Source organism: Moorena producens 3L (assembly GCF_000211815.1).
GTDB lineage: Bacteria > Cyanobacteriota > Cyanobacteriia > Cyanobacteriales > Coleofasciculaceae > Moorena > Moorena producens.
In genome coordinates this window covers 255398-313068 of record NZ_GL890825.1, presented here as the reverse complement: position 1 = coordinate 313068, position 57671 = coordinate 255398, and the positions used below count along the sequence as shown (strand labels likewise).

The following is a 57671-nucleotide window of genomic DNA, read 5'->3' as shown; positions in this document are numbered from 1 at the left end:
TCTCACCACCTTCTGGCAACTGTTGCATCAAACGCGCTCTTTGGGCAATCAGCTTTAGCCCATCTTCTAAGCTAAAGACTCCTGCTACAGTTGCTGCCACATATTCCCCAACACTATGACCCATAACCACGGTTGGTTCGATGCCCCAAGACCGCCATAACTGAGCCAGGGAGTATTCTAGAGCAAATAATGCTGGTTGGGTGTAGGCCGTTTGATTTAATGTTGAGTTGTCACTGTTGTCGCTGAAGATTTCCGCATACAGCACATCCAGTAACGGCTGTTCTAAATAGGATTGCAGAATTTCGGCGCATTGGTCGAGATAGCCAGCAAATATTGGTTGGGTTTCGTAGAGTTGCCGTCCCATACCACTATACTGAGAGCCTTGACCGGTAAAGAGGAAAACGATTTCGGGGGGAGTAGGGCTATTTTGTGCTATTTTATCCGAAATCGTTTCGCTTTGTGTCAACTTGGTCAGTTGTTGCTGCAACTGGTCAGTGGATTGGACTAGGAGGGCTAGACGATAGTTAAAATGCGATCGCCCTTTATTGCTGGTCAAACAAATATCTGCCAGTGTGCTTGATGGCTCAGATGCTATGAAGTCTATGTATCGCTTTCCTAGGGCTTGCAGGGCGGTTGCCGTTTTGGCAGACAAGGTAAATAGATGATAGTTTTGCTCTTGATCGTTTTGATCTTGAGATTTTTTTTCTTTATCATTACTTGTCGCTTTTGTCAAGTCTGGCGCTCCTTGTAGCACCACATGAGCATTGGTTCCTCCAAAACCGAAAGAACTTACACCAGCAAATGGCGGAATAACATCCCATGGCCAAGGCTCCCACTGCTGCTGTACTCGCAGGGGCAGTTCATCAAAGGGAATATGGGGATTTGGCTCCTGGAAATGGAGGCTTGGTAAAAGTTCTTGGTGCTTGAGGGATAGGGCGACTTTGATCAAACTAGCAATACCAGCAGCTGCTTCTAGATGACCGATATTAGATTTGACCGAGCCAATAGCAACAGGCTTGTTGGTAGGGTGCGTTAATAACGCACCGGATAACGCACCGGATAACGCACCGTAGTTATCAGAGTTGTTATCAGAGTTGTTATCAGAGTTGTTATCAGAGTTATGTTCCAAAAGAACCGCTTCGCGATCGGCGAAGCCGCGCCAAAGGCGATCGCGTTTTAGGACATTTCCCAAGGCCATCGCTTCAATCGGGTCTCCCAGTAGGGTTCCGGTTCCATGGGTTTCTACATACTGCACATCTGACGGTGAAATGCCCGCTTGCTGGTAGGCCGAGACTAGAACAGCTTCCTGAGCATCTCTACTAGGAGCCGTTAGCCCATTAGTGCGCCCATCTTGGTTAACCGCACTGCCTCGAATCACAGCATAAATTGGATCTTTATCGATCAGGGCTTTGGATAGGGGCTTTACTACTATCACCCCAGCCCCCTCGCCCCTGACAAAGCCATTGGCACGGGAATCAAATGCCTTACAGCGACCATCAGGAGATAAAGCCGTTAACTTACTCAACCCAACCGTCACCACTGGGGTTAGCATCAAATTCACTCCCCCTGCTAGGGCTAGGGTTGACTCACCATTCCATATACTCTGACAAGCCAAATGAATTGCCACTAGGGATGAGGAGCAAGCGGTATCAACCGTTAGACTTGGCCCTTTTAAATTCAGTAGGTAGGAAATGCGATTAGCTGCCATAGTGGAAGCTACACCAGTATTGGTATAGGTATCCACCACCTCTGGACTTTGGAGGAGCAGCTGACCATAATCATTAGTGGAAATGCCAACAAAGACCCCCGTTTGGCTTCCACTGATTTGGCTAGGCACTTGGCCTGCATCCTCTAGTGCTTCCCAAATTACTTCCAACAGTAGTCGCTGCTGGGGGTCGATATAGGTAGCTTCCCGAGGAGCAATGCCAAAGAATTCTGGATCAAATTGATCAACATGCCCTAGGAAACCACCATAACGGCAATACATTTTGCCTGGTGCGGTGGGATCCCCGTCGTAAAATTTCTGGATATCCCAACGGTCTGGTGGCACTTCAGTAATAGCATCCACACCATTTTTGAGCAGTTGCCAGAAGGAGTTTGGGGAAGAGGCACCTGGAAAGCGGCAGCCAATCCCGATAATAGCAATAGGTTCTTTTAACCCTTTCCTCTTTTGCAGCTGCAACTCAAGAAGGGCGCGTTTTTCGGGGGAGAGATTGGCAATCCGCTTAGCAATATCATCCACTGGCAACATAGATCGAAACATAGATCTAGGAACTATTTGATGGGTTTTCCCAGAATTTCTTGGATTTGTGCTTCTGAAAGCATTTCCAACTCAGCTAAGAGTTGGTCTACCTCTTGATCACCACTGGAGGAAATCGATTGAACCGTCACCGGTGAACGATAAAAGGGTGTCGAGGTGAACCGATCCAGATTCTGGAACTGTGCCTCCCATAATTGTTGCATCTCACTACCTGCACTCGACACTCTCGGTTCGATTTTTCTTGGGCTGTCCCCCTGGTTTGAGTTGCTTTGTTGACTTACTGTGGCCAGATATTGGCCAAGGGACTCGATATTGGGATAATCATAAGCCAGTGTAGGAGACAGAGGCACCCCTAACCATTCTTCGAGATCATTAGCTAGTTCGACTGCTGTTACTGAATCTAGACCATAATCAGCAAAAGACTTGCTGATGTTAATAGACCTGGCAGGAAGTTTTGTTTCTCGCGCTAGCCAATCTACTATCCACTTTTGAAGTGTATGGCGGGTTTGCTGAAGGCCGATAGTATTAGTAGTGGGTTCTTTTTCTGGTTTGGTTGGGGCAATGGTTGGCTGCTGCGCCAAGCTCGATTGCCCTACAACTGTCAAGCTATTGTTTAGAAATCCAGCTCGACAAGCATGGCGCTGTACTTTGCCACTGGATGTCTTGGGAATACTATTGGTCTTGAGCAATAACACAGCATAGACTTGAAGCTGGTATTCTTGGGAGATGGCACTGCGGATGGCTTCAACCACTTGATCTACATCTAGTTTCCGCAGGTAATTCCTGGAGACTTCTTGGACAATAACCAATTGCTCAGCCTGTTCCACTTCCACAGAAAAAGCTGCGCCATAGGCAGGGCGAAGAGCCGGATCACTTTTTTCTACGGTCAATTCTATGTCTTGGGGATAATGGTTGCGACCCCGGATAATAATTAAATCCTTGAGACGACCTGTTACAAACAACTCACCATCCTGGATAAATCCTAAGTCACCAGTGCGCAGCCATGGTCCTGAACCGGTATCAGCTAGATAGGCATTAAAGGTTTTTTCCGTCACCTCTGGTTGATTCCAATAGCCTTGAGCAACGCTTGGCCCTTTTACCCAAATCTCTCCGACAGCACCGGCTTCGACTTGGGTGAGGGATTGGGGGTGTGCGATCGCAATTTTTTCATTTAACCAAGTCCGCCCACACCCGACCAGGATTCGAGTCGGCACATTACCATTAGACTGACCATTAGACTGATTGAGACGATTTTCTGGCACGGGAACCACTCGATTTTGTTCAAGAGCTTCCCCTTCAAATTCCCTTACCACTGGAGGTTGGTCTTTCAAGCCCCCAGTGACTAATAATGTGGTTTCTGCCATGCCATAACAGGGGTAAAATGCTTCCCGACGGAAGCCACAAGGGGCAAATTTTTGAGCAAATCGCTCTAATGTCGAGGCTCGAACCGGCTCTGCACCAGTAAAGGCCGTTTGCCAACTGCTCAGGTCTAGGGTTTCTAATTGCTTAGGGGTAATTTTCTGCACACACAGCTCATAGGCAAAATTCGGAGCACCACTGGTAGTCACCTGATATTTTGAAATTGCTTTTAGCCAGCGGTAAGGCTTGCGGAGGAAATCTACTGGAGCCATCAGGATGATGGGAAGACCAACATAAAGGGGTTGTAGGATGCCGCCAATCAGTCCCATATCATGGTAAGCGGGTAACCAAGATAATCCTCTGCTTTGGGGTGTATCTTGGAAACACCGATTAATCAAAGCTGAGTTGTATAACAAATTCCCGTGGCTAACCATCACTCCTTTGGGTTTACCCGTTGAGCCAGAGGTGTACTGTAGAAAAGCCAGGGTGTTGCTTGTTTGGCGCACGGGCGGTTGTGTCTTAGCGCGCGGGTCACGCGCGACGCGACCCTTAGAGTCCGGGTGCTGCCAATCGGATTCCTGGTGCGTAGGCAGATTGTCAGTAGCCAGCCACTTCAGTTGCTTGTTGGCGGAATTTTCAGCTAGCTGAGTCTCTATTTTCTCTAATAGAGGGGTAGTAGTGAGGGCAAATTTGGCCTGAGCATCTGCCACAATTGCCTCTAGCCTGGACAAATTTTGATTGGAGCGGGGGGGATAAGCAGGAACGGCTAACACTCCCGCATACAAGCAGCCGAAGAAGGCTGTGATAAACTCTAAACCGGGTGGATAGAGTAGCAACGCTCGCTCCCCTTTAGCGTTCTGGTGTAGAAGCTCGGATGCGATCGCTTGGGCGTGGTTGTCTAACTGTTTATGGGTAAGGTAGCGGTCTGGGGTTTCCCCGTTCAGTAGAAATGTATAGATTATCTGATCCGGCTGGTGTATTGCTCGGTAACGTAGCAGGTCTACTAAGGTAGAAAATTTTTGTATATTCTCGCTCATCTGATCTAAACTGTCTTTCATCCCTGCACGCCTTATTTTCACAGCCAAATCGTCGCCCATCCCCTGATCGATAGATTTCTTCAGCCTTTTTCTAGACTACAACAATCGTTTATTATCTATTAAGATGGGCATTATTGGCCAATAGCTTAATGAAATACCAATTCCCCTTAGTCATTGGAGGTAAGCATTCCGCTATCAGCATTCCGCTATCAGCATTCCGCTATCAGCATTCCGCTATCAGCATTCCGTTATCAGCATTCCGTTATCAGCATTCTGTTATCAGCATTCCGCTATCAGCATTCCGCTATCAGCATTCCGTTATCAGCATTCAGCTATCAGCATTCAGCCAAGGACTTGTGTCCACGCTACTTGATGTGATTTTGAATAAAAGAGGTAAGCTAAGGCCAAAGGCAGCGCTACGCGAACGTAAGGTCTGAGTTACGGCTGACGGCTGACAGCTGATTGCTGATAGCTTACGTTTCAGTCATGACTTTCAGGCGAATCAGCTGCTCTCCACTCTCGTCCAAAGGAACTTCAATCACGTCACCCGCTAGACGATCCATACAGGTCAGCAGCAATCGCAAGTGGGGAGTACTTGACCCGGTATCCACATACAATCGGTCTGACAGACTACCTAAACGCTTCCAGGTGGTATAGAGTTTGCCAACAGTCTTTTCTAGTGCCAAGGCTTGTTTCACTAAATCAGCAGCAGTGTTTAAACACTCAAGCCGTAGCGCTTCATCTAAAGCCAGTTCCATATCCAAGGATGTGTGATTGATAGCTTGGACTTGGGCAGATGCATCTAGATACTTGGCTAAGCAACGGGCATCTGAGGTCACGTGTTTAACTGTGTCCACATCTGGGTTAGTAGCAATTGCCTCTTGTAATGGAATCAGGTGGATTTCTGGCAGCTTTTCCATCTCTTTGACCAATGGGGCTAGGTAACTGGATGGGAGACCCCCTTCAGCGGATTTTTCTTTAACTTCCTCTGGTAGTAATTCTGAGGACATGGCAGTCCATTGATCAGATGCCTGTTTGACCTCCCGGCGGGTGATGCGATCGCCTTGTTGAGCTCGTTCTGTCACCAGCTGCTGGACTTCGGGAGCCGACTTAGCTGTTTCCACAAATGCCCGTTTACTGAAGTTATTAATGGCATCATGACTAAGCTGACCCTCGATTAACAGAGTATCGGCACTGTTAGCCAGTTCAATCAGGGAGTAAGCCTGACTCTTGCCGATTTCCCGACTTTTGAGCCAATTTAAAAATCCAGCTCCCCTTCCTTCACCCCCTTTTTTCTCCCTGTCTCTTACTACTCGTAGAATCCGTCCCCGCCAGATATCGGTCTGTAAGTCAAAGCGATCGCATACTCGCCAAGCGTAATCCACTAGCTGTTCAAAGTCGGTTTCCTGAATTTCTTCATCCTCTGGGTCCGGGAGTTGGAAATCCAGATCCATGGGTTCGTTGAGCAGGGCAGCGAGTTCGGCGGTAGAGTCAGGCACTTGCACCATAGGGAAAGATTATCCAGTCACGGTAAACACGATTATTGCACGGTTTCCGAATTATAGGACTGTACGCTACCCCTAGATGAGTGTGAATTTATTGTCTGGCATAATACACCAGATGTATAGGTTATTAGTCGTTAGTCATTAGTTTGGTTGCTTTTAAGATCCGAGTTTGACCGTAAACCTAGTTAATGGGATTTAATGCGATCGCACAACTAGTCTGGAATCTTCTAGGCTACTCAATCACTAAAATTTTTACGCCATCACTAGTTTTTTCAAGCCTTGTAAAAATTTTATTATAATCCTTACTAAGTATTGCTTTTTTACGGCAATTTATCCTCTCATTAACTATTTTTTTTTGTCTTAAATTTACATTAACTTAAATCTATTTACGAATATTTATAATAATTATTATAACCTCAATCAATTACATAAATTAATTTTAAGGGCTTACATTGTGCGCCCTTACTCGTCTAATCAGCATCAACTTATAACCGCTATAATGCAAAATAGATAAAATCGAAAAAAGACTACAAAAGACTACTATAGCGTTTCCTAGTAAGCCTGAGGTACATCTAAATTAAATTATTGTTACCTATTTCCTAATCCCTAAAAACCAGTACAAAATTTCCTCACCCACATGTACTTTTATTAAGCCTGAAATAATTGGCAACAAAGGTGGTAAATTATAGCCAACATAGCAAGAGTATGAGAGGTGCATCAAGATGAATCAAAAGAAAACTACTGACAATAAAATAATCCCAGGGAGCTTGGCATTAGCATTTGCTTTACTCATCGGTGCAGCCTGGTGGGTAAGTAGCTCTAACTCTCGCTCCTTGCAATTAAAGCCTATTAGTACTCCGTCTATAGAAGATGTCAACTCTTCTACTACATCTTCTACGACAACAGAGAATGCAACCGAGAATGCTGATGCTCAAACAAACCTTAACCTTAAGGGATTAGGGGATACCGACCGTGGTTATTCAATCCTCAGTAGTGCTAACTTCCGAGACGCTCTGGTTAAGCGGGGGATTGGTTTCAATTATGCTCAAGAGTCAGACCAGGAAACTCGTGCAGCAGCTCTGGGTCAGGAACAAGCTGATCTGATTGGCACTAGCTTAGACCAATTCCTGACTCACAAGCCTAACGGCAAAATCGTTGCTCTGTTGAACCGAACAGAGCAAACAGATGGTAATCAACCCAACTTAGATGTAGTAGTGGCCTCTGAGCGTATCCTGAAATCCAATCCCAAAGAGATCCAAGATTTTGTAGAAACATACTACGACCAGGTAGAGAAAGCTAATCTCAGGGATGGGGAAACTGCCAGTAACGGAATGCAGTTTTTTACAGCAACTGAGGCGAAAGATTGGATGAAATCAGGAACTTTTGCAACAATAATAGGGGAAACTGCGGGAGTGTTGGTAGCTTCGGGTAAAGCAAAAGATGTTCCTGTTAATACCACAGAACTGTTTACCGCTAACTATCTGCCCCCAACAGCTGAGCAAAGTATAGCTACAACCCTTCCCACTGATCAGAATCTGCCGGAAGTTGCGGCTCAACCTCAAGTAGATGATTCTACTGAAGCGGATCAAGCGCAGGGATCACAACCGGAAAAAACCGTTCTTGATACAATAGCGAGTGGGGAAACCCCCAAGACCGCGCTCCCTCCCCAAGACCGCGCTGTATCGCTTACTGAAGCAGAACAAAAACCTGACTCTACCGCCACTCAAGTAGCTGAGGCAGATAATAACACTGAGGCTTCAGTTCCAGGAAAAGGTGAGGAAAAGCCAGAAGTTGCGGCTAAATCTGAGGATTCCTCTAACACTGAAGCGGATCAAGCTAAGGAATCAGAACCGGAAAAAACCGTGACTGAACCAGAACAAAAACCTGACTCTACCGCCACTCAAGTGGCTGAGGCAGATGATAAAGCCAAGGAATCGCAACCAGAACAAAAATCTGAACCTAATCGGACTCAAGTGCCAGAGGCAGAGGGACAAAACCCCCAGCCCCTAACTAACTTAGAAGTTTTAGGTGAAGTCAAGTTTGCCAAGGCTTCGTTTCAATTAAGTCCGATACTTTTTAGCTACCAAAATCTACTTTGCAGATTTTAGCCCACTAATGCAAGCTGCTCTCGCAGCCAGGGGGTATCTCCCAAGGCCAAGATAGGTTTTGTTCCGCTCAAGGCGCATAAATCTGTGTTTAATAGAAAACGCAACCACTATCATTAAAGCTTTGGTTTTCGGCTTCAATTCAAGGAACCAGAATGTTTTCAATGACACTAGATTCTTAATCAAAGTCTAACATATTTTTGAAGATACTGCAAGATATTTGTAGAAAATCGTCAACAGTGGCTAGCCCTCCCATCAATTCGTTGTGGAAGGATTAGGTTTCTCTGAACCCCAACCTGGTACTGACCCGACTTCTCCTGTTAACCAACGTACTGTGATTAGTTTGGCACCGATTCAATCGGGCAATTAGTGACAGATCAAGGCTTGCCAAATTGTTGAAGACTTAAGGGTAATTGGTAATTGGTAATTGGTAATTGGTAATTGGTAATCGGTAATCGGTAATCGGTAATCGGTAATCAGTAATCGGTAATCGGTAATTAGTAACTTGCTCAACTATAGTTGATATGATTCTGATATTGAGCAACGCCCAAGCGACCCGGTCAATTACCCTACATTGCCCTTTAACTATTGGTGAATCGACTTTCTCAACCACAACCGACAGATAGTGATCAATCTCGATGGCATGGCAGCCTTGAATTACGCTTTGCCTATTGCCAGGGGAAAACTCAACCTATTCACACCTACGCCAAAGCTCCCTTGAAGGTACAGCGACCGTTTTATCCAGAAGGGCTAGGGGTTTGTCACAGTGTCGTACTTCATACCGCTGGAGGAATGGTAGCACGGGACAGACTGTCTCAAGATATCCACCTGGAATCGGGGACTCATGCTTTAATCACCACTGCTGCTGCTAGTAAAGCTTATGGTAGGGGCACTTCTAGCGCTAGTCTAAGAAACTATAGCACTAATCATGAAAAGCTTAGCAGTAGTCTAAACCAACCAGAAGCTAGACCAAATATCTCTAGCGCTAATCCTAATAACTATAGCGCTAGTATAAAACAGCCAGAAACTAGACAAATCATCCGGATCCAAGTAGAGACTGGTGCTTGTTTAGAATGGTTGCCCCAGGAAACGATTGTATTCAATGGTGCAGTTTACCGGCAGGATTTGCGGGTAGAATTAGCGCCGGGAGCCCGTTGGTTAGGCTGGGAAATTACCCGATTTGGACGGAGTGCTAGAGGAGAAAGGTTTGTGGAGGGAAATTGGCGATCGCATACGGAAGTTTGGCAGCAAGGACATCCCCAGTGGATTGACCGACAATGGTTACCAGCTAGCGAAGCCACCTTCTCTAGTCCTTATGGTTTAGCGGGACAACCAGTGGTAGGAACATTAGTTTTGGTAGGGGAAGCGCTATCATCAGAGATTATCGAACAAGCCAGGGAACTTTGGAATGCTAGGGAGTATGTAGGGGAAGCTGGGGTAACTCAGCTAATGCCAGGATTATTATGCCGCTATCGTGGTGCTTCGACTGAGGAGGTGAGACACTGGTTTACGGAGGTTTGGCAACTGTTGCGCGTTAATCTATTCGGGCGTCCTATTATTAAGCCACGAGTTTGGCCGTTGTAATATCAAAATTGCTACTAACCACAGGATAGGAGAATGCAACTGACACCCCAAGAAAAGGATAAACTACTAATTTTTACTGCCGCCTTATTGGCAGAACGCCGCAAGGAAAAGGGGTTGAAGCTGAATTACCCAGAAGCCGTTGCCTACATTTCTGCGGAAATTTTGGAAGGTGCGAGGGAAGGACGTCCAGTAGCTGATTTAATGAGTTACGGCACTACCCTGCTGACGCGGGATGATGTGATGGAAGGAGTCCCCGAAATGGTGAATGAAGTCCAGGTAGAAGCAACCTTTCCCGATGGGACTAAACTGGTTACTGTACATGACCCAATTCGTTAATCCCACAAAAAGCTTGATAAGTAACTGTTTAACTCATCTTAAATCATCAGAGGATTCACCGGAGTTGACGGAGTTCTTCTGTGAGATGGATAAGTTGGTTTCTGAGGTCATTGATTTGCTCACTGCTCAGTTGTGCAGTTCCTTGATGATCTACGATGTTATTCAGGCTATTCATACAGTCATTAATCGTATAAAGACAGTTATCAACAATCTGGATTCGTTTCGTCAAGATTTCTTTGAACTTAGGCTCATTTGATTCAAGAATCCTATTGTTGTTGGGTTGATATTCATTGAGTTGGAACTTTAAAATGTTCCATAATTGAACTAATGAACGGAGTCCCATAAGCACCAAACAATGGTAAAAAAACTTTAAAAGAAATCAAACACCAGACAAGAAAAATAAAAAAGTATGGATAGTAGTCATGACTAATTTAATATTGCGAATAGTTGCCAAAATAAATTTTTGAATAACCGGCTGCTGATCAAGCAAAATTTTTCCATAATTAGGATATTTTTGGCGATTAGTATAGCTTTAAAAGCAATGTAAGATGTCAGAGTTGACCAAAAAGGAATCATTAACTGTAGAAATATAACCATAAACTATTTAATAAATAAAAATTCAATAACACCTATATAGATTATTCAGAACAGACTATAGAAGTCAGGATTAATTGATTAAAGACTGTGTAAAGAAAAGATAAGCTAGAACAAAAAATATGGTAATGGTAATAGGTAATAAGCAATAAGTAATAGGTGATAAGCAATAAGTAGTAGGTAATAAGTAATAAGTAATAGGTAATAAGTAATAGGTACAAAAAAAAGCAGTTGACAGCCTCCGTGCTAAGATCGCGCAGCTTCATACCCCAGAATCCTAGAGCCATTCAATGTAGACCCCTTATGCCTAGAGCCTAGAACCTTAAAAAAAAACTAAACTCCACTTCCTATATACTTCAGTGTGTAAGTTAAGGCTACAAAAAAATCTAATTCACGAGATAATCAACTAATTCACCAGATAATGAAAAGCTAGTCAGGGTTTAAGGAGTTAGTTAGTGATTCCAGGCGAAATCATTCCCCAAACAGGGGAAATAGAACTCAATGCTGGTCGTACCACCATCAGAGTACGGGTAGCGAATACAGGCGATCGCCCTATTCAAGTAGGGTCTCACTTTCACTTCTTTGAAGTCAACGAAGCTCTCCAATTTGACCGGGAAGCTACTAAAGGCATGCGCTTAAATATTCCAGCTGGCACCGCTATCCGCTTTGAACCGGGAGACGAACGAGAGGTGGAATTAGTCACTCTTGTTGGTAGTCGTCAGGTGTACGGCTTCAATGGCAAAATTAATGGTCAACTTGATCGGTCAACTTGATATTGTCAACTTGATATACAGTTACTATTTTTTTTCTAAAGCAAGCGCTACCCAGAGGTAATCCCAGAGTTTGGCCGAGGGGATAAAATTCCCCATTACCCATTACCCATTACCCATTACCCATTACCCATTACCTATTACCCATTACCCATTACCTATTACCCTTAATCAAGGAGTTGTTGATGAGTTATCGTATGGATCGTCGTGCCTACGCCGAAACTTATGGTCCTACCGTAGGCGATCGCATCCGCTTGGCTGATACAGAACTAGTGATCGAAGTGGAACAGGACTACACCACCTATGGTGATGAAGTTAAATTCGGTGGTGGTAAAGTGATTAGAGATGGGATGGGACAATCCCCCATCTCCCGCGCCGAGGGTGCTGTGGATTTGGTGATCACTAACGCCCTAATCCTGGATTGGTGGGGTATTGTTAAAGCCGATATTGGTATTAAAGATGGCAAAATAGTTAACATTGGCAAAGCTGGAAATCCCTACATCCAGGACAATGTCACTATTATTATTGGTCCTAGCACCGAAGCAGTTGCTGGGGAAGGCATGATTGTCACAGCAGGGGGGATTGATGCTCACATTCACTTTATTTGTCCCCAACAGATTGAAACTGCGATCGCATCTGGTATCACTACTATGATCGGCGGTGGTACAGGTCCAGCCACTGGCACTAACGCCACAACCTGTACTCCTGGTGCTTGGAATATTCACCGGATGCTGCAAGCTGCGGATGCATTTCCTGTGAATCTAGGGTTTTTAGGGAAAGGCAATAGTGCTAAACCCGAGGGATTACAGGAACAAGTGATAGCAGGTGCCATGGGATTGAAGCTGCACGAAGACTGGGGCACTACTCCAGCGGCTATTGATACCTGTTTAAGTGTGGCGGATCAGTTTGATGTCCAGGTGGCAATTCATACCGATACCCTTAATGAAGCTGGGTTTGTGGAAAATACCATTGCTGCCTTCAAAAACCGAGTCATTCACACCTACCACACCGAAGGAGCAGGGGGCGGTCATGCTCCAGATATTATTAAAGTGTGTAGTGAAGCTAATGTATTGCCCTCTTCTACCAATCCTACCCGTCCCTATACCGTTAATACCCTAGAAGAACATCTCGATATGCTCATGGTGTGCCATCACCTAGACCGGGGGATTCCTGAAGATGTGGCCTTCGCTGAGTCCCGGATTCGTCGGGAAACTATTGCTGCTGAGGATATCCTTCATGATTTAGGGGCTTTTAGTATGATTGCCTCTGATTCTCAAGCCATGGGACGGGTGGGTGAAGTGATTATCCGTACCTGGCAGACAGCCCACAAAATGAAAGTGCAACGGGGAGTGTTATCCACCACTACTGGGGAAACTGGGGAAAATGACAATTTCCGAGCCAAGCGTTACGTTGCCAAGTATACGATTAATCCTGCGATCGCTCACGGAATTGCTAATTATGTCGGTTCCATCGCAGAAGGGAAGCTAGCGGATTTGTGTCTGTGGCGTCCAGCCATGTTTGGAGTCAAGCCAGAGATAGTGATTAAAGGTGGTGCGATCGCATGGTCCCAAATGGGTGATGCCAATGCTAGTATTCCCACACCCCAGCCGATTCATATGCGTCCGATGTTTGGTAGTTTTGGTGGTGCGATCGCAGCCACATCCGTTACCTTTGTGTCCCAAGCTGCCTTAGACCAAGACATCCCAGCTCAAATTGGCTTACAAAAATCCGCTGTTGCCGTTTCCAACACCCGCAACTTGAGCAAGACCGACATGAAACTCAACGATGCCTTGCCACAGATTGAGGTCAACCCAGAAACCTATGAAGTCAGAGCTGATGGGGAATTATTAACATGCGAGCCCGCAACGGTTTTACCCATGGCACAGCGTTACTTCTTATTTTGATTAGTTGCTAGTCAATCACTAGAGCATTTTTTAGATTAATGAGGTACACAATATTTTTTTTATGTTGCCTCTTGCCTCTTGCCTCTTGCCTCTTGCCTAAAATTAAAAATGTACCTCACCAAGTTCATGTAGGGTGGGCAGTGGATCAGACAGATTGACCAAGCTTGCCAATCCCGTTGCTAGGCACTGCCCACCCTAGGATTAATGACTGCATCCAATCTCCCTACTCCCTGACATCTGGCACCAGTCTCAATCAGCTTGGTTCATGTAGGGTGGGCAGTGGATCAGACAGATTGACCAAGCTTGCCAATCCCGTTGCTAGGCACTGCCCACCCTACGATTAATGACTGCATCCAATCTCCCTACTCCCTACTCCCTACTCCCTACTCCCTAATGTTAAGTTTTCTGCTGACTTGACCAAAGAAGTATCGAGCTAGAGGTATAACTGAGTTCAGTTTGACAAAAAATTTAATGATGAATCTAAGTATTGCAGCAGTACTCTTATACGGCATCTTAGCCCTGATTGGGGGAATCATGGGCTATGCTAAAGCCAAAAGCAAAATATCTCTCATTTCTGGTGTAATTAGCGGTTTATTGCTAATATTTGCTGGAATAATGCAGCTTCAAGAACAACCCTGGGCACAAACCTTAGGGATAGCCGTAGCAGCTGCACTGGTGATTGTCTTTGCGATCCGGCTCGCTAAAACTCGCAAGTTTATGCCAGCTGGACTCATGATCATTGCTGGTGTGGTGTCTCTAGGGGTGATGCTTTATCCAGCTATGGCTTAAAACCATGCTTGGATAGTCCCCCCTGAATGCATTTGATCAACCAGAAAAGCACACCATGGGTTTTTACATACAGATACAGGATAGACTAACCGATAGACGTTCTCTGAGTCTATCCGGTATCTGTGTACATCGGTCTCGTGCTGATAAGTGCAAAATGCCAACAGTCTTAGTCCCTAAACTTCCTTTGAGCTTAGTTTTATTCCTGTCTTAGTTGTTCAGTATAAATCGTATCTATTAATCTTATCTATTAATGGTATGATTGGACTAGAAACCCCTATAGCCTAGGCGGTGCTTTACCTGTAACCTTAGTTATAGTACTACTTATTAGTCAAGTGTCTCTCACCACAGATATCTATTATAACTCAACCAGTCCAGCCATCGCCAGGACTGCTAACGGCACCCGTAACTTGGTTTTTGAAGAATTAGCCGAAGTGAGTCCGATGGCTCAAACTGTTTCTCTAGTGTTCATCAATCCCCAAGAGCCTAGTTATGAGCCTAGTTATTCTTATTTCCAAGAAGTCCAGTTTAACAATCCCATAAATCTGGAAAATGTGGTCAGACCGACAGTCAATTTTCTTGAAAACCCTCAATCTACCCTACCTGTCGAGAATCTCGTTATTGGTGTTGTCCTAATTTCCATCTTCTCTTTCATATTTATGAAGAGTTCTTGAAAGCTGAAAACCCCCGTGCTTGGCGCGGGGAAAAAAGCGACAACTCGATAGTTGACTTGGTCATAGTTGATCTTGATTTAATCTACACCATTGACGCAACGGTTTTTTGATTGACCCTCAACCGTCCACAAACCAGTGCGATCGCATTTCCCTATTCCCTCTTCTGACTTCCCGACTCCCGACTCCCGACTCCCGACTCCCTATTCCCTAATAATCCTGAAGCAACGGTTTTCCCTTGTGCTGCTGCTATGGAGTTCCCCTCCATCATCGCTACAACAATTGAGCCTTGCACAAGCAGTAAAAACTGTCGAGCCAATAATTCAGGATCAGTAATGCCTGTAGCTTGAGCCAGATCGAGAATATAGGCATAAACCGCTTGTTGGTGCTCCAAAGCCGCCTGATAACCTGGGTGATTGGGCTTGGCCAACTCTACAGTAGCGTTAATGAAAGCACAGCCGCGAAAATCTGGAGCCTCAAACCATAATTGAAGCACATCAAAGATTGCTAATAGACGCTCTTTGGGATCTGAACTATGTTGGGCAACAGTTTCTATAAACCAGGCACGCCAGCTCTCGCCCCGCTGTCGTAGGAATGCTTCAATCAGAGCATCCTTCGATTTGAAGTGGTTGTAAAGTGACATCTTGGCCACACCAGACTCGGAAATGATGCGATCAATCCCCACATTCTGAATACCCTCTTTGTAAAAGAGCTCAGAGGCTTTCTCTAAAATGCGATCGCGAACTGGTTTACGAGATGAAGTCAATTTGGTCATGGTTACTGAATCAGATTTGAATAGACAAGTCTGTCTAGTTTAGGCTAACACTTTCCCCTCCTCAGTGTCCTGTGACTATCGGGCACTGCTTAACAAAACTTTACAAAAAAATCAGCGGAAAATCCTTGACTTTATACAGACCTGTCTATTAACCTAAAAATAGACAGACCGGTCTACATAAATGCAGCTTACATAAATAACGGTCTAGATAAATAAGGGGATTTCTGATGGCACGACAATTTACCAATATTGCTTTTACCCCTGGAGTCAAAAACGCTCAAACCCGCTACGGCTCTCGGGAAATTTATGACCAATTCGCCAAACGAGGCATCAGCACAGATACTCTGACTGCTAAAGAAACAGAATTTATCGCTGCACGGGATAGTTTCTATATGGGTACGGTCAACAGTAACGGTTGGCCTTACATCCAGTTTCGTGGAGGGCCCAAAGGATTCCTCAAAGTTCTGGATGATAAAACCTTGGGTTTTGTGGATTTTCAAGGAAATCTGCAATACATCAGTGTCGGTAACTTGTCTGAAAGCGATCGCGTTTTTCTATTTTTGATGGATTACGCTCACCGTCGCCGATTAAAGATTTGGGGAAGGGCTCAAGTTATTGATAACGACCCACAACTGCTCAATCAATTAGCCGATCCTAATTATCAGGCGGAATTGGGACGAGTATTCATAATTAAAGTTGAGGCATTTGACTGGAATTGTCCCCAACATATCCCGATTCGTTATTCAGAAGAAGAATTTGCCCAAATGAAAGCTTCCCTAGAAGCTCGCATTCAAGAGTTAGAGAAACAACTAGCTCAACTTTCTCCCTAAAATTGAAGCTCTCCTCATCTAGTTTGAACTGTAAAAACTAAATCAATTATCACCAAGGAACGTAATCATCATGACTAACCTAAACACCACAATGCACAAAACTATTGAGATTGTTCGCGTAGCGTGGCCTTTTGGCCATGGACTTGATATTTTCTATCGGGAAGCTGGCTCCAAAAACGCCCCTACCATCCTCTTGTTACATGGATTTCCTACTTCCTCCCACATGTTCCGAAATCTAATTCCCGCCCTTGCAGACGAATTCCACCTGATTGCCCCAGATTATCCTGGTTTTGGTGCCAGTTCCATGCCGAAGGTTGATGAATTTGAATATAGCTTTGATAAATTGGCAGATATCGTCGAAAAGTTGACGATTAAATTGGATTTACAACAATACTTTCTCTATGTGATGGACTATGGCGCACCAGTAGGTTACCGTCTAGCTAGCAAATATCCCAACAAAGTGCTAGGGCGTGTCTTCAAACTCGGAGATCCCCCGTTGGTCCCCCTTAAAAAAGGGGGACTTTGAGTATGGCTCCCCCCTTTTTTAAGGGGGGCTGGGGGGGATCATAATCTTGCCGAAAACTTTGAAAACACGCCCTAGGGCTGATTGTGCAGAATGGTAATGCCTATGAAGAAGGTTTGCGAGAGTTTTGGGAACCACTCAAGGCTTACTGGCAGGACAAAACTCCTGAAAATGCTCAAGTTCTAGCGGATTTTCTAACCCTCGAATCGACTAAGTGGCAATACACTAATGGAGTGCGCAATCCAGAAACCATTGCTCCAGACAATTGGTTCCACGACCAATATTTGCTCGACCGTCCTGGCAACAAAGAAATTCAATTGGAACTGTTTTACAGCTATGGTACTAACCCGAGTCTCTACCCACAATGGCAGGAATATTTCCGTCAGTTTCAACCTCCAACCCTAATTGTTTGGGGCAAAGGTGACTACATCTTTCCCGAAGAAGGAGCCCATCCCTACAAGCGGGATCTCAAAAACCTCGAATTCCATATCCTAGATACCGGTCATTTTGCCCTTGAGGAAGATCTAGAGTTGATTGCTAATTACATTCGCAACTTTGTTCGTTCTAATTCCCCTAAGTAGTCAGGAAAATTAGTCCATAATTAGGTATAATGACAGTATAAGTAGTCGGACAAAAATTGTTAGCTCTGTCTAAAGTTTTGTCAACATTGGCAAAACTTTAGACAGAGCTAACAATTAGTCTTAGTTATTTCCCACTACTTAGCTGTCATGAGGTGTAAACCGATAAGAATCGTTGAACTAAATTGGAGGTAAATAGTATGGCCACTCAAACTGTTATTATTACAGGTGGCGCAACTGGCATAGGCTATGCAATTGCTGAAGGGTTTCTGAACACTGGGGCAAATGTAATGATCAATGGCAGAACTCTCTCAAAGCTTGAAAGTGCAGCCCAAAAGCTGAATCAGCCTGATCGCATCCAGATTATAGCAGGGGACATTACTGATCCTACATTCGCTCCTAAAATGGTTACTGAGACCGTTGCCAAGTTTGGTAGAGTTGATGTTTTGATTAATAATGCAGGCATCTTTGCCGTCAAGAACTTCACTGATTACACAATTGACGAGCTCTCACGGTACCTGGGATATGTAAGGGGTACTTTTGCACTAACCCAGGAAACCGTCAAACAGATGAGAAAGCAGGGGGATGGCGGCGCGGTCGTCAACATCAGTACAATACTTGCATTTAATGGGATTAAGGCTTTGCCGTCTTCTGCACCGATTATGGCGAAGGCTGCTATCACAGCAATGGTAAAAAACTTATCTGTGGAGCTAGCAGCAGACAAGATTCGGATTAATGCTGTAGCCCCTGGCATTGTTCTTACACCATTGCTGGGGGAAGTGAACCAAGAAACTGTGGATGATTTGAATCAGCAGCAGCCTCTTGGCAGAGTTGGCACACCGAAAGATATTGCTGATGCAGTGCTGTATCTGGCTAATGCCAATTGGGTTACCGGCGTGATTCTTCCTGTGGATGGTGGGGTTGATGCTGGTGGTGATGGTACTAGCAATCTCAAGCAATAATTAGAGATTCCAACAATAAACATAATGTCAGGAGGTTGCCATGCAGATTCATGCAGATTTAAGTCAACGAGTTGTTGTCTATAGCGAAGAGCTACCTTGGGTTGATTCTCCTATGGCCGGTGTACAGCGTCGGATGTTGGAAAGGGATGGAGAGGAAGTAGCTAGAGCAACCTCTCTGGTTCGCTATGAAACTGGTAGTTTCTTTTCTGCTCATACTCATGGTGGTGGTGAAGAATTTCTAGTTTTAGATGGCATATTTTCTGATGAAAAAGGAGATTATCCCTCTGGTACTTATGTCCGCAATCCCGTAGGTTCAAGCCATACTCCTAAAAGTGAATCAGGTTGTACGATTCTGGTGAAACTATGGCAAATGTCTCCTGACGATCAAGAGCGAGTAGTAATCGATACAACTAATAATTCTTGGGTTCCAGGTTTAGTTAAAGGATTACAGGTAATGCCCTTACATACTCATAGTACAGAAAATGTTGCTCTAGTTAAATGGGAACCTGGAACTATTTTTAAACACCATAGTCATTTTGGTGGAGAAGAAATTTATGTGATTGAAGGGGTGTTTGAAGATGAACATGGAACTTATCCTAAAGGAACTTGGATACGCAATCCTGATGGCAGTACTCATACTCCCTTTAGTCAAGAAGGCTGTTTAATTTACGTTAAAACAGGACATCTTAATTAATTTCAAATTTCATTTGAATAGTTTAAGTATTCAGCTATCAGCTTTCAGCTATCAGCTTTCAGCTTTCAGCTATTAGCTATCAGTTATCAGCTTTCAGCTATCAGTTATCAGCTATTAGCTATCAGTTATCAGCTTTCAGCTTTCAGCTAAAGGCTGAAGGCTGACGCCTGAATGCTTACCTTTCAGCTTTTGAATCAAATAGGTAAGCATTGGCTTAATCTCTGTTATATCAGCTGACTGCTGAGCACTGACCGCTGACCACTGACCGCTGATCGCTGAATGCTTACGATAGATTTTATTCCAACCCACTACAGAGGTAATATCATGAAACTCAAAAAACAAAATCTTCAAGAATCCACTGACAAAATTTACGACACCATTATTGTGGGAGGTGGCGCAGGAGGTCTTTCTGCGGGAATCTATCTCCAGCGTTACTTACTCAATACGTTGATTATCGATAAAGGCAAAGCCCGCTCTTTTTGGATGCAGGAACTCCACAATTACCTGGGTTTACCTCCCGATACCCCTGGTCGTTCTGTTCTTAGACAAGGTAAAGAGCATTATTTGTCTATCGGTGGTGATATACTAGATGCTTTTGTCGAAGAAGTAATTGATGAGGGTGAGACGTTTGCTGTACGAGTAAAAGTCGGTCGAAACAATAGTGAAAACTATACCTTTCGAGCTAAATACCTGATTGCTGCTAGTGGCATTATTGACTATCTACCAGCCTTGGAAAATATGCGAAATGTCTATGACTACGCAGGTTATAACCTCCATGTCTGTCTGATTTGTGATGGATATGAAATGGCTGATAAAAAGGTGGGGGTATTTGCTAGCACGGCAGGTAATGCGGAAGTAGTTTTTCCTCTGGGTTGGTTTACTTCTGAAATTACTTTATTTACCCAAGGATTGTTCGAGGTAAATGATGAATTGCGACAAAAAATACAACAACAGGGTTATGAAATCATAGAAACCCCAGTTGAGCAATTTTTAGGGGAAGACCATCAGATGACTGGAGTAGAATTAACGGATGGTGGAGTAATTGAGTTGGAAGCTGGCTTGATTTCCATGGGTTCCAAATACCATGCCGAATATCTAGACACATTTGATTTGGAGAAGAAGGGAGGGAATCTGGTTACAGATAAAATGGCCCGCACTTCCCATCCTCGGATCTTTGCCATTGGTGATTTAAAGGTAGGACTGAATCAGGTTGTCATTGCTGCTGCCGATGGAGCATTAGCAGCTACTCAGATTTGGCGCGACATCCGTCGTAGTCAACCTCCTAAAGCTTCTAATACTGGCGTTGCTGATTATGCGTATGGTTTTGCCCCCCTAGCCCCCCAATTCTGGGGGGAACAAAACTATCAAAGTCCCCCAGAATTGGGGGATTTAGGGGGCTTCAATCAAACCAAATGATCGCGCATTCATTCCTTAATTCAGCAACGCCCTAATACTGATAGGGTTTTGCGGTGATCAGGTTTTAGCAGCTCCAGACCGTGAATGTCTGAGTTTGAGCCAATTTTTCCTTTCCTTCCCCTGCTATATTGTGTTGATGCAGTCGCTTATGAGGAGCGACTGCATTGCTTTTGGAAGTGGTACAGTAAGTTGTACATTAGTTAGATGCCAATGGAAATTCTCAGTGCCAGCGAAGCTAGAGCCAATTTGTTGTGTCCGTTTACCTAACCCATGTCAGGCTCAATACTGCTGACCCAATCCTAATCTGATGGCTGGCTTTTTGGTTAGAGTTTGCCAATCCCTGCTTAGCCTGCTCAGCTTGTTTTAGTTTTGTTATTAACTCATCTAACTTCAGTGCTGGTTGTCGTAGATAAGAAACCATATCATCATGCATCAATTGATAGCGTTCAGCCACACTATCCGGTACCTTAACTACCAACTCCGACTCTACTATAATCCTTAATACCAACTCTAATTTATCAGCTTCTGTTCCTAAATGATTCGCTAACTCAGCTTTAGTCTTCAGGGGACGATTGCCTGTTTCATCTGTTAGTAAATATAGCACCAGTTCCGCCACCTGCTGATTCTCTGGTCCACAATCTTCCACTACTCCAGTCAAATACCGCGCCATCAATCCTTGCTTTGAACCCCGTTCCCAATAGTGTTCCAGGGTAGTAATACTCTCCGCCTGCAATTGCGCTCCTACTATCTGCAATTCCATCGGACGTACTTCCGATAATTCCCCAGCTAAATCCTGTACCAATTCTTCAATCAAAGCTGGTTCTAGGTCAAAAGATGATTGTTTAGTTACTTGCTCAATCACCGACTTAGCATCATCTCGGGAAAAATTACCTAAAGGATAGCGCACATGTTTACTTAATATGTCATTGCCAATAATTTCCATACTGGCCATGGGATTAGGGCTACCCGACCATGGTGCCCGTTCGCACTCCAGTAAATAATGGAGATAATCCTCCCGCATCGACAGAATCACCTTAACTGACGGACTAGTAACACACTCTTCTAGGAATTCAAAAAATTGCCGTCGCTGAGCTTTATCCAGGTAAACAAAGAAAAAGTCTTCAAACTGGTCAAAAATCAGTACTGTCCGCAAATTGTGCTGTTCATTTTGCCGCAATTGCTGTATAATAATATCTGGGCTTTGTAGAGATGTTCCATGCAATGTCTCTATATTTATTCCGGTTAATGCCTCTACCAATAACCGTCCCAATTCTTCTACCCAATTGCTATAGACTGCCATCACTACAGGCAACACATCTTCTGTACCAATTACAGTCTGTTTCAACCCTGGTACTAATCCCCCATTCACCAGAGAACTCTTGCCCACCCCTGATTCTCCATGAATCACAATTAGCCTGTAATCATTGCTTCCAATCCGTTCAATCAATCGATTGACATCCTGCTGTCGCCCAGACTGGGCAATTTCTAGCGCTATAGTTTCTGGATTTTCCTCCTCTAGGGGGGCAAGGCGTTGCGCTCCAATCAAATTTGTTGGCAAACCCACCAACTTTATCTGTTGTCGTGGCTGTAATCCACCAGCACCAATAAACCCTCCCCAACCATACTGTTGCGCTAACGATTGTTGATATTGCTTAAGTTGGAAAGCTTGGAGATACTGCCCCTGCTGGAAATAAAGCGATTTCCCTAACCGACCGCTACGCGATCGCAATCCCTGCAAAATCCGAGTGTAAAACCGAGGATTATCCTCAGGTGCAATAACCCTTGCCTGTTCTAGATGTTGGAGTGCAGCTTCAGCTTCACCTAGCCGTTGCTCAGATTGAGCTAACAGTAGTAGATACAGACTGGTTTGAAGTGAGTGCATGGTCTGGAGTGCATTGTCCTGAATGCTGACTCCTGAGTTAAGAGATGGTTTTGTGCCCTGTGTTTCCTGTGTTTCCTGTGTTTCCTCTGTGCCCTGTTCTGCAACACCAGAGGAAACTGTCGCTATCGTATCTAATGCTTTCTGAGCATTTTGCTTAGCCTCTTGCCAACGAGATTGGTTAACAGCGACTTCTGCTAAAAATCCGTAAGCTTGGGCTTTTAGTGGTGCCAGACCTTGCGCCCCTAATAGGATTTGGCGTTGCTGTAACCCTAGGGCATTGTGAGCCAAGTGATACAAATCATCCCAATCCTCCAGACGTAGGATCACCTCACCTAGTTGATTGATCAACTTAGTGATTAAATCATGACGATTCAACTGCTCAAACCGATCAAGACACTGCTGGAATAATCCTCTAGCATCATTCCAATAGAGACAGTTTTCTGGTTCCCGAGACTTTTCCCCCTGCTGGAAATAACACAACCCAATGTAAAACAGGACGATTCCCTGACGCTCCAGGAATTGCTGATCAGAAACGGTAATCTCATTTACCGTAGTATCACTTCCGTTTTCTAAGTTATTTATATCCTCTAAGTTATCTAGATATTCTAAGTTATTTAGATCTTCTAAATTATCTAGATCGTCTAAGTTATTTATATCGTCTAAATTACCTAGATATTCTAGATCTTCTAAATTAGATGAAGAAACATTCTTCCCACTCTCCCCATCTCCTGATCTCCTGATCTCGTGATCTACCCATCTCTCAGTCTCCCTTGGCGCTGGTTGCCAAAATGCCAAACTTTGCTCATAGTGAGTTACTGCACTACCCAACTGATAGTTAGCATAAGCCTCTTGACCGCGAAGGAATTCTATACTAGCTTTGAGAGCAGGTTCGAGGGTTTCACCGCGATGCTGTAAATCCTTCAGAGCAGCATCAATTTCCCCGTGACATAGAATACCTATATCAGTAGGGACAAAGTATGCTATACTATTTGATTTTACAATATAGTCAAAGATAGCATCAGTAGTCTCTTTGAGTTCAGTAATTAAGGTTTCTGTTGCGTTCGCGTAGCGGTTCCCAAGGAACATCGCAAATTCTATCCGTGTCCCCAAACTCTCGAAATCTGGAGCAAACTGGATCAGTTGCTGCTGAACGTCATCTGTAATCCATAACACCAAGGGGAAAGGAAGATTTTTCTGAAACTCTTCGAGCACTTGATTAGTCACACTCAGCATCTGTGCTAGATTCTGCACCGATTCTAAGCCCAACACCATCACAGCACTAGGGCGTTCTTCTGCCAGTATTGACCGAATGGTGTCATAGAGCACGTTGTCCGATGGCTTAAGGGTTACGGTATTAATGTCAACCGAGCAGAGTGTTGGTAATTGCGCTACCAAACGGAAACGCACCCTGATATAATTGCAGCGGGCTAAAATCAGCTTGAACTGTCCCTGAGAGGCTTCTACTGCCGACGCCAGTTTTTTCAGGGCATGCTGATTTTCAGTTGCGATCGCATTAGATTTGTCCATCGACCAATGTAGGGTCTTCCCGCCATTCAAGTAGCCATCTCAACCCTTAACTCTAACATCCAAACTCCAAAAAGGGACGCCAAGGGCGAACCACCGTCAACCACCGATTGCTAGGATAACTGTTGCAAAGCCAGTCACACTCAGACGGTCTTCGTTATAGAAGGCAGTACGTACTACTAAATCGAGATAAACTCTAGGGCGTAATTCCCCTCGCCAACTAATCGAGTCACCCCGTTGGCGGTAAGGAGACTCTCCGGTCGGTAATCCACCCAACTGCGCACCTTGTTCAGTTTTGCCGGTATAACTCAAAGTGGTTCCAGGAATTGTTTCTCCCTGCTTGACTCGGTATAAAACTGGAACCTTGTAAACCACTAGACTGGGGTTTGTTTTGTCCGGTACCTGCGGTACCCAACCAGGTTTAGAAGATACCCCATCTACCGTTAGACTAACACTACCACCAGCTTGTAGGCGTTCCTCACTATAAACTAATACCCGTTGGTTCAGGCCCATTTCGACTCCCCTCAGAGGGCTTCCAGTCCAGTCTAGAGAGTCACCACTGCGCTTGAATGCCCGTTGTCCATTGATCAACACTTCAGCAGTTTTCTCCTCCGTCCTACTGATGTACCGAATATCAGTCCCTGGTATCAATGAACCAGCTTTCACCTCCTGCCTTACTGGTCCTTTGTAGACCAAGGTAGAGTTTGACCGAGGCTGCCGTTCCAGTAGACTGCAACTAGTCGTGGTAGGGACAACAGCCAACAGCACCGCTGTGGCAATTAGTAAACGTTTAAGCAAACTGAGTGCTGAGTTTTGAGTGCTCAGTCCATTCTCTTGAGTGCATTTTCCGGCGTTGCTGAATAATGGAATGATTTTAAGAGTTTTGTAGAATGGGCATCTTGGTGGAACTGGCATCTTGCCAGTTTCAAGAGATTTTCGCGCGGGCAGGATGCCCACTCTACTCCTATTCATTACTTGATTCAGCAACGCCCATTGTCCTGAGTGGTAAGAAGTGCTCAAGACTGAATAACCTAGTCTATGGTCAGCTCTTGCAGTGTAGGATCTGTTTTCCAAGTCAGGTTTCATGTTTAGCCTCTTTTACATCCAAGCTTGCCCCCCGATCGTCGGTGAGTATTGGGGGATACCCTTTTGCTTGTCTTAATTCCTACTATAGCGATTACCAAAACCTATCTGGCTTGGTTAACATCAAATTGGTCACCGTTTCCGCAGTGAGGGCTTCACCAAATAAGAATCCTTGTCCATATTCACAGCCTAAATCTTGCAAAATATCCTTTTGTTCTTGGGTTTCTATACCCTCAGCAATTACCTGAATTTTTAGTTTTTTAGCTAGATTTACAATCGCTTCTACCGTATCAAAATTTTTACCATTTTTTGTAAATCCTTGGCTAATAAAAGAACGAGCAATTTTAATGATATCAATTGGCAAATCATTTAGATAGGAAAACGATGAGTATCCGGTGCCAAAATCATCGATACACAATTTTATATTTCTGTCTTTGAGTTTATGCAAGATAGTGCTATCAACTGAGGCATTATCTACCAACACACTCTCAGTAATTTCCAGCTTCAAGTTCGCCCCACTCAATTCTAACGTGGTGCAGATTTGGTCAATCTGGTCAATCAGCTGGGGTTGGTTGAGTTGAATACCAGACAGATTCACACTGATACTCAAAGAAGAATAATCAGGAAACTGGTCTTGCCAAAGGCTTAACTGTTTGCAGGCTTCCCGTAAAATCCATTCACCAAGGGGGATAATTAGTCCTGTTTCTTCTGCTACCGGAATAAACTCACTAGGACTAACCTTGATGCGAGTGCGGTGCTGCCACCTGGCCAAGGCTTCAAAACCAATAGTTTTGCCGGTTGTCAGGGACACTATTGGTTGATAATTCAGATGCAATGTTTCGTATTTAATTGCCTGTTGTAAGTCGGTTTCTAACTGTAGTCGCTCAATAGCTCTCTTTTGCATACTAGGATGAAAAACTTCTGAGGCTCCTTTCCCCTCTAATTTGGCATAATACATCGCCGTATCTGCCCCTCGCAGCAAATCTTTCGGTTGCTCATACCCCATGGTACTCAGGACAATACCAATGTAGCAATTAGAAGACACAACTCGCCCATTGAGATCGAATGGGATGGAAATCTCCTGATGGATACGCTCAGCTGTCTCTTTCACCTGAGCTAAGTCTTGGATATTCGAGAGCAAAATCGCAAATTTATTCTCTCCCATCCGTGCCAATATATCCTGATCACCGATGCATTCCTGTAAGCGTTGAGCAGTAGCAACTAGGAGTTGTTCACTGAGTAGATCACCTAGACTGTATTGGATAATTCCGTAGCGACTGAGAGTCAGAGATAGCACAGCAAATACATTATCCTTCTGAGTGTTTCCAACAATTGGTTCATCCCAGCAAAGAGTTGGTATAATCGGGTATGCCATCGGTAGACATTTGCGATTGTGAGTTGGCTGTACTGGCTTAAACCACTGGCGCAGGTAGTATAAAAACAATGTCCGATTAGGCAAACCGGTTAATTCGTCATAAAACGTCAGGTCTTGTAACCTCTTGATTGCCTTCCGGTAATTTTTGCGCACCTTTGCTTCTCTTAACTCCCGCTCCACCGCCGGAACTAATCGTGCTAACTGGTGTTTAAGTAAATAGTCATGGGCTCCCGCTTTCATAGCAGCGATTGCCATATTTTCCTTAATCGAGCCGGAGACGATAATAAACGGTAAGTCTAACCCTTTTTTTTGTAAGAGTAGTAAGGCACCAATGGCGCTAAACTTAGGCATGAAGTAATCAGCAATCACAAGATCCCACCCCTTATTATCTAAGGCTTCGTTCATTGCTCCTGGTGCTTCCACTCGTTCATAAATTGCTTCGTAGCCACCATTTTTTAGTTCAACCACCAGCAACTCAGCATCATCTTCTGAGTCTTCGACAATCAAAATTCGCAGTGGTTTATTCATTGATATGTCCTATCTATTGTTCAATAAGTTTCTACTTGATTAGAAAGCTTTTGGATTATGATATTACTAATCTCATCATCTACACATTTATGGCTAATTTTTAACTCAAATCGATGTCATTACCTGAATTGGCTGGTTTTGAGGAGTATACAGAATACATAATTCAGAAATCAGGATAATAATTTAGCAAGGTTAGTGGTAGTATCAATAACGATTAGTGGATTACCAAGCAAATTTATATTAAAAATTCCTGGATGGAAAATCAATTATTATGACTACTGATTCCTGACTACTGACTCCTCAATTGCCGGATAGTTGGTTATGTCGAACTCAGGTAAGTTTAGGTTTAATCCCAACCGATAAATGGCTTCTCCTAAAGTCTCCTTAGACTAGAACTTGGTTAACACCTAGTGCTTTGTAGTGCGGATTATCCTTGAAATCTTTGCTTTGCAAAGTTGACCATAGCTAACCTTAATACTCTTGTATTCTCGGCGTTTCTGAATCAAGTAATGAATAGGAGTAGAGTGGGCATCCTGCCCGCCCGACAATATATTGAAACTGGCAAGATGCCAGTTCCACACAAGATGCCCATTCCACAGGTGCGACCCGTGGCGAATTTAATTCGCCAAGTAAGAGCGCACCTAAGCAAGATGCCCATTCCACAGGTGCGACCCAAGGCCGCGAGGGATTGCTCGCGGCCTTGGAGGCGCGCACCTACTATTAAAATCATTACATTATTAAGCAACGCCGTCTTTGGGACCAACTCGGTACATGTCATAAGCATCAAAGTAAGTGTAATACTCACAGTTTTCAAAATAAGTCTGTCTTACTGCCTACCAAGCCTGCTTGTACAGGTTGTTGGCTTGTTCACACCAGAAAACAAGTAGGTCATTAGTTTCATCTGGTATGTTCCCAGACAATAATCCAGATAATAATATTTTCTTTGTCCCGTATTGCACTAGTTATATCACCTCCTAATCACAAAGAAAGTAGACCAGGGGTGTGCATCCCCTAACTTGTTTTCACCCCCCGCGTCAAGCAGGGGGGCAAACAAGCTGCGATTTCTGTAAATTCAATTCCTAACAGCTTAAATTGCCTAAGCGCCATAATTACCAAAGCCATCTTAAAGCCTGTATTATCATAAAAATGAAACACATGGCTGCCATTTTGTCATTTTTATGTTTGCACACAGATCATCAATTGTAATTTAACTATTGCTAATCATTAGATCAGTAGTGATTGCAATAGTTTTTAGGTAAGCATTCAGCTATCAGTTATCACCTATCAGCTAATGGGCTACGGGCACGCTACTGTTCGCGCAGCGTGCCCGTAGCGCAATCGGTGCTATCAGCTATCAGCCAAAGGCCAGGCTACGGGAATGGCCACGCTACTGTTCGCGCAGCGTGCCCGTAGCGCAATCGGTGCTTTTGAATAAAATAAGCTGACCACTGACCACTGACGGCTGACGGCTGACGGCTGACGGCTGACGGCTGAATGCTTACGTTTTTAGGTGTGGAGGAGACCAAGCAATGGTGTTATTATAGCGAATAATTTTTGAAGGGTGGAAGGGTAAAATAAAACGTTGCTCCTTGTTCAATTGCACTTTTAGCCCAGACTCTGCCACCATGTCGGTGAATAATACGCTTTACAGTAGCGAGTCCAATGCCATTGCCAGTAAACTCGGCTTCGTTGTGCAAGCGTACAAAAGGGATAAATAATCTGTCAGCGTCAGCCAGATCAAAGCCAGCTCCATCATCCCGGACAAAATAGGCGATCGCTTCATCACTAGTTTGCTCTTGCCCCCCTGTCTGAGGTGCGGACAATGGGCAAACTCCAAATTCAATCCTGGCTTGGGGATGATGGGATGTGTATTTCCAGGCGTTGTGGAGTAGATTCTGTAAAACAATCCGGAGCAACGTACTATCTCCATAAGCCTGAATTCCTTTGGCAATGACCCATTCCACGCTCCGTTCAGGTTGGGTTTGTGTGAGTTCTAACCTAATTTCAGCAACCATCTTGCTCAAATCAACCTGCTGGTAGTGCATCGGGTCACCGCTAACTCTCGAAAGCTCTAGCAAATCCTCAATGAGTTTCCACATATGCTGACTGTTAGCAGATATACGTTGGAGATAGTGTTGTCCTTTGAGATCCAACTGGTGATGATAGTCCTTTGATAGAACCTTAATAAAACTCTTAATCCTTCGTAGTGGAGCGCTTAACTCGTGGGATACTGAATAGGCAAATGCTTCTAGTTCCTGATTTGTGGCTTCTAGTTGAGCCGTGGGCTGATTAACTCCGTCTACCAGCTGTTGATTAGTAGCCAACATTGTTGCTGGTTCTAGCACTTGCAGCAAACTATTTTCTGTAATGATACCTGTCGGTCGTCCACTATCCTCTACAACTGGTAGATGACGAATCCGATGTTGGCGCAATCGAGACAGTAGCTTGACTATATTCTCGACATTCTCGACTTCAGTGGCTGGTAGTGTAATTAATTCTGTGGTCATCACGTCAGCGATCGCTAGTCCAGAAAGCCCAATCCCTTCGACTATGACCTTTAGCAAATCTCGCTCAGTAAAAATGCCTACTAATGACAGTTGCGACTGGACGAGTACGTAACTAGAGTCGAACTGGATCATGCGGGCAATTGCCTCTGTTACTAGAGTTTCGGGAGATACAATCAGAGGATCCCTATTAATTGCTGCGTCTAGGTTCAAATACATCGGGTAAGAGTGTAGCACAAATTTCAACAATCTAGCAGTAGGAATTGGTGAAATTATAGCGATTGTGATTAAACAAATTCATTCCAAAATGGCGAAAAATTTCAATTTAACTAGTCAAGATAGAGGGAAATTTTTATTTTTACCTCTCCCTCTTACCCTTTCACCATAATTTTAACCAACTGCACCAGTAAATTAATAAGCAAATTAATACGATGTCAGCATTCAGCATATGCGCATTCGCGCACGCTACGCGAACAGAATTCAGCCATTCCTAATCAGCCCTTAGCTACAAGCAATCTTGAATCAACCAACCTTTAAGAAAGAACATTCTCGCCCGAATACTTATGTACTCCCATCATCTACTCCCATCCAGACCCAAATACCTAAGTTTGGGTCGATGCTTTAGCTGACTCCTGAGCAGCTGAGCCCTGAAGGCTTACCGTTTAGCTCCAATTGACCAGGTTTTTTGTTGATCCTTGACTGTTCACTGCTGACAGTAAACGTCATCTAGTATTTCCAAATAAATCATGAAACCCAATGCTGATTTGTCATAACAAGTAAGCATAATGCCGTCAGCCTAATGCCGTCAGCCTTGTGGCACAGGCTTTGGCCTTGGCCTTTTGGCCTTTTGGCCACGCTACGCGAACGGCCACGCGTGCGCGTTTGGCCACGCTGTGCGAACGACGCTGTGAGGTAACTCAGCATTATTCCAATGCTTACTTGTTTTATTCCAAAGCTGTTCGCGTAGCGTGCGCGTAGCGCATTAGCTGATAGCTGATAGCTGATAGCTGATAGCTGATAGCTGATAGCTGATAGCTGATAGCTGATAGCTGAATGCTTACCATAACACCAAAAAAATACTTGGAGCTCTTTCCTACTGTTACCTACCCCCCTTATTAAGGTTAGGGGGGATTCCTGTACCCTTTTTCAATCAATCCTAGTTTCTATCAAATGGGTTCTATAGACTGTGAACAGTCAACAACCAGACTATTACGTTTATTTTTACCGTCCCACTTACTCGATCACGAAACTGCTATTCTATTATGGATTTCTTGAACAAGACTTCCCTGGCTAGGTAGTGATTAGTTATTAGTCCAGTATTAGTCCATTGTCGTCAACAATAAGTCTTCTGGTCTTTAGCAATGACTAATTACCAAAGACCAAAGACCAAAGACTAATGACTAATGATTAATGACTAATCATTAATAGACTAATGCTATAGCCAACGACTAGCAATTGGCATCCGCCAGCCAGTACCAAAGGCGCGGTCAGTAACCTTTAAGCCTGGCGGGGCTTGTCGGCGCTTAAATTCAACACGAGCGACTAGTCGGATGATTTTGTGAACCACTTCGGGCTGATGACCTGCATCAATAATTTGCTCCGGGGCTTGGTGCTGCTGGATCAGTCGCTCGAGAATATCATCTAGGATATCGTAAGATGGCAAGGAATCTTGGTCTACTTGACCAGGTTTTAATTCAGCGCTGGGGGGCTTGATTAGAATATTAGCAGGAATAATTTCTGTTTGGCTTAAAGGTTGTTCGCCTTTGGCGTTCGAGTCAGTTAGGTTAGCAGGTTGACGCTGATCAGCTTGAAGCTTAGAAGAGGAGTCTGAAGGTTCAAGATTGAGCGTACTAACCTGCAACTTCTGATTAACCTGGGACTCCTCTGCCCTAGAATTTAGCCACCGACATAGGGAGTAGACCCGGGTTTTGGGAACATCGGCAATTACAGCTAATCCACCATTCATATCACCATAGAGGGTACAGTAACCCACTGCCATCTCTGACTTGTTGCCAGTAGAAAGCAGGAGATAGCCAAATTTATTAGCGATCGCCATCAGTAAGGTGCCCCGAATTCGGGATTGAATATTCTCTTCAGCCACACCGAACTCTGTCCCAGCAAATAGAGAGGTTAAGGTTTGGTCAAACCCTTCCATCAAGGAACCAATGGCTAGGGTGTGAGTCTTAATACCTAGGTTTTGTGCTAAAGAGAGAGCATCTTTGACGGAGTGGTCAGAACTGTAGGGAGAAGGCATGAGAATCCCCAAGACATTCTCTGGTCCTAAGGCGGCGGTGGCAATAGCAGCTACAAGAGCAGAATCAATCCCACCACTCAAACCAATTACTACTTTTTTAAAACCACACTTACGGGTGTAATCTCGGACTCCTAGGACTAAGGCTGACCAAATTTCTTCGTCTAGGCTGGCTGGGGCTGGTGCTATTGCTGCCGATGGTGGAGACTCTATAGTTGTTTCTGGTGGGGTGACCAGATCGTGTGTTTCTCGGTCATATTCCAAAATGACTAAGTCTGTTTCAAAGGCACGGGCGCGACATACCATCTCACCAGCCTGATTAAATGCTACACTACACCCATCAAATATCAGGTCATCATTGCCTCCTAGCTGATTGGCGTAGAGGATAGGTGTATGGTAACGGCTAGCGCTATGGCGCAACATTGCTTCCCGAGTTTTCTGTTTACCCGCGCTATAGGGTGAGGCGGACAAGTTTACCACTAGGTCTACACCCTGTTGAACTAAGTCTGTGATCGGATTGACTTGATAGCTGCGTTTGCCCCAAAACTCTTCATCGTTCCACAAGTCTTCGCAAATGGTAACACCGATTTTAATTGGAGAGTGGGCATTCTGAGTTGTGATTGCTGATGGCTGGTGATCAATGGTGAAGGAATTACTCTCCCGTCCTGGTTCAAAGTAGCGGTTTTCATCGAAAACATCATAGGTGGGCAAGAGTCGCTTGTGAAAAATCTGCCGTACTTTTCCCCCCTCTAGTAGAGCAATGCTGTTATATAAAGGTTTGCCACCAGCAAGCTCTGCTTTGGTATTCGGTGTTACTGTCCCCACCAAAACAGCTAGAGACAATGGTAGCTGCTGAGCTAGTTGTTGCACTTGTGTAGTCATCGACTCTCGAAACTTGGGATTGAGCAGCAAATCTCGTGGTGGATAGCCACACAAGGATAATTCTGGTGTCAGCAACAGACGCACATCCTGACTCGCAGCAGTGTTGGCTACTTCAAGAATCCGTTGAGCGTTGCCTGTAATATCACCAATGGTGGGGTTGAGTTGAGCGATCGCAATCTTCATCATTTTTGATTGTTTTTTATAGTTTAGGCCATCTACTTCACACAATCTTTAGTAATCTGGGTTTGGTTAGTAATTAAATGACAAAATATACAGTTTATATCGTCTTGACCAATCCGGTTTTTTTATCAAACCAAAAACTTGCTTATAATTAGCATTTTTTGTTGATATTTTTACTTCTTAATTAGTTGATAAACTTATTGGCAAATCAACTAAAAAACTTGCTATCAATATTAGTAATTTATGATATCATAAATTACTAATATTGCATAAATGTTGAATTCCAAGAGTTATGTACCTAAAATTAGATACACTACACCTATAACACGCCAGATAGGTTCACGAGAACACCATCTTATCAAACCAATGTACATAGCTAATATTTTCACACATAAAAGCTTGTAAATATCGTAGTTTATCTAATGTTTTTTTACCGAAACATTTTGGAATCACCACTAATTGTAATAAAACATAACCAATTAGACAGCTATATATTTGTATCTCAATTCCATTGATATTTTTTGTGATTAATCTGTCGAGTTTTAGATGCATCTTCAAAAATTTCCAGAATAACTCTATTTGCCAGCGCCAACGATAAAAATCTCCAATATCTTCATTACTTATTTCTGATTCACCTGTTTCTGGTAGGTTAGTCACTAGTCTAAATTCAGTTTTAGTTTCGAGGTCACAAAAGTTGACTACTCTAGCTTCTATTTGATCTTTTCCGGTTCCGATTAGAACCTGCCCATTTGATAACATTTCTAGCTGAAAGTTCTGATTAATTCTTAATACAAAATAACGATTATATTTGGTCTTTAGATTTTTTATCCTCTCCAAGCTCGCAAATCCTCTATCCATTACGCCAACTCCGTTTTCTGGAGTTGATTCTATTGTGTTATCCCCATATTTACTATCATGACCTTGACCAAAATGAATCATTATTCCTCCTGGCTCTGCTGTTAATAAATTTAAGCCACTGAATAATTTTACTTGATTAAAGCCTTGGCTCCATAAAAGCTTGCTTGTTAATGTTACTATGGTCGAATCAATCGGAAATAATGCTAATTTATTCTTCCCTACTTTTGGGCTTTTATGTAGAGCTTTTCTTAATTGAATTAACAAATTATAAAACAACATTGGATTTCTCACTTTGCTCGCCTTAGAGAAAGTCGATATGTCTACATCTATGCCACGTACATTCAAACGCTTAAATAAACTCCTCATACTAGTTTGACTTTGGTCTAATACAAATTCTAACCAGGTTGATACAAATAGCGATGCAGCGCGGTCTTGGGGGTTTCCCCCATGAGCGACTGCATCAAGACAGGAAAGTATTGAGGACTGGATAATCATCAGTAGGTAGTTTTCCTAGGTGTTTTTTGATGATTTGTGGAAAATTTGATATCATTTAAGCAACATTATTATATTTTTATTTGGCCTCTATTTTATCAAATTAGAGGCTATTTGTCTAGTTTTTTAACTATCATTCAACATTTCTGCTAATATTGATAAGTATTTAGGGGTATAAATGTCGATTTTTTTTATTTTTTTTACCGTTGTTTAGATGTTTTAAACTAATAAATAATAATCAGGTGGCAACGAAAGTAAACATAAACGTAAACTCGAACGTAAACCCTAACGCAAACCTAATCCTTGATAGTGTAGATTAAGTTATCATTAATAAATCATGAACGTGGAAGAACTATAAAACCGTTATCGAGAAGAGATTCAAAGTCTAGCTAACCAACTTCAAAATGCAGTTCTCGGACTGTCTCAGACAGAATAAAAAATTGCTAAGATGGGACGGTCTATAGAGAACCTGAGCCAAATCCTTGAGTAATTTATCTTACAGCAGAATCAAAAAAAACTAATTCCATGACTGATGGACAATAAATGTCAAGTCGCTTGACCGTAGGTCACGCTGCGCGAACGCTCCAATTCAAAGTTCAAAATTATTAATTCAAAATGATTCGGACAATTCTAGATTTTTAATTTTTAATTTTTAATTTTTAATTCCCCGGGGGGCTTGTACCCGGAATTAATTAATTCAAAATTTGTTCAATGTCTTGATGCAATAGCGAGTGGGGGAAACCACGGCAATAGCGAGTGGTTTGTTCGCGTTCGCCTTTGGCGTGGCCTACGGCCAAGCGTCGCCTTTGGCGATAGTTACCGTAAGACAGGCTCGCCTTAATCAATGGAGGCGCGCTTTCCGCTTGAAGAATTAAATTACGGGGTCGCGCCTCAAGTTTTAACCCTTTTTTGCATAACCTACCAACCATAAAGGCTCAACGTAATCAGGTTTCGTCTCCGGGGGAGACCACGGCAATAGCGAGTGGGGGAAACCCCCAAGACCGCGCTGCCTCCCCAAGACCGCGCTGCCTCCCCAAGACCGCGCTGCATCGCTTCTAGATTTTTAATTTTTAATTTTGAATTTTGAATTCCCCAAAGGGGTCAATGATTTCCCTAACAGGACTTACGCAACAACCCTATCTGTAGGGTGCGTTATTAACTAACCAAGCGCTTTTGTGGAAGCACCTTTGTGGCCGAGTTTTGCGTAAGTCCTGCCTAAGACTTCAAACTCATATCATCTCCGGTACCATCGGTATTGTATACCACAAGAGTGTTTTGCAGGCGGCTCAGCCTTGTGGCTCTCAAGACAAATGACAAAAAAAGCGGACTGGATATCAATTGGTTATTTCTTCCTCTATGGCTTGTTCTATTTCTCTGAGAAGCGCTGGTTTGACTAGATAACGACGAGCTCCTAGTCTGAGAGCTCGCTTTTTGTCTGCTGGGAAGGAGTAGGCAGAAAGGATAACTATAGGGATTGTTGCCCATTGGGATTTCTTGAGTTTTTCGATCAAGGTAAAGCCATCAACTTCTGGTAATTTGAGATCCAGCAGAATCAAGTCAGGTTGAAAGTCGGCGAGGTCTCGTTTAATGGTTAACCCATGGGGTAAAGCGCAAACGTCATACCCTTGCAACTGAAGGTATTCAGTGATAACTTCTCGATTGAAATCGTCATCCTCAATAAATAGGATTTTCTGAACCACAATTACAGATGTTTTTTCATTGCTACATAAATACCAACGGTTTATCCTTTAAACGACCATATGCCTCCGCATCAAAGCGGTACAAATTTCAGGGACGACCTGCTCCATGAGATACTCTTAAACTAGTATCCGCCAGGAATAATAGCTTTAAAAGACGAGGGCTAAAATTGTAATAATCCGAGACGTTTTCAAAAAAAACTGTGGTGTACAGTTGATAAATAGTATAGATATTATTGAGGGTAAATACATCTCGGAACAGGTCAAAGGCGACAGGATTGTCTGCCAATTTGTTGCGCAAATGCCGATAACCATAGTCCAAAATTGGATTATGCTCAAAGGCGAGCTGCGGCACATGCTCGATGGAATACCAGGTAATACCACTGACATGATCTGTGTTGAATTTAGCTTCTTCTAGTCCCACTAGGGCAAAGTAACTGACGGATAGGTAACCCATGGCATAGTGGTGGTTATAGGTAACCTCGACTCTAACCAATTTTGGTTGATAACGACCTAGTTCTCCGAAAGTGTACAGTTGCTCTAGGTTCAGGTTGTTAACTCCAATTTTCTCTGCCCAAATCCGATCGCATAGCGTGGCCATTCGCGTAGCGTGGCCGAAAGGCCAAGGCCAATCGCGTAGCGTGGCCATTCGCGTAGCGTGGCCGAAAGGCCAAGGCCAATCCCCAGCATTGTCTAATGATTCTCCGTCCGACACCAAGGTTCCTGGTAAACTCGATTTACCGAGGAAGGCTTCCTCTTGGAGTACCAAAAGGCGGCTTTGTTGGGTATTGAGGGAAAAAATCACAGGATCAACCCCGACCTGGACGTTGGCTAGAGCTGGTAGTTTGACCTGTTTGGTGCTGCTTTGGGTCATTGGTACAACTGCTCTTGATGGATATAGTCCTTAACCAGAGGAGTCAGTGCTTTTGTATCACCATTCTCACGATACGCTGTAGAGGAAACTGATGGTACCGTAATATCAGCGATCGCTAATTGTGCTCCTAGATGCTTCAACTTTTCTAAACTAGCCTGATCTACTCCATATCCTGAACGAGGTATCACCAGCAACTGTACTTGTTTTAACAATTGTTCAATTTGATACCAACGGGGCATCTGACGGACTAAATCAGCACCAATCACCAGAGTCATGTTTGCCTGTAATCCCCAGCGCTGTTTAGCTAGTGCTATGGTTTCCAAGGTTCTAGAGCTACTCAAGTCGGGGCTGACACGGATCGGATTTTGATACGGGTCAATCTCCTCAATCAGTAACTTGAGCATGTGGGAACGTTGTTCTAGGGTAGTCTGATGAGACTTGAATGGATTATCTGACGCCCAAACCACCACTTGGTCATAGTGATGGGATAGCCACTGGAGAATGGATTGATGAGCACAAGTTGGGGGATCTGCACTGGTACCAAACAGGGCTATATTGACCATAGTTAGTTAAAAGTTAGTTAAAAGCTCAAAGGGGTTTGAGATTAGGTTTGCTCTTCAGTATCTAGTGCGTGAAAAGCGATCTAAGCCTAGGCTTGGGTTTTAGCTTCAGAATTCTAAAATTTAAACGCGCCACGGCTTAGGGTACACTCAAAGGAAACAGAATGGGATGGATGCGCGTCCCGCAATTAAGCGAACGCTTCAACTGCTACACGCTATATATAGCTTATTTGCTTCAGCCCTGAGACCAATGGTGAGAGCCCCCTAGTTGATTGACAAAAGTCCTTAAACTAGGGGGCATGACAGTTGGTACAATGGATATAGCCTGAGAAATCCGACAAATCAAATAGGATTTACTGAGAACTCCAACTGATCAGGACTTATCCAGGAACTCCCTTGAGTAAGGTGCGTTATTAACCCACCTTACTAAGCTGTCGCCTATTTAATTTGTCTATTTTTGAATAAGCGGGAAAAACTATACAATCTTCTCCCCTTGCCGATTCAATTTATAAATCAATTAAATGTAGATGCGACCAATATGTAGATGCGATCAATATAATATGCTTGATGTAGATGTTTTACAGCTTACTTACCTTTCTTCCCACTGTTCTATCTCTTTCATCCCACCACCAATAATCTCTCTAAAAGTGCAACGCCCCTCAAAGTGTGGGAGTTTCAACCGCCCGATACTGTAGCGTGGCCATTCGCGTAGCGTGGCCCAAAGGCCAAGGCCAATCAACTGGTGCGATCTCACCTCCATTGCCTAGGCTAAGCTTGTTTCAAGCCTATTGTTTCAAAATAAACACCGGATCCTGAGCGTTTAATTCAATTCCCTCCTGGTCAAAGAAATCCTTAATCATTTTACGAAGCACTAGCTTGATCTGGTGGTGCTTTCCTGGTTTAACTTTGGTAATGGTTCGTATGGACAGATCAAAATCCCCAAAGTCCTCGATTCCATCCACCTTGGTCGGTTCAAGTACCTCCGAATACTTTTCTTTTAACTGGTGTCCCACCTTTTCAATCACCCTGTACACCTGATCGAGGTCAGCATCATATTCTATGCCAACTTCCACTACAGCATAGATATAATCCTTGGAGTAGTTGGTAATTGAGCCAATATCCCCGTTCCGAATAATATACATTTGACCATTGACGTGTCGAATACGGGTGGTTCTCAGTTCAATCGCCTCCACAATCCCCTCCGCTTCCCCTGTCTGGATATAGTCACCTACCAGGTAGTAGTTTTCAAAGAGGATAAAGAATCCACTAACCATATCGTTAATTAGATTCTGCGCCCCAAGACCCACTGCTAGCCCCACAATGCCAGCACCCGCTAGGATTGGGGTGGCGTCAATTTCTATGGTATCGAGGATCAATATACCCGAACCAAAGTAAATCAAGTACTTCAGTAAACTCTCTAGTACGGGAATAATCGTTAACCGCTTCTTTCGCTGCACATCAGTCAGCTTCGGGTACCTCAGCAGTGCTTCTTGGAGGAACAAATTGGCGATCACGATCAAGCCGCGACTCAGGAAGATGATACCGATAATTTTGACAGCTTTCGATCCATAGGTGGCTAAGTTAGCAATTATCTCTATCTGCTCAACCACCAGGGTGGCAATGCTAACATAGATTATATATTCTAGGCACCGCTTAAAGAAAGGAATCAGATGCCTGAGATTGCTATAGAATCGCAGGATATTCTCAGGGCTAGAGTATTGAACAGTCAGGGTGTCTATGCTATCGATAATGACCACAATGGATCTCAGAATGAGCAACCCGATTCCAATAATCAGATAGATGTTCAGAAGAACGTACAGATACTTAGCTGTGGATTCTGGCACTTTCAGAAACTGGCTACACCAGATTAGGGAAAGCAGCCAGAGTCCACTGGTGAGGATTTTGGTTAAGTAACTAAAGAAATCCTCAATGCTTTCATCACTAGCAGTGATTTGTTCTAGTTTCTTTGCCCGAACACAGCCATAGTTGAGCAAACGCTGCAAGGGTTTTATGGCGAAGGCAACTAGCATCAGAAGGCAGATGCATTTGCCTAACCCAGTGCCAAGGGTTATCCAGAATCCTTTGGGAATATTACTGACTAACCCGAGTGTGTATTCCTTGAGGTCTTTCCCCCGATAGATCAGCCAACTGTTGCCACCAACAATTACAAGGCATAGCGCTATACAACAGATAACGATCAGCGCCTGGAGGTTCCGGCGGAGGTTTCTAGCATTGCTGTTCACCTTTTGGAACCAAGCAACCCTGATCAGTTGCTTGAATAGTCTACTCACCAGCCAGTTGACTAGACAGAAAACTACGATGACCAGGCTGACTTCAGCCAAGATAATAATTATGTTGTTCACTTAACAAATCAGCTCAACCTTTCAGTATAATACAATACTTTACTCATTAAATATAAATTATATTCTTAACTACAATTAAATTGATACCACTACAGGAAGGTTCATCCACCGCCTCATAGCCATAAGTTCATGAAAGTTTCAAAACGTTTTTCTTGACAGTATTCCATGGACAGGAAACGCCTAGGTCGATCTGCGCCATTTGATCACAACTTAAGATCAGATCATCACTTCAGCTTAATTTAACATTTTCTTCACATTTTCTTCATTATTTATCCCTGTTTTTAATTATGCTTCATAATCTTTGCGTAAAAGTTTTAATGGTGTATTTTTTAGTGTATTTTTTTATTTAATGAGACAATTAGACAGGTATCTAAGCCTGGAAAAGCTCACATTCAGATCAGAGCAATAGAACTTAACCCTTCCAAAGCTGACTGCTGAGGGGCTGAGCGCTGAATGGTTACGAGCTATTAGTTTATCCAACTTATAGCACGGAAGTCACGGTCATCACCCTGAGGGTATTACCTAAAGCAATTGCTATGGTGCTATTACAGGGAATCGGGAATCGGGAATCGGGAATCGGGAATCGGGAATCGGGAATCGGGAATCGGGAATCGGGAATCGGGAATCGGGAATCGGGAATCGGGAATCGGGAATCGGGAATCGGGAATCGGGAATCGGGAATCGGGAATCGGGAATCGGGAATCGGGAATCGGGAATCGGGAATCGGGAATCGGGAAAAAATCCTGTCTACCTGATGAATAGGATAACCGCTATTTTAAAAATAAGTAATAGATATAAGAGAGTGAAGAAAGATAATTAAATTAAAAAAGTATTGATAAAATTGCCAACTATTTTAGCCTAAAAGTCCTAAGGTATGTTTTGTTTTTTTTAGGCAGGGTTGATTGGAAAAACGTTCAATTGGCTAGACTTCAGTCTATTAATCATTGGTCATTGGTCATTGTTAACCAGCTTTTATCCTGTTTTAAATGATGTTATTGACAGTTCTAATTCGTGGTTTTTAGAAGCGCTTAATCTTCCCAAAGCAGCAAGGGCATGATTGCCCAGTCACGAAGTCAGGTCAGCTTGAACGCGATCGCGTGGCCGAAAGGCCAAGCTTGATGGTTGAACGCGATCGCGTGGCCGAAAGGCCAAGGTTGAAGCTTGAAGGTTGAAGGTTGAACCCGATCGCGTGGCCGAAAGGCCAAGCTTGATGGTTGAACGCGATCGCGTGGCCGAAAGGCCAAGGTCGATGGTTTGATAGTTTGAAGGTTTGATGGTTGAAGATTAGAGGCTTAAGAACTGAAAGCCGGATGTATAACTGGCCACCTGTAACGTTAAACCTGTCAAATATAAACTTTAAAGTTAAATATGCACATTATAACGTTAAACCTGTAACTTGTAACGTTAAACCTGTAACCTGTAACTTTCAACCTGTAACTTTCAACCTGTAACTTTCAACCTGTAACCTTCAACCTGTAACCTTGGCCTTTCGGCCACGCGATCGCGTTCAAGCTGTAACCTGTAACTTTCAACCTGTAACCTGTAACCTGTAACCTGTAATCTGTGACCATTCAACTGATCAGGTGATATATGCTAAAAAAAGCCATCGTATTAGTATCTATCGTACTGCTTGCCTTCGGTACAGTTGTAGCAATTGATAGCTTCGAGGGATATAAAGATAGGATAACCATTGCGATCGCAGCTCCGTTAAGCAATGCTAGTGAATCAGCACAACGCTCAGGCAGAGCAATGGTAGACGGTGCTGAACTTTACATTAACCAAGTTAACAAGGCTGGCGGTGTTAAGGGCAAAAAGTTGAAGCTAGAGGTTTATGATGACCAAGGCAATCCGGATGTGGCACGCCAGGTTGCTCAGAAGATTGCTCAATCAAATGCGATCGCAGTGATTGGTCATTACAGTAGTGGGGTATCTACGGCTGCTGGCAAAGTTTATCAAGACCATAAGATTCCTGCGGTGACCGGCTCAGCTACTGCTGATGCGGTCACCCAATCGAACACTTGGTATTTTCGCACCATTTTTTCTAACAGTGCTCAGGGTACTTTTATCGCCAATTATATCCAAAAGATTCTGGGATCTTCCAAGATTAGCCTAGTTTACAGCCCCAGCACTTATGGCTTGACCTTAGGGAAGACTGTTGAAGAGACGTTTCGGGAGTTAGGGGGAGAAGTAGTAAGTAAGTGGGTATTAGGGGATGATATAGACCAAGCCATAGAAACGATTTATCAAGATTTATTGGCTTTAAACAATAGCGGGAAAGACCCAGGAGTGATTGTGATGACAGCGAATCGCAATCAAGTGGCTGGATTAATTGCAAAAATGAGGAGTTCTGGGATGAATTTCCCCATTTTTGGCGGTGACTCCTTAGCCGAAATATCCCTGGGGCAACGGTTTGAAGACTCCCCAGAGGAGATGGATGAACCAGGCTTCTTTACCAATGGAATTTATGCCATTGCTCCGATTATTTTTGACATTTCTGATGATGGGGGTCAACAGTTCAGAAACGAATTTGAAAAGAAGTACAAACAAGCGCCGGGATGGGTGGCGACTTGCTATTATGATGCGGCAAAAGCCATTGTTGAGGCAATTAAGCGCTCTGATCTTACCTGGGACGATTTACCCAAAAACCGTTTGATGCTCAAAGAGAGCTTAGCAACTATTAATAGCCAGGAAACGGCGTTCAAGGGGGCAACCAGAAATATTTATTTTGACTATTACGGCAATGCAGTAGCACCAGTTTTTGTGGGTATTTTTGATAGAAGAAATTTTATTTCAGCGTTTAGCCAGCTGCAAATAATACCGGACTTACGGGCTGTTGCTAATCTGCAAGAACAGCTCGACAGTGGTGAAATTGTAAAGGTTGGTAATAACTATATGGTAAAAACCCATATCGTTTACACCGGGATGGATATCAATGAGATTAGTCACATAGATGAAAAAACGTCCTCCTATTTGGTGGATTTTTACATTTGGTTTAGGTACCAAGGCGATATTACTGCAGACCAAATCGAGTTCACAAATTATGGCATTGAGCGGCTAGATTCAGGAGAAAAATTGACCTTAAAGGAACCGATAGATACAGATTTAAACGATGATATAAATTATAAAGTATACCGGGTTAAAGGCGATTTTCATGAAAAGTTTGATTTTCATGATTACCCGTTTGACCATCAGACTCTATCAGCGAGATTTCGACATATTAACCTAACTCGGGACAAGCTAATTTATGTAGTGGACTTCGTGGGAATGCGAGATACCACTACAGAAGAAGTTCTCAAAAATTGGGAGAGAGCTAAAGTGTTTGAGAAGATTACCGATTGGAGTGTTGAGAATGCTACCTTTTTCCAGGATACGGTGATTAACGATTCCACTTTGGGCAATCGACGATTTATCGACACAGATTCAGATATCGAATATTCCCGATTCAATGTGGTTATTAAAATCAAGCGGGATTTAGTCAGTTTCAGTATCAAGAATCTATTGCCTCTACTGTTTTTTGTGGTGGTGGGATACCTGTTCATGTTTCTCCCTTTCGATCACATGTCCGTAGAAGCAGTAAGTGGCTTGCTACTAGCGATTGTATTTTACCATTTGAGCTTGATAGAAGGACTACCGGAGGGGGTTGGCTATGTAGTGGCTCTCGACTATGCCTTTTTTATCGTTTACGTACTCAATGGCTTACAGTTGTTGATGGTGGTGATTGGGAATAGTGAGGGGTTTCAGTCTGGTAAAATCAAGATTAGCAAATTAATGGAGTTTGGAAGAGTGGCGTTTCCAGTAATTTTGGTAGTTTACACGTCTCTTCTGTGCTGGCGGTATTTGTAGCAATTTGTTAATTGTTAATTGTGATTTGAAATTTAACATTTGCCTTTTACCTTTTGGAGGTAGCTATGGTGAGCTGTTGTAGGGCATCAGAAATTTCTACAGGTAGTGGGGTGGGCTGATGAAGTTGTCGCGTTGAGGTGGCAAGACTGGCAACAGAAGCAGCTGTGCGTTTTTGTATCACGTCTAAGGATTCTGGCAGCTTGAGTCGTTGACCTTGTTTGATGACTTGTTCCAGCAGAGGTTGCTCATGATCTTGGCAGGATTCACTCATCAATCCTAGCCGGTCTTTGATAACTGTATCTTGGTGAAATTGGCGATAGATTTGCTTGCGCCCTGGATAGGTGATTTTGCTACTGGACTGTTTCATGGTGGGAATGCCATCAATTTCTACTAATTTGTAGACTCCATTGACTGGGTTTCCAGTGACTAGCCGAGTTCCGAGTCCATAACCGTCGATACAAGCACCAGCCTGTTTGAGTCTGGCTATTTCATACTCGTCTAAATCCCCACTGGCAAAAATTGAGACATTGGGTAAATGCGATCGCACTTTTTGGGACAAGGTGACTAAATCCCCAGAATCCAAACGTACTCCAGTCACTTGGATTTCCCCAGCTGCGATTCGTTGAGCCAGACTCTTAGCGGCTGCTACAGTATCGTAGGTATCTATTAATAAGGGAGCATTGGGAAAATAGCGATAAAAGGCCGTAAAGGCATCCTGCTCACTTCCAGATACTGCTGTGATCGCCATCACCAAAGCATGAGCCATGGTTCCTTGAGGCTGACATCCTAATTTCAGGGCTGCTAATACATTAGATGTGCCATCCAATCCAGCTGCTATAGCTGCTCGTGCTGCCCACAGGGATGCCTGAGGACTAAAGGCCCGTCGAGTGCCAAACTCTAGTAAGGTAGCCTCGGCCCCCGCCACATCTCTTAGCCGTGCTGCCTTAGTGGCAATCAAGGTCTGATAGTTAATTGTATTGAGTAGGTAAGTTTCTACTATCTGTGCTTGCCACAGAGGAGCATCCACCCGCAAAAACGGTTCATTAGCAAATATTGCTGTTCCCTCGGGCACTGCCCAGACATCACCGGTGAAGCTTGCTTCTGCTAAGAGTGACCAAAACTGTTCCGGTGCTCCCTGAAAAATGCCTGTCTCTTTTAATGCGTCCAGTGCCTGGGGACTAAAGCGAAACTGTTCCAGGTAGTCCAGTACCTGAGCGAGTCCCATAGCAATCAAGTAACCAAAGCCATTAGGTAAACGTCGCGCAAATAGTTCAAAGGAAGCTGGTTTTTGGGCTAAGCCTTCACCGCTATAACAGGCTGTCATGGTCAGCTGATACAGGTCAGTTAATAAGCTATAGTCCTCAGCTGTAGGTATTAATTCCTGGTCTTTAGGGTTCATAATAGTACTGTTTAAGGAGTAATGTTTAACATAAGGTAAAGGAACTTTAAATAGGTACAGATTTTTTAACAATCCTCTCAAAATTACCAAACAAATCTTAGTGATTAGTCAAGCTTGAGAAAAGTATTGCAAATATTACCAAACAAATATTACTAATCCTGGCACTGAATCGATAATCCTCGATAAGATAAAGTACACCAGACAGAAACGTCTTTCAGTCTGTACTCACAGTTAAGACTCAATAATTTGAGAACAGCAATTTGATGACAGCATGGCAGTACTCACGAACCACCAGAAAAGGGAAAGGTTCGCGCTAATTATAGCCACTGCTGTTTTCAACTCTAACTCAACTAATTCAGGAGAGCAATTTTATGGCTTTTTACAAACTATTGGAAAGCAGTATTCAATATCTTTCTGAAGCAGTAGCTAGGATTTTTGGTCCTAATGATGACATTTATCCTGCTATTGGTGTTCAACCCTTTAGCGGTGACCCCTTTGAGCAGAAAGAGGCATCTTGGTAAATTCGATTTTAGCTATAATATGAACCCTGGGTTATAGCGGTTCTTGCTGGAATACAAAACACCCTTAGGGGCGCACGCCGTGCGCCCTTAAGGGTGTTGTGGGGTTGCCTATTGGTGGGATGATTTAAGCTGGAAGCGAACACTGTGATGCAGTAGCTTGGCCGTAGCGCATTAGCTGATAGCTGATAGCTGACGGCTGAATGCTTACCTCATAACTCCCTACTCCCTACTCCCATTAACTCAGCGGTTGCCAATTTTCTAGTGGTTTACCTTGACAAAATGTAAGCATTCAGCTATCAGCTATCAGCGATCAGCTATCAGCGATCAGCGATCAGCTATCAGCTATCAGCCATTGGCCACGCTACGGAAATGGCCAGGCTACTGTTCGCGCAGCACCTCAAGTAGCGCAATCGGTGCTTTTAGGTGCGACCCGTGGCGAATTTAATAATTAGATGCGGAAAGCGCACCTTTGAATAAAATAAGCTGACCACTGACCGCTGACCACTGATGGCTGACGGCTAACGGCTGACGGCTGACCACTGACCGCTGAATGCTTACGACAAAATTGCTTTCACTTTTGCTTTAAACATTTCAAACTCTTCTGGTGTTGGTTGAACTTGCTGCCAACTTTCCCGTTCCTGTAAAGCTGTTTGCCAATTTTGCACTGAGGGATAGTCTGCTAAAGAAACGCCGATCTTGCTGAGAAAATATACTGACAAACCGGCGACAATATCGGCTAACGTAAATTGCCCTTCTACAAAGTAGTTTTTATCGCCCAATTTTTCGCTATAAAATTTCATCACTGTGGCAACTTGTTTTTGAGCTTGTTCTAATTTTTTTGCTTCTACTTCAATCTCCAAGTTATGGCGCATAAAGGTTACGATAGCAGGAGCAAGCTCATTGACATTGACCAGTTGTATCATCCTCACTGTAGCAATAGCTTGGGGGTCAGTAGGCATCAGAGCAGGAGTTGGATATTTAGCTTCTAAATAATCTAAGATGGCTAAGGATTCTATCACTTTAAATCCATCATCGATTAGGACTGGGATGTGATGAAAGGGATTGATTTCAATAAATTCTGGCGTAAATTGATCTCCATCTAATTTTATTTCAACAGGCTCAAAGTCAATCTGTTTTTCTAATAAAGCAATCCATACCCGTCGGGCATTGTTGGACATAGGATTATTGTAAAACTGTAACATTGACTCAACTCTCCCTTACTATCAACGTTTGATTGATTCTTAGTTTAATATCTACTTTCAAGCACAAGCTCATAACTTGAGCTATTTCAAGAACCCTTCAACCCAAGCTGAGGATTTGACTTAAAAAGAACCCTAGTGCTGCACTACCGATAGGAACTGTGAGATTATCAATCCCGAACTTGGAGAAGGCTTCTAATAGTGTGGCAAAAAATGCGATCGCAATTGACATCAACCAGGTTTCCCAGACATTACCTTGAACAGCGAAAAGGATCAGGCTACTGACGACATAGCTAGTGACAGCCATGGTTCCAGACCCTTCCCAGCTTTTTTGCATCCCCCAAGCCTGATAGGGATGTTGGCCAAATTTCTGACCAATCAGTCCTGCCAATCCATCCCCCCATGCCATCACTAAAATACCAATAGCGGCATACTGGAATTGTTGTAAGGGCCAAAACCAGGCAATCACGACACCAATACTGACAGCATAGAAGAAAGTGCCTAGGCTTTTGCGCCCAACGCTGTTAATACCAGGCAAAATAGGAATGTAATAGGACAAAAGAGCGATCGCACCAGCGATAACTGATGCCAAGATACCTACCCAGGCAGGTATTTGTAGCCACCAAGCCACTAAAATAACGTTACCGGTGCCAATGTGAACAATTTTACGGGTAATTTCTGAATCCCTGGCGGTGCGCTGATGTAGTGTTTCCGCCAGCAGCACAATCGCACCGAGACCGACAGCAATCAGTGCAATTTGCAGCCATAGGGTTGGGATTGATTCTATCCAGGTTACAGAATTAAACAAGGATCTGATGGCAGCATACTTTAAGACCTATTTATTACTGTATTAGATGGGGTGACCATTACATGAAACTTTTACTGATTTGGCTAATTCGAGGCTATCGAGCTTTTATTTCGCCCCTATTTCCTCCAGTCTGTCGCTTTCGCCCAACCTGTTCCCAGTATGCTATCCAAGCGATTGAGCGGTTTGGTGTCTGTCGGGGTGGTTGGCTAGGAATTCGGCGTATTCTACGGTGTCATCCTCTCTATCCAGGGGGTTATGATCCCGTGCCTGACGTTTATCCTAATGGTAATAGGGATAAATCTAGAAGTGTTGAACTTCGGAACAGGGAACAGGAAACAGGGAACAGGGAACAGGGAACAGGGAACAGGGAATAATTAGTGGCTCTTGTGGTTTGAGTATGGTAAAAAAGTAGTTAAATCATGCAAGAGGCAAAAGGCAAGAGGCAAAAGGCAAAAGGCAAAAGTTGGTTTTAGGTTGAGTTTTTTAGGTGTTAAAAATGTGACCGTTAAAAGACTTTAAATATTTTCTAATTTTGCCAAAAGATATGCTTCGCGCTGATCAACGCTTTTTGATAACTCCAAAAATGCCCAAAAGAAAAACTATAGCGGTTCTCATAGTAATGAGAGTAATGAGGTAAACAGAATTTTTACCACTTCCGACTTCCCTACTCCCTACTCCCTACTCCCTACTCCCTACTCCCTACTCCCTACTCCCTACTCCCGACTCCCTCGCAACCAACTGCTAGTAATTACCTCAAGCAATTGAGAACTGCAACTATGAAACCTTATCAGCAAATCCCAATTGTAGAGTGTGGAGAACCCCTCATCCCCATTCCCTTAGCACAATTTGCCGCTCGTAACCCTCACCCCTACCAAAAACTGGGGGCACCTTATGGTAAGGCTTCCCCTTATTATCTGCGCGAGAGTGTGATAGAAGCACTCTTTGTGGCTCAAAGCCAACTCCAACAGCAGCATCCAGGTTGGCGCATCCAGATTTTTGATGGCTATCGACCGGTGGAAGTCCAACAATTCATGGTTGACCATACTTTTGCCCAAGTAGCTCAGGCACAACAACTCAACCCAAGCATCCTATCGGAACAACAACAGCAAGCGATTTGGGAACAAGTCTATCAATTTTGGGCAGTACCCAGCTCTAACCCCATGACTCCACCCCCTCACAGTACAGGTGCTGCCTTAGATATTACCCTGGTGGATGCCACCGGTGAAACCATTGATATGGGCTCTGAGATTGATGAAGTCTCACCACGCTCCCATCCCGATTATTACGCCAATCAGCAAGACTTGCCTTATCACTACAATCGACAGCTGTTAAAAAATTTAATGTACTCGGCTGGGTTCCGGTGTCATCCTAGAGAGTGGTGGCATTTTTGCCTCGGAGACCAAATGTGGGCTTGGCTGCGCAATCAAGAAGATTCAACCAATACCTTGATGGCACGATATGGTGGTGTTGAGTGCGGAGCCTGTTGAGTCCTGAGACTGAGTCGGAGAGTGGGTCAGTCCTAAGTGGGGAGCGTGCTAAATGGGGAGCGTGGTGATAGCTCAGTTGCTGCTAAGATGGTTTAGCAGTGGCATTGTAGTGGAATTATTAATCAAGTAGCTCAAAGAATGCTACAAATAGACCATTTTTTATTGCCCCTCTTGCCTGTCTTGGCCCTCCTGCTATCTCTCCCTGGCATTAAAGCAAAATGGTATCAGATATCCTATAAAAACAATTAAAAAATAACGATTACTTAAGGTTATATAAGATTTATGATGGCACCTAAGCAAGTATACGTCCTTTTATTTAATGCCCGGACAGAAAACGAGGGAATTCACACTATCCAAATTGGCGATAAGCAAACGGTATTGATGTTTGAAAAAGAAGACGATGCTACCCGCTTTGCTTTATTGCTCGAAGCTCAGGATTTCCCAACACCCACCGTGGAAGCTATCGATCTAGAAGAGATTGAGGAGTTTTGCCAATCGGCTGGTTATGAGTCGGAGTTGGTTAGTGAAGGAATGTTGGCCATGCCACCGGAAACAAATCTAGAAAAGACGGATTGGCAACCTGACCTCAAGAAAACCGAAGAACCTGACCTCAAGAAAACCGAAGAATCAGAAATATCAGATCTAGACCGCATTCGCCGTCAGTTGGAAAATTTATTGTAAGCTGATAAAAATTTGAGGAATACATTTGAACCGTCCACCTTCAGCCGTCAACCAAACAACCAAACAACCTATCCTTCACCGAACGCCAAAGGCGAACAACCAAACAACTAAACAACCTATCCTTCACCGAACGCCAAAGGCAAATAACCTTGGCCAAAAGGCCACCCTAGGCAAACAAACTACCCTAAGGGAACGCCAAAGGCGAACAACCTTGCCCAAAAGGCCACGCTAAGCGAACAACCTTAAACCCTTAAACCAAATAACCTTCAACCAAATAACCTTCAACCTTCAACCTTCAACCAATGACTAAATAATATAATGCAAAATTTAGAACAACGGGGACATCTACTGACCGAACAGATTAATCCCAATAGTCAGAACCTTGACCAGCTGACATCCCTAGAGTTAGTCGATCTATTTAATCAAGAGGATACCAAAACCCTAGATGCGATCGCAGCAGCTCGTAGCGAGCTAGCTCAAGCCATTGACTGCACTGCAAAGGCATTGCGTCAAGGAGGATGCCTCTTCTACGTGGGAGCTGGTACCAGTGGACGCTTGGGAGTCCTCGATGCTGCCGAATGTCCCCCCACCTTTTGTACACCCCCAGACCTAGTCCAAGGGATCATTGCTGGAGGAGCAGGGGCGTTGGTGCGGAGTTCTGAAGATTTGGAAGACCGACAGGAAGATGGTGCAAAAGCGATCGCCCATCGCCGGGTACATGACCTAGATGTGGTGGTAGGCATTACCGCAGGTGGGACCACACCCTTTGTCCACGGCGCACTCCAAGAGGCACGAGGGCGGGGCGCAACCACGATTGCGATCGCTTGTGTCCCCCCTGAACAGGTCAGTATTGATGCTGATATTGATATTCGGCTGCTAGTTGGTCCGGAAGTCCTAGCTGGCTCTACTCGCCTCAAAGCCGGTACTGTCACTAAAATGGCCTTGAACATCCTTTCTACAGGAGCGATGGTAAAGCTTGGCAAAGTCTACGGCAATCGCATGGTAGATGTGGCAGTGACCAACAAGAAACTTCATGACCGAGCCCTGCGCATCCTCAAAGACCTGACCAACCTCAGCCGAGAAGACTGCGCTCACTTACTAGAGCGCAGTGGCAGGCAGGTAAAACTAGCGCTACTAATGTACTGGACAGGATTAGACCAGCTAGAGGGAGCCAGCTTCCTAGAGCAAAACCAAAGTGATCTCAGGGCCGCTCTCCAAAGTTGGAAACAAACTAGTACTCCATCAAAATTGAATTGATAATGTTTAACGGATCAGAGACTACTGTCACTTTGGTGATCATACTCGTAGCCCTCGGTGTTCTAGGTTGGGGCTATAACCGCGCTCGTTCTTACGGCAAGCTAGGAATTTTAGCCTGGTTGCAGTCAGTAGTCTTGACACTGCCCTGGCTATTATTCTTTGGCTTAGTCAGCATGGGAATTTACCTGAATATCGTTGGGATCCTATTTCTGCTAGTCGCTTCCACCGGCCTATACATCTACTTGGGCAGGCTCTTACGTGCAGCAGGTCAAGATGAAGTTTGGCGGGAGCGTGCCACCAAACTGTTCGAGGAGCAACAACAAAGCAAGGATGCCCAAAAGTCTGAGGAGCAAGATACTGCAGCTTACAAAAATTTAACTGCCGTATCCGAGGGTCCGAATACCACCAGGATCGGAGTAGCTACAATTCCTGATGAAGACCTACAAGTTATTAAAGGGATTTTTGGGATTGATACGTTCTTTGCTACGGAAACTATAAAATATCAGGAAGGGGCAATTTTTACAGGCAATCTGCGGGGAAACGATGCCGAATTGGTACATTCTCGTTTGTCAGCTAATCTAGAGGAAAAATTAAGCGATCGCTATCGGCTATTTTTAGTCGATAATCCAGAAGGGAAACCAGTTGTCATTATCTTGCCCAGTACCAATGACCCACGAACCACTACAGTTCCGCAAAAAATATTAGCCCTTGTCCTGGTAATTGCGACATTTTTCACCACTTTAGAAGTATCTGGGTTACTGCTTGACTTTGATTTATTCAGTGAACCTGAACGGTTTCGGGAAGCCTTACCGATTACCATCGGAATTTGGATAGTTCTCATTACCCATGAACTCGGTCACTGGTGGCAAGCCAAAGCTCACGACGTTCGCCTCAGCCTACCCTTTTTCCTTCCCAGCTTGCAAATCGGCTCATTTGGTGCTATGGTTCGCTTCGAATCCCTATTACCCAATCGAAAAGTATTATTTGATATTTCCATAGCCGGACCAGCCGTAGGTGGTGTAGTGTCTCTAGTGATGCTGATTTCAGGATTAGTCCTTTCTCATCAAGGCAGTGCTTTTCAGGTGCCAGTGGAATTCTTCCAAGGGTCAATTTTAGTCGGAGGGCTGGCAAAGTTAGTGCTTGGTAGTGCTATCCAAGAGTCTTTAGTGGATGTTCACCCTCTCACCATTGTCGGTTGGCTAGGTTTAACCATAACAGCCTTGAACCTAATGCCCGCAGGACAACTAGATGGTGGGCGAATTGTCCAAGCTATCTACGGACGCAAAACTGCTCGACTTACTACCATTGCCACCTTAGTGATTTTGGGGATTTTGGCCTTAATCAATCCAGCCAATCCCATAATTTTGTACTGGGGAATCTTGATTTTGTTCTTGCAGCGGGGTTTGGAGCGTCCTAGCCTCAATGAAATTACCGAACTCGATGATACTCGAGCATTGTGGGGGTTATTGGCGTTGTTTTTAATGGTCGCAACTCTGATTCCCATTAATCCCGCTTTGGCAGGAAGGCTGGGAATTGGGGGCTAATTTCAAGGGTTGAAGATTGTTCGCGTAGCGTGGCCTTTAGGCCAAGGTTGAAGGTTGAAGGTTGAAGGTTGAACGGTTGAAGGTTGAAGGTTGAACGGTTGAACGGTTGAAGGTTGAACGGTTGAAGGTTGAACGGTTGAAGGTTGAACGGTTGAAGGTTGAACGGTTGAAGGTTGAACGGTTGAAGGTTGAACGGTTGAAGGTTGAACGGTTGAAGGTTGAACGGTTGAACGGTTGAACGGTTGAAGGTTGAACGGTTGAAAGTTGAACGCGATCACGTGGCCTTTGGCCAAGGTTGTTAAGTTGAACGCGATGGACTTCGTCCCGCTTTGCTGCGAAGCGCGTGGCCTTTGGCCAAGGTTGTTAAGTTGAAGTGTAAGCATTCAGCTATCAGCCAATCCGCTAGGCCAAGGGCTTTTCCCCAGACTTTCAATTCTGATTAATATCGAACTATTAAATTCTCCCGTTTGCGCATTGCGCATTGCACATAGGCGCAAGCTACGCGAACGGCTGAATGCTTACCCAAATTCAAAAATGGTCAATGGGTTTCATCATACAACCATCATCACCTCGGCCCGTGCAGGTGGGTGGGCTGCTTCCGGATGCTTATAGCACTACGCATTCAGATGTTTGACATTGTCTTGATGCAATAGCGAGTGGGGGAAACCCCCAAGACCGCTTAGGTGCGCTTTCCGTTGGCGAATTAAATTCGCCACGGGTCGCACCTCTGCATCGCTCCTAAACTCCGAAACTTATTCATAGCTTACTTTTGACTTCTGACTTCTAACTTCTGACTTGCGCGTAGCGCTATATGACCCAAACTATACTCCAGAACTGGGGGAACTTTTCGGAGTTGCAAGCCCATAGTAGGGTCTAAAAAAACCAGGTTCTGGTCCCGACAGCCGTCAACCAGTTGGAACCTGGTATTCTAGCTTAGGGAATCGGAGACCGTAGTACAATGACCTTTGAACTGGTGTGGGCGTACGAAGCGTTTGTGGCAGTGTTTGTTGTATGTTACAGATGGTTTCAAGGTGTATCCCAACTACATCCCGGATGGAGACCAGATATCGTCAACAAGTTGTATATGACCCGAGGTTCGGGTGATTTCACTCGATTGAGGCACGATCTGGCTCGGCTACATCCCAAGACTTTGTGTTACTCGAAGTCAGTAGAAATGCTGAAGCATTCGATAGGACTGTTAGTGCATTACCTGAAGTTAGCCGGAGGTGCCGGTGCCACCGAGGCAAATACCTGTCTATCCCTGATTCATCCCGTAATTCAGTAACGCTTTGGAGTTTAGTCATGTCTATGTTGAATTGGAGAAGCAAACATGGTCAATCTGCATAAGAAGTACGAAGTTCAGAATGTTCAACAAAATCGTTCAGAACACGACCCTTTTACTTTGAAAAGGTACGAACAATTCTTCAGTTTTTTTCAGAAAGGAGCTGTAAAGATTCTTGATGTAGGTTGCAATACGGGTAGAGGTGGATTACGTTTTAAGGAGTTGAACCCGAACCTGACATTATTTGGTCTTGATTGTGTACAAGAAAGATTAGATGTTTTGCCTGAGTGCTATTCACAAAAAGTCTATGGTCTTTCAACAGACATACCTATGGAAGATCGATTTTTTGATGTGATTACTGCTGGTGAGTTTCTTGAACACCTGTATCCTGCCGATGTAGATAAAACATTATGTGAATTCCAAAGAGTGTTGAAGATTGGCGGAAGGCTGTTGCTTACCACTCCCAATCCTAATTACATAAAAAATAAAATCATTGGAATGTCAGTTTACGGTGTCAGCCATTTAACTCAGCATTTTCCAGAAGTTCTGCGATTGAGATTGCAAATGCATGGATTCTCAGGAGTTAAATTATATGGATCAGGTAGGGTATCCCAGTATTTAGGTTGGCATTTTCCGTTGATGTCAATCTATGGTAGCTATCTCGTTGTAGCAAATAAGTACTGAGCAGGCTAAGATTACCGTGGTGCATCTCACTGTCTTGAGGCAAAGCGCGAGTGGGGGAAACCCCCTCAGGTCGGCGCATCCCTTGCTTTTGCAATTAGGCAAAAATTCCCGCGAAAATTCCTACACTCCCCACACTTCCCACACTTCCCCTTCTTTTTTACAAATATGAGATGCACCCTCCCACTCTCCCCCTAGTAGCCCTGATCGAGAATGTAGGAAAATTCCGAAAAATCACTCTTCTCGATTCCCACCACCAAGAAGTTAATTTGAATAAATAGTGAAAATCAATAGTACCCCGAAGGGTACTGTCAATATCCGACAGCTATAGAACACTAGAATTATCAGTTCATCAAGTTGTTCAGGAATTGGGGTGAGGGAAAGATGGCCAGTAATCAAGAACGTTCTTACGATGTGATTGGATTTGGTGTTGACATCCTCCCTCGTTAAATCAAAGATTATAACGAGGGATTCCTAAGACTCACGACTTAGGTTTCTGCTTCTTAGCACTAGCCTTCCGAGACTTACTCTCTTCAGGTCTTACAGTCGCTCCACAGACTGACACGGCAAGCCCTGCCGCCAAGATATTAATTGATGCATTAATATCGCGATCATGGTGAGCGTTACAAGATGGGCAATCCCATTCCCGGATACTCAGAGGCAAAGATTCCACACGATTAAGGCATACAGAACACAACTTAGTACTGGGAAACCATCTGTCAATGGAAATAGCTTTACGGTTGTACCATTCTGATTTATATTTGACCTGACGGATTATTTCACCCCAGTTAGCATCACTGATTACCTGAGCTAGTTTGTAATTTTTCACCATATTTTTCACCGCTAAATCCTCGAACACAATCAATTGGTTTTCTTTGACCAGTTGAGTGGTTAGCTTGTGAGTAAAATCTCTTCTAGCATCCTTGATTTTTGCGTGTATCTTAGCTACCTTTAATCTTGCCTTGTAACGATTGTTAGAACCTTTTTGTTTTCGTGACAAAGCTTTTTGGTATTTAGCTAATTTTTTCTTTAGTTTTTTAAAATGCTTGGGATTAGGAATTTTGTCGCCGTTACTGGTCGTGATTAAACTGGTAATCCCCAAGTCAAAACCAATTTGTTTATCCTTTGGAGGCAAGCTCAAGTCTCTATAGTCATTGAATCTAATTGAGATATGCCACCGTTCGCATGGATCTAAGCTGACCGTAACGGTACTTGGATTGCAGTTTTTAGGTAATTGACGACTCCAACGAATAGGTAAAGGTTCTTTGCATTTAGCCAGATAAATTTGATTGTCTTTCCATTTAAATGCCGATTTTGTCAATTCTGCACTACCACCGTTACGTTTTTTCTTGAAGTTCGGATATTTTGTTCGACCTGCAAAGAAATTAGTAAAAGCGGTTTGAAGATGTCTCAATCCCTGTTGAAGTGGTACACAGCTAACTTCATTTAAGAAAAATAAGTCATCCTGTTTTTTCCATCCTGTCAACATTGAGGAAGTTTCTTTGTAACTAATCCGTTTTTGGTTTTCGTACCATCCTTTGGTTCTAGCGTCTAAGGCTTTGTTGTAAACCAGCCTTACACAGCCTAAAGTTCTTCTCAACAGGTTCTCCTGTTCAGAGGTTGGGTAAAAACGGTAACGGTAAGCTTTTTCAGTCATATTCACATTGTAAGATATTAAATGTGAACTTTCAAGACAAAATTCAAACTCTGTCCTTCCGGAGACGAAACCTTAGAATAGTGGTTTGTTCGCGAACAAACCACTATTCTAAGGGAACTTCTGACCTTTCCTCTCACCGCTAAATCTCGCGATTATAGCGGGAGTCTCCAGGAAGGCGAACAGATGAAGGCAATGTGGCAATTCTTCCAGGGGGTAGGCTTTCCTGGAATGCCCTCCTGTGTAAGGTCAATGGCAGTGAAGCAGAGGAATTTGCTAAAGCAGGTGCTAAACCCTCTGCTAAGATTCTCGAAGAGATGAATTTCGTGGAAACTTGGCTAAAGGGTATCGGAGCGAAAGCCGTTAAGCCAGCATCTGAACTTTATATCCGCCATGCAGGCAATATTACTGGTGTAGTAGACCCTCTCTATGGCTCCCAAATGCTCTTAGGTGGCACACCGAATTGGTCTGCTTTGGGAACCTTTGGCTATCATTTTGATGTGCGCGGTGGTATCGAAGGTCTTGGTAACAGAGCCTCTGAGAACGGGATAAAAAGTGTAAGTTTTAGTAAGCCAATTTTCAACATTGGCATCCAGCATGCCCAAATTAAGACAGTTCCTAATTTAACCGTTGTTAGTCCTGGTTCTGGTTTTCAAGGGTTTGCTTCATCCGCTGGTAGAATTGTGGAATTCAATGCTGGTGTTGGTCAGGCATTGGGGATAGCTGCCATTACTGCTCTTCTTTCTGGCAGAAACCTAAGTAATGTATCCAACTCTGAGGTCAGAAAAGTACTTTTAAGCACTAAGCAACTTCCTCGCGTCTATGGATATGCTAATAATAATGAAGCTAAGAAATTGAAGAATTTTGAGTCTTTATTAGTGCTGGTTTGAGAGACTTTTGATTAAGTAAATCTTACAGCCGTTTTCCTGACGGGGCGACAAGCGCCCTGTCAGCTTATATGGTCAAACTTGGGTGAGTTTTATGGAGTCGTTTTGGGATTTGGTGAAGGAGTTAATGAGCTTAAATCCCAATAAACTGGAGTATTATTTACGAGGTATAAGAGCTAGGTCGCTTATTATGGTTACATTCTAGCTTCCATGTCACCCCTTCAGGATAAACGACTATCGACTGGAATTCAGAATACAAACCTACCAGTAAGTGGTTGATTAGTTTTGTCAGTCAACCCGCGCTTGTTCTGTCAGCTTTATAGCCATTCATGTCGCCCCCCCAGCAAAAATGACATGCTCCCTCCCGGTAGCGGTGGGCTAAGGTGTTTTTGTTACTTAATTCAACAAAACTTTATAAAGTTAAGAAAATCTTATGCTTATAGGTTACACCAATCTGTTAAAGTTACAAGAGAAATAATTGAAAGAAAGGAAAATCATGATACTATTAAGGCTGTAGTTAAAGCCTATCAAGAGCAAGAGAAAACTTGACATATATTGACATATAAATCATCTTAATGTTATGAATGACAATGTATCTAGATAATTACATCAAAAAAAGGAATTTTGTAAAGAACAATTACGATTTTTATATCAACTCAGGAAATTAACAAAAAAGATTTCACTAT

Annotated in this window: 50 protein-coding genes and 4 pseudogenes (1 of these 54 cut by a window edge); 26 read left to right on the top strand and 28 right to left on the bottom strand. The window is 43.8% G+C overall.

Annotation, left to right across the window (positions count from 1 at the left end; all coding sequences use genetic code 11):
• Together LYNGBM3L_RS46355 and LYNGBM3L_RS04110 are read right to left on the bottom strand one after the other, a co-directional pair.
• Positions 1-2263: the beginning of a type I polyketide synthase gene (locus LYNGBM3L_RS46355; RefSeq protein WP_063747918.1), read on the bottom strand. It extends 4583 nt beyond the left edge of the window; only the first 2263 of its 6846 coding nucleotides appear in the window; its start codon is at positions 2261-2263; its stop codon lies off the left edge, out of view.
• An 11-nt stretch (positions 2264-2274) separates the two neighbouring features.
• Positions 2275-4677, bottom strand: coding sequence for an AMP-binding protein (locus tag LYNGBM3L_RS04110; RefSeq protein WP_229414290.1), 2403 nt, complete (start codon positions 4675-4677; stop codon positions 2275-2277).
• Positions 4678-4790: 113 nt separating this feature from the next.
• Between LYNGBM3L_RS04110 and LYNGBM3L_RS37825 the strand changes: the two genes are divergently transcribed.
• Complete coding sequence (locus LYNGBM3L_RS37825; protein WP_193374685.1) at positions 4791-5093, top strand: hypothetical protein; 303 nt, start codon at positions 4791-4793, stop codon at positions 5091-5093.
• A gap of 36 nt (positions 5094-5129) precedes the next feature.
• Here LYNGBM3L_RS37825 and LYNGBM3L_RS04105 read toward each other — a convergent pair whose 3' ends face one another.
• Positions 5130-6164: a hypothetical protein gene (locus LYNGBM3L_RS04105; RefSeq protein ID WP_008179432.1), complete on the bottom strand. Its 1035-nt coding sequence runs from the start codon at positions 6162-6164 to the stop codon at positions 5130-5132.
• Between the two features lie 719 nt (positions 6165-6883).
• Here LYNGBM3L_RS04105 and LYNGBM3L_RS04100 point away from each other — a divergent pair.
• The gene (locus tag LYNGBM3L_RS04100) at positions 6884-8269 is read left to right on the top strand and encodes a hypothetical protein (RefSeq protein WP_008179429.1); all 1386 of its coding nucleotides are present in this window, start codon (positions 6884-6886) and stop codon (positions 8267-8269) included.
• A 363-nt stretch (positions 8270-8632) separates the two neighbouring features.
• On the opposite strand, the gene LYNGBM3L_RS45420 is transcribed toward LYNGBM3L_RS04100, so the two are convergent.
• Positions 8633-8779: a hypothetical protein gene (locus LYNGBM3L_RS45420; protein WP_008179427.1), complete on the bottom strand. Its 147-nt coding sequence runs from the start codon at positions 8777-8779 to the stop codon at positions 8633-8635.
• A 78-nt stretch (positions 8780-8857) separates the two neighbouring features.
• Here LYNGBM3L_RS45420 and LYNGBM3L_RS04095 point away from each other — a divergent pair, with 78 nt between their 5' ends.
• On the top strand, positions 8858-9850 hold the full coding sequence (locus tag LYNGBM3L_RS04095; protein WP_008179426.1) for an urease accessory protein UreD: 993 nt from the start codon (positions 8858-8860) through the stop codon (positions 9848-9850).
• Between the two features lie 33 nt (positions 9851-9883).
• Entirely contained in the window at positions 9884-10186 is a 303-nt protein-coding gene (gene ureA, locus LYNGBM3L_RS04090) for an urease subunit gamma (protein ID WP_008179425.1), read from the top strand.
• 55 nt (positions 10187-10241) lie between these two features.
• Here ureA and LYNGBM3L_RS42765 read toward each other — a convergent pair whose 3' ends face one another.
• Complete coding sequence (locus LYNGBM3L_RS42765; RefSeq protein WP_154659670.1) at positions 10242-10415, bottom strand: hypothetical protein; 174 nt, start codon at positions 10413-10415, stop codon at positions 10242-10244.
• 820 nt (positions 10416-11235) lie between these two features.
• Here LYNGBM3L_RS42765 and LYNGBM3L_RS04080 point away from each other — a divergent pair.
• From LYNGBM3L_RS04080 to LYNGBM3L_RS04065, 4 genes are all read left to right on the top strand, one after another.
• Positions 11236-11553 carry an urease subunit beta gene (locus LYNGBM3L_RS04080; RefSeq protein WP_008179421.1) on the top strand — a complete coding sequence of 106 codons (318 nt, stop codon included), beginning with the start codon at positions 11236-11238 and terminating at the stop codon, positions 11551-11553.
• A gap of 182 nt (positions 11554-11735) precedes the next feature.
• The gene (ureC, locus tag LYNGBM3L_RS04075) at positions 11736-13454 is read left to right on the top strand and encodes an urease subunit alpha (RefSeq protein WP_044492188.1); all 1719 of its coding nucleotides are present in this window, start codon (positions 11736-11738) and stop codon (positions 13452-13454) included.
• Between the two features lie 474 nt (positions 13455-13928).
• Positions 13929-14243 carry a TMEM14 family protein gene (locus LYNGBM3L_RS04070; RefSeq protein WP_008179418.1) on the top strand — a complete coding sequence of 105 codons (315 nt, stop codon included), beginning with the start codon at positions 13929-13931 and terminating at the stop codon, positions 14241-14243.
• Between the two features lie 332 nt (positions 14244-14575).
• Positions 14576-14914 carry a hypothetical protein gene (locus LYNGBM3L_RS04065; protein WP_008179415.1) on the top strand — a complete coding sequence of 113 codons (339 nt, stop codon included), beginning with the start codon at positions 14576-14578 and terminating at the stop codon, positions 14912-14914.
• Positions 14915-15065: 151 nt separating this feature from the next.
• Here LYNGBM3L_RS04065 and LYNGBM3L_RS04060 read toward each other — a convergent pair whose 3' ends face one another.
• Positions 15066-15686, bottom strand: a complete 621-nt coding sequence (locus tag LYNGBM3L_RS04060) for a TetR/AcrR family transcriptional regulator (RefSeq protein ID WP_008179412.1) — start codon at positions 15684-15686, stop codon at positions 15066-15068.
• A 227-nt stretch (positions 15687-15913) separates the two neighbouring features.
• Here LYNGBM3L_RS04060 and LYNGBM3L_RS04055 point away from each other — a divergent pair, with 227 nt between their 5' ends.
• The 5 genes and pseudogenes from LYNGBM3L_RS04055 to LYNGBM3L_RS04035 all read left to right on the top strand — a co-directional run bounded on the left by LYNGBM3L_RS04055 (position 15914) and on the right by LYNGBM3L_RS04035 (position 19273).
• The gene (locus LYNGBM3L_RS04055; RefSeq protein ID WP_008179410.1) at positions 15914-16516 is read left to right on the top strand and encodes a pyridoxamine 5'-phosphate oxidase family protein; all 603 of its coding nucleotides are present in this window, start codon (positions 15914-15916) and stop codon (positions 16514-16516) included.
• 91 nt (positions 16517-16607) lie between these two features.
• Positions 16608-16979 (top strand): annotated as a pseudogene (locus LYNGBM3L_RS04050) (alpha/beta fold hydrolase); the annotation flags it as partial.
• Positions 16980-17116: 137 nt separating this feature from the next.
• Positions 17117-17620, top strand: a pseudogene (locus LYNGBM3L_RS04045) (alpha/beta hydrolase); the annotation flags it as partial.
• 197 nt (positions 17621-17817) lie between these two features.
• Positions 17818-18579 (top strand): SDR family NAD(P)-dependent oxidoreductase, encoded by a 762-nt coding sequence (locus LYNGBM3L_RS04040; RefSeq protein ID WP_008179403.1) that lies wholly within the window; start codon positions 17818-17820, stop codon positions 18577-18579.
• Positions 18580-18619: 40 nt separating this feature from the next.
• On the top strand, positions 18620-19273 hold the full coding sequence (locus LYNGBM3L_RS04035; RefSeq protein WP_008179399.1) for a cupin domain-containing protein: 654 nt from the start codon (positions 18620-18622) through the stop codon (positions 19271-19273).
• A gap of 135 nt (positions 19274-19408) precedes the next feature.
• On the opposite strand, the gene LYNGBM3L_RS04030 is transcribed toward LYNGBM3L_RS04035, so the two are convergent.
• Entirely contained in the window at positions 19409-19615 is a 207-nt protein-coding gene (locus LYNGBM3L_RS04030) for a hypothetical protein (protein WP_008179396.1), read from the bottom strand.
• Between LYNGBM3L_RS04030 and LYNGBM3L_RS04025 the strand changes: the two genes are divergently transcribed.
• Positions 19598-20689: an NAD(P)/FAD-dependent oxidoreductase gene (locus LYNGBM3L_RS04025; protein WP_008179394.1), complete on the top strand. Its 1092-nt coding sequence runs from the start codon at positions 19598-19600 to the stop codon at positions 20687-20689. The two genes, LYNGBM3L_RS04030 and LYNGBM3L_RS04025, sit on opposite strands and share 18 nt — an antisense overlap.
• Before the next feature lie 259 nt (positions 20690-20948).
• On the opposite strand, the gene LYNGBM3L_RS04020 is transcribed toward LYNGBM3L_RS04025, so the two are convergent.
• The 15 genes and pseudogenes from LYNGBM3L_RS04020 to LYNGBM3L_RS03975 all read right to left on the bottom strand — a co-directional run bounded on the left by LYNGBM3L_RS04020 (position 20949) and on the right by LYNGBM3L_RS03975 (position 39742).
• A complete protein-coding gene (locus LYNGBM3L_RS04020) occupies positions 20949-24098 on the bottom strand; it encodes an nSTAND1 domain-containing NTPase (RefSeq protein WP_008179391.1) in 3150 nt (1049 codons plus the stop codon).
• A gap of 96 nt (positions 24099-24194) precedes the next feature.
• Positions 24195-25115, bottom strand: a complete 921-nt coding sequence (locus tag LYNGBM3L_RS04015) for a hypothetical protein (RefSeq protein ID WP_131826934.1) — start codon at positions 25113-25115, stop codon at positions 24195-24197.
• 157 nt (positions 25116-25272) lie between these two features.
• Complete coding sequence (locus LYNGBM3L_RS04010) at positions 25273-27081, bottom strand: GGDEF domain-containing response regulator (protein WP_008179388.1); 1809 nt, start codon at positions 27079-27081, stop codon at positions 25273-25275.
• Between the two features lie 471 nt (positions 27082-27552).
• On the bottom strand, positions 27553-27795 hold the full coding sequence (locus LYNGBM3L_RS39620; RefSeq protein ID WP_131826933.1) for a hypothetical protein: 243 nt from the start codon (positions 27793-27795) through the stop codon (positions 27553-27555).
• Positions 27796-28451: 656 nt separating this feature from the next.
• Positions 28452-28607, bottom strand: coding sequence for a hypothetical protein (locus tag LYNGBM3L_RS42760; protein WP_154659669.1), 156 nt, complete (start codon positions 28605-28607; stop codon positions 28452-28454).
• A 12-nt stretch (positions 28608-28619) separates the two neighbouring features.
• On the bottom strand, positions 28620-29822 hold the full coding sequence (locus tag LYNGBM3L_RS04005) for a sensor histidine kinase (RefSeq protein WP_131826932.1): 1203 nt from the start codon (positions 29820-29822) through the stop codon (positions 28620-28622).
• 1198 nt (positions 29823-31020) lie between these two features.
• Positions 31021-32901 (bottom strand): NAD+ synthase, encoded by a 1881-nt coding sequence (locus LYNGBM3L_RS04000; RefSeq protein WP_008179380.1) that lies wholly within the window; start codon positions 32899-32901, stop codon positions 31021-31023.
• Positions 32902-33237: 336 nt separating this feature from the next.
• A pseudogene (locus LYNGBM3L_RS03995) lies at positions 33238-34306 on the bottom strand (IS4 family transposase).
• A 634-nt stretch (positions 34307-34940) separates the two neighbouring features.
• Positions 34941-35177 (bottom strand): hypothetical protein, encoded by a 237-nt coding sequence (locus tag LYNGBM3L_RS42755; protein WP_154659668.1) that lies wholly within the window; start codon positions 35175-35177, stop codon positions 34941-34943.
• The gene (locus LYNGBM3L_RS48355) at positions 35167-35298 is read right to left on the bottom strand and encodes a hypothetical protein (RefSeq protein WP_267871982.1); all 132 of its coding nucleotides are present in this window, start codon (positions 35296-35298) and stop codon (positions 35167-35169) included. Before LYNGBM3L_RS48355 ends, LYNGBM3L_RS42755 begins: the two co-directional genes overlap by 11 nt.
• A gap of 284 nt (positions 35299-35582) precedes the next feature.
• A complete protein-coding gene (locus LYNGBM3L_RS03990; RefSeq protein ID WP_008179375.1) occupies positions 35583-35948 on the bottom strand; it encodes a response regulator in 366 nt (121 codons plus the stop codon).
• A gap of 22 nt (positions 35949-35970) precedes the next feature.
• Positions 35971-36819, bottom strand: a pseudogene (locus tag LYNGBM3L_RS49295) (NUDIX hydrolase).
• A complete protein-coding gene (locus LYNGBM3L_RS03980) occupies positions 36816-37382 on the bottom strand; it encodes a nicotinate-nucleotide adenylyltransferase (RefSeq protein WP_008179371.1) in 567 nt (188 codons plus the stop codon). The pseudogene LYNGBM3L_RS49295 and the gene LYNGBM3L_RS03980 overlap by 4 nt, the downstream one beginning before the upstream one ends.
• Before the next feature lie 586 nt (positions 37383-37968).
• Positions 37969-38133, bottom strand: a complete 165-nt coding sequence (locus tag LYNGBM3L_RS42750; protein ID WP_154659667.1) for a hypothetical protein — start codon at positions 38131-38133, stop codon at positions 37969-37971.
• Positions 38134-38164: 31 nt separating this feature from the next.
• A complete protein-coding gene (locus tag LYNGBM3L_RS03975; protein ID WP_008179367.1) occupies positions 38165-39742 on the bottom strand; it encodes a mechanosensitive ion channel family protein in 1578 nt (525 codons plus the stop codon).
• 536 nt (positions 39743-40278) lie between these two features.
• On the opposite strand from LYNGBM3L_RS03975, the gene LYNGBM3L_RS42745 reads away from it, so the two are divergent.
• Positions 40279-40497 carry a hypothetical protein gene (locus tag LYNGBM3L_RS42745; protein WP_008179364.1) on the top strand — a complete coding sequence of 73 codons (219 nt, stop codon included), beginning with the start codon at positions 40279-40281 and terminating at the stop codon, positions 40495-40497.
• Positions 40498-40815: 318 nt separating this feature from the next.
• On the opposite strand, the gene LYNGBM3L_RS42740 is transcribed toward LYNGBM3L_RS42745, so the two are convergent.
• On the bottom strand, positions 40816-40986 hold the full coding sequence (locus LYNGBM3L_RS42740) for a hypothetical protein (RefSeq protein ID WP_154659666.1): 171 nt from the start codon (positions 40984-40986) through the stop codon (positions 40816-40818).
• Between the two features lie 346 nt (positions 40987-41332).
• Here LYNGBM3L_RS42740 and LYNGBM3L_RS03965 point away from each other — a divergent pair, with 346 nt between their 5' ends.
• Positions 41333-43585 (top strand): ABC transporter substrate-binding protein, encoded by a 2253-nt coding sequence (locus LYNGBM3L_RS03965; RefSeq protein ID WP_008179362.1) that lies wholly within the window; start codon positions 41333-41335, stop codon positions 43583-43585.
• A gap of 46 nt (positions 43586-43631) precedes the next feature.
• Here the strand turns inward: LYNGBM3L_RS03965 and LYNGBM3L_RS03960 are convergent, their stop codons facing one another.
• Entirely contained in the window at positions 43632-44984 is a 1353-nt protein-coding gene (locus LYNGBM3L_RS03960; RefSeq protein ID WP_008179360.1) for a nicotinate phosphoribosyltransferase, read from the bottom strand.
• A gap of 371 nt (positions 44985-45355) precedes the next feature.
• Here LYNGBM3L_RS03960 and LYNGBM3L_RS45415 point away from each other — a divergent pair, with 371 nt between their 5' ends.
• Complete coding sequence (locus LYNGBM3L_RS45415) at positions 45356-45505, top strand: hypothetical protein (protein WP_008179358.1); 150 nt, start codon at positions 45356-45358, stop codon at positions 45503-45505.
• Positions 45506-46059: 554 nt separating this feature from the next.
• Here the strand turns inward: LYNGBM3L_RS45415 and LYNGBM3L_RS03955 are convergent.
• Complete coding sequence (locus LYNGBM3L_RS03955) at positions 46060-46707, bottom strand: glutathione S-transferase family protein (RefSeq protein WP_008179356.1); 648 nt, start codon at positions 46705-46707, stop codon at positions 46060-46062.
• A 97-nt stretch (positions 46708-46804) separates the two neighbouring features.
• The gene (locus tag LYNGBM3L_RS03950) at positions 46805-47512 is read right to left on the bottom strand and encodes a diacylglycerol/polyprenol kinase family protein (RefSeq protein ID WP_008179354.1); all 708 of its coding nucleotides are present in this window, start codon (positions 47510-47512) and stop codon (positions 46805-46807) included.
• A gap of 62 nt (positions 47513-47574) precedes the next feature.
• On the opposite strand from LYNGBM3L_RS03950, the gene yidD reads away from it, so the two are divergent.
• The 6 genes from yidD to LYNGBM3L_RS03925 all read left to right on the top strand — a co-directional run bounded on the left by yidD (position 47575) and on the right by LYNGBM3L_RS03925 (position 52481).
• Entirely contained in the window at positions 47575-47886 is a 312-nt protein-coding gene (gene yidD / locus LYNGBM3L_RS03945) for a membrane protein insertion efficiency factor YidD (protein ID WP_008179352.1), read from the top strand.
• 402 nt (positions 47887-48288) lie between these two features.
• Complete coding sequence (locus LYNGBM3L_RS03940) at positions 48289-48999, top strand: M15 family metallopeptidase (RefSeq protein WP_008179350.1); 711 nt, start codon at positions 48289-48291, stop codon at positions 48997-48999.
• 282 nt (positions 49000-49281) lie between these two features.
• Entirely contained in the window at positions 49282-49680 is a 399-nt protein-coding gene (locus tag LYNGBM3L_RS03935) for a DUF3110 domain-containing protein (protein WP_044492183.1), read from the top strand.
• 25 nt (positions 49681-49705) lie between these two features.
• On the top strand, positions 49706-49912 hold the full coding sequence (locus tag LYNGBM3L_RS39605; protein ID WP_131826930.1) for a hypothetical protein: 207 nt from the start codon (positions 49706-49708) through the stop codon (positions 49910-49912).
• A gap of 86 nt (positions 49913-49998) precedes the next feature.
• Complete coding sequence (gene murQ / locus LYNGBM3L_RS03930) at positions 49999-50937, top strand: N-acetylmuramic acid 6-phosphate etherase (protein ID WP_008179345.1); 939 nt, start codon at positions 49999-50001, stop codon at positions 50935-50937.
• Positions 50938-50939: 2 nt separating this feature from the next.
• Positions 50940-52481 (top strand): site-2 protease family protein, encoded by a 1542-nt coding sequence (locus LYNGBM3L_RS03925; protein ID WP_008179343.1) that lies wholly within the window; start codon positions 50940-50942, stop codon positions 52479-52481.
• A gap of 2 nt (positions 52482-52483) precedes the next feature.
• Here the strand turns inward: LYNGBM3L_RS03925 and LYNGBM3L_RS46950 are convergent, their stop codons facing one another.
• Complete coding sequence (locus LYNGBM3L_RS46950) at positions 52484-52864, bottom strand: hypothetical protein (protein WP_229414286.1); 381 nt, start codon at positions 52862-52864, stop codon at positions 52484-52486.
• A 575-nt stretch (positions 52865-53439) separates the two neighbouring features.
• Here LYNGBM3L_RS46950 and LYNGBM3L_RS03920 point away from each other — a divergent pair.
• Together LYNGBM3L_RS03920 and LYNGBM3L_RS03915 are read left to right on the top strand one after the other, a co-directional pair.
• The gene (locus LYNGBM3L_RS03920) at positions 53440-53766 is read left to right on the top strand and encodes an IS1 family transposase (protein ID WP_008179341.1); all 327 of its coding nucleotides are present in this window, start codon (positions 53440-53442) and stop codon (positions 53764-53766) included.
• Positions 53767-53811: 45 nt separating this feature from the next.
• The gene (locus LYNGBM3L_RS03915; protein ID WP_008179339.1) at positions 53812-54447 is read left to right on the top strand and encodes a class I SAM-dependent methyltransferase; all 636 of its coding nucleotides are present in this window, start codon (positions 53812-53814) and stop codon (positions 54445-54447) included.
• Positions 54448-54925: 478 nt separating this feature from the next.
• Here LYNGBM3L_RS03915 and LYNGBM3L_RS03910 read toward each other — a convergent pair whose 3' ends face one another.
• A complete protein-coding gene (locus LYNGBM3L_RS03910) occupies positions 54926-56101 on the bottom strand; it encodes an RNA-guided endonuclease InsQ/TnpB family protein (protein ID WP_008179337.1) in 1176 nt (391 codons plus the stop codon).
• Between the two features lie 194 nt (positions 56102-56295).
• Here LYNGBM3L_RS03910 and LYNGBM3L_RS03905 point away from each other — a divergent pair, with 194 nt between their 5' ends.
• Positions 56296-56988, top strand: coding sequence for an FAD-dependent oxidoreductase (locus LYNGBM3L_RS03905; RefSeq protein WP_008179335.1), 693 nt, complete (start codon positions 56296-56298; stop codon positions 56986-56988).
• The last annotated feature ends 683 nt before the right edge of the window (positions 56989-57671 follow it).

What these genes read in the sequence shown, in the direction of transcription:
- LYNGBM3L_RS04055 (WP_008179410.1), top strand. Translation starts at nt 15,914, where the DNA reads ATGGCACGACAATTTACCAATATTGCTTTTACCCCTGGAGTCAAAAAC.
- LYNGBM3L_RS04105 (WP_008179432.1), bottom strand. Translation starts at nt 6,164, where the DNA reads ATGGTGCAAGTGCCTGACTCTACCGCCGAACTCGCTGCCCTGCTCAAC.
- LYNGBM3L_RS03965 (WP_008179362.1), top strand. Translation starts at nt 41,333, where the DNA reads ATGCTAAAAAAAGCCATCGTATTAGTATCTATCGTACTGCTTGCCTTC.
- LYNGBM3L_RS46950 (WP_229414286.1), bottom strand. Translation starts at nt 52,864, where the DNA reads ATGCTTACACTTCAACTTAACAACCTTGGCCAAAGGCCACGCGCTTCG.
- LYNGBM3L_RS03955 (WP_008179356.1), bottom strand. Translation starts at nt 46,707, where the DNA reads ATGTTACAGTTTTACAATAATCCTATGTCCAACAATGCCCGACGGGTA.
- LYNGBM3L_RS03935 (WP_044492183.1), top strand. Translation starts at nt 49,282, where the DNA reads ATGATGGCACCTAAGCAAGTATACGTCCTTTTATTTAATGCCCGGACA.
- LYNGBM3L_RS03925 (WP_008179343.1), top strand. Translation starts at nt 50,940, where the DNA reads ATGTTTAACGGATCAGAGACTACTGTCACTTTGGTGATCATACTCGTA.
- LYNGBM3L_RS03910 (WP_008179337.1), bottom strand. Translation starts at nt 56,101, where the DNA reads ATGACTGAAAAAGCTTACCGTTACCGTTTTTACCCAACCTCTGAACAG.
- yidD (WP_008179352.1), top strand. Translation starts at nt 47,575, where the DNA reads ATGAAACTTTTACTGATTTGGCTAATTCGAGGCTATCGAGCTTTTATT.
- LYNGBM3L_RS04035 (WP_008179399.1), top strand. Translation starts at nt 18,620, where the DNA reads ATGCAGATTCATGCAGATTTAAGTCAACGAGTTGTTGTCTATAGCGAA.
- LYNGBM3L_RS04060 (WP_008179412.1), bottom strand. Translation starts at nt 15,686, where the DNA reads ATGACCAAATTGACTTCATCTCGTAAACCAGTTCGCGATCGCATTTTA.
- LYNGBM3L_RS04040 (WP_008179403.1), top strand. Translation starts at nt 17,818, where the DNA reads ATGGCCACTCAAACTGTTATTATTACAGGTGGCGCAACTGGCATAGGC.
- LYNGBM3L_RS04010 (WP_008179388.1), bottom strand. Translation starts at nt 27,081, where the DNA reads ATGAATAAACCACTGCGAATTTTGATTGTCGAAGACTCAGAAGATGAT.
- LYNGBM3L_RS48355 (WP_267871982.1), bottom strand. Translation starts at nt 35,298, where the DNA reads ATGCAGCGCGGTCTTGGGGAGGCAGCGCGGTCTTGGGGAGGCAGCGCG.
- LYNGBM3L_RS04100 (WP_008179429.1), top strand. Translation starts at nt 6,884, where the DNA reads ATGAATCAAAAGAAAACTACTGACAATAAAATAATCCCAGGGAGCTTG.
- LYNGBM3L_RS04025 (WP_008179394.1), top strand. Translation starts at nt 19,598, where the DNA reads ATGAAACTCAAAAAACAAAATCTTCAAGAATCCACTGACAAAATTTAC.
- LYNGBM3L_RS45415 (WP_008179358.1), top strand. Translation starts at nt 45,356, where the DNA reads ATGGCTTTTTACAAACTATTGGAAAGCAGTATTCAATATCTTTCTGAA.
- LYNGBM3L_RS03920 (WP_008179341.1), top strand. Translation starts at nt 53,440, where the DNA reads ATGACCTTTGAACTGGTGTGGGCGTACGAAGCGTTTGTGGCAGTGTTT.
- LYNGBM3L_RS04000 (WP_008179380.1), bottom strand. Translation starts at nt 32,901, where the DNA reads ATGAAGATTGCGATCGCTCAACTCAACCCCACCATTGGTGATATTACA.
- ureA (WP_008179425.1), top strand. Translation starts at nt 9,884, where the DNA reads ATGCAACTGACACCCCAAGAAAAGGATAAACTACTAATTTTTACTGCC.
- LYNGBM3L_RS04020 (WP_008179391.1), bottom strand. Translation starts at nt 24,098, where the DNA reads ATGGACAAATCTAATGCGATCGCAACTGAAAATCAGCATGCCCTGAAA.
- LYNGBM3L_RS03960 (WP_008179360.1), bottom strand. Translation starts at nt 44,984, where the DNA reads ATGAACCCTAAAGACCAGGAATTAATACCTACAGCTGAGGACTATAGC.
- LYNGBM3L_RS42745 (WP_008179364.1), top strand. Translation starts at nt 40,279, where the DNA reads ATGGTGCTATTACAGGGAATCGGGAATCGGGAATCGGGAATCGGGAAT.
- LYNGBM3L_RS04070 (WP_008179418.1), top strand. Translation starts at nt 13,929, where the DNA reads ATGAATCTAAGTATTGCAGCAGTACTCTTATACGGCATCTTAGCCCTG.
- LYNGBM3L_RS03915 (WP_008179339.1), top strand. Translation starts at nt 53,812, where the DNA reads ATGGTCAATCTGCATAAGAAGTACGAAGTTCAGAATGTTCAACAAAAT.
- LYNGBM3L_RS04110 (WP_229414290.1), bottom strand. Translation starts at nt 4,677, where the DNA reads ATGAAAGACAGTTTAGATCAGATGAGCGAGAATATACAAAAATTTTCT.
- LYNGBM3L_RS03940 (WP_008179350.1), top strand. Translation starts at nt 48,289, where the DNA reads ATGAAACCTTATCAGCAAATCCCAATTGTAGAGTGTGGAGAACCCCTC.
- LYNGBM3L_RS03980 (WP_008179371.1), bottom strand. Translation starts at nt 37,382, where the DNA reads ATGGTCAATATAGCCCTGTTTGGTACCAGTGCAGATCCCCCAACTTGT.
- murQ (WP_008179345.1), top strand. Translation starts at nt 49,999, where the DNA reads ATGCAAAATTTAGAACAACGGGGACATCTACTGACCGAACAGATTAAT.
- ureC (WP_044492188.1), top strand. Translation starts at nt 11,736, where the DNA reads ATGAGTTATCGTATGGATCGTCGTGCCTACGCCGAAACTTATGGTCCT.
- LYNGBM3L_RS42755 (WP_154659668.1), bottom strand. Translation starts at nt 35,177, where the DNA reads ATGGTTGGTAGGTTATGCAAAAAAGGGTTAAAACTTGAGGCGCGACCC.